The following is a 54,493-nucleotide window of genomic DNA, read 5'->3' on the forward strand; positions in this document are numbered from 1 at the left end:
CCGGAGGAGATCATGACGTTGTCGAAGATCGCGGTGAGGACCACGAGCACCCCGGCACTGATCGTGGATGCCAGCATCCGCTGACGCATCCCGGGGCGGGGCGCCGAAACGAGCGTGACCACGAGGGTGATGAGCGCGAAGGGAATGATGATGAGCGCGTAGGTCATCGGTCGCTCACCGCCTCGTCTTCACCCGCGCGCGCGGCACCGCGGGCTGACAGGTACCGAAGCGCTGCCGCATAGATGACGAGCCCCAGGTAGCTCAGGAAGGCGAGGAAGAACAGCTCCTCGAGCGGGAGCTCGGGTGCCAGGTCGATCCCGATGAACAGGTCGCTGTCGCCCTTCACGAAGGCCCGGGTCACGATGCCGACCGCGTCCCAGGCCAGAAAGAACACGACGCCGATCGCGACGGCCGCGAGCGTGCGTACGGGAGCGACGAATGCGGCCAGGCGCCACCGCGCGTCGATGATCAGGATCCCCGCGCCGGAAATGAGGATCGCCAGCAGGTAGAGACCCGGCATCTCAGACAGCCGCCGGCTCGGCGATCGGGCCAGGGGAGCGGTCGCCGCGGAGGCGCTTGATGACGAGCTCGGCGGAGATGAGGCACATCGGCAGCCCGATGCCGGGAAGCGCCGAGGCGCCCGCATAGGCGAGGGCGTCGACCTTCTTCGACGCGTTCCTCGGCCGGAAGAGCGCGCTCTGGCGCAGCGTGTGTGCCAGGCCCAGGGCGTTGCCACGCCACGCGTGGAAGTCATGCTCGAAGTCCCCGGGCGCGATCGTGCGGCGCACGGTGATGCGCTCGGCGAGGTCGGGGATGCCGCACCACTGCGCGATCTGGGCGATCACCCGGTCTGCTGCGGCCTCGATGCGGGGTGAACCGCCGCGGTCCACCCCGCCGTGCCCGAGGCTCGGGTCAGCGGGAATCGGAACGAGAACGAAGAGGTTCTCGCTGCCCTCGGGCGCGACCGTCGGGTCGGTTGCGGAGGGCTTGCATACGTAGATCGATGCCGGATCGGGGATGCGCGTGTGCGCACCGAAGATGTCGTCGAAGTTCGCGCGCCAGTCCTCCGTGAACAGCAGGGTGTGGTGTGCCAGTTGCGGGAGTTCGCCGTCGACACCCAGCAGGAGGAGCAGGGCGCCGGGGCTCGGAGTGCGCTTGTCCCACCATTTCTGCGGATACGTGCGCAGTGGCTCAGGAAGCAGCCGGGTCTCGGTGAAGTGCAGGTCTGCCGTCGAGACGACCAGGTCCGCGTCCGCCCGGCGCCCGTCGGCGAGCGTGACCCCTGTCGCCTGCGCACGGCCGCCTGCTGTCGGGGTCGTGACGATCGAGGTGACGTCGGCTCCGGTTTCGATGACCACTCCTTGCGCGCGAGCGACGCGCTCGACCGCGCGAATCACCTCGTAGAGACCGCCGCGCGGATACAGCACGCCGTCGGCGAGGTCGAGGTGGCTCATGAGGTGATAGAGGCTGGGCACTCCGTAGGGGGACCCGCCGAGGAAGACCGCCGGATACCCCAGCACCTGCTGGAGGCGCTTGTCGGTGAAGCGCCGCTCCACGTGCCGCGACAACGGGGTGGTCAGCAGGGGAGCAAGCTGTGGGACGCGGCGAAGCAGTGCCGGATCACGCAGTCCGGCCGTCGTCTCGTATGTGTCGTAGAGGAAGCGCGTGACGGCGAGGTCATACGCATCCTTGGCCGAGTCGAGGTAGTCCGCCAGCACGTCGCCCGCGCCGGGCTCGATGCTCTCGAACAGGGCGGTTGACAGCTCCCGCCCGGAACGGATGTCGATCGGTTCGGCGGCGCTGCCCGCTGCCGGCTCGCTGTAGACCCGGTACGCGGGGTCGAGCCGAACGAGATCGAGCTGTTCGGCGGTTGTCGTGCCCAGCAGCCGGAAGAAGTGGTCGAAGACCTCGGGCATGAGATACCAACTCGGCCCGGTGTCGAAGCGGAACCCGTCTGCCTCCCACACGCCGGCGCGACCGCCCACCTGGTCGCGCGCTTCGAAGAGCGTCACGGCCCAGCCTTCGCGTGCGAGCAGGGCTGCCGTGGCGAGGCCTGCGATGCCGCCTCCGATGACGACGGCGCGGCCGGCATCCGTCTGGGGGGCGCTGCGTGTGGCGCTGTCCGTCTCGCTCATGCGGAGATCCTCATTCCTCGGGCGGCTGGGTTCATCGGGGCGACGGGCGTCGGGGCTGCTCGCCCATCACTTGGCGGGTCGGCTCGCGGGCGCGAGTCCCACCAGGGCGCGGGCGATAAGTCCCGCTTTGACGATATCGGGCACGCGCACCCGTGCGGCCGGTGCCGGGTCTGCTCGCAGTCGCCGCGAGAGCTCGGCGAACAGGTCGTGCGCGGCAGTGACAGCGCGGCGGCAGTCCGCGGGAAGCTGAGGAATGACGGCGGCGGCGGCGGCAAGATCCCCGTCGATGCGATCGAGGATCGCTTCGCGATCGTGCTTTCCGGTGGCGATGCCGAGGTAGTCGCGCCCGAGCGCGGCTTCGTCGTGGTCGAGGTCGCGCAGGAAGTTCACGTCCTGGAAGGCGGCACCGAGCCGCCGCGCCCCGTCGACCAGCTCTGGTGTCGGGCCGGGCGGCGAGGGCTGTCCGGCATTGACGAAGACCTGCAGACACATGAGTCCGACGACCTCGGCGGATCCGTAGACATAGGAGTCATGCGAGGCGTCGTCGTGCGTCGTGACCGTGAGGTCGGTGCGCATCGACGCGAAGAACGGCTCGATGAGGTCCGCGCCTATCGCTGCCTCACGTGCCGTCCGCGCGAAGGCATGCACCACGAGGTTGCTGCTGAACCGGCGGTCTATCGCGGTCGTGGTCTCGGTCTGGAGTTCGTCCAGGAGTGACGCGGCGGATGCCGCATCCACCCCTGCCTCGGCGGCCGGGCCGTCGACGATTTCGTCGGCGACTCGGACGAGCGCGTAGATGTTTCGTACGTGCGTGCGCACCCGTGGCCCGAGGAGCCGCGTCGCCATGCCGAAGGAGGTCGAGTATGCCGAGATCACTGCCGCGGCCGCGTCATCGGCCGCGGCGTTGTACAGCGCGATGCCCGTCGGCTGGTTACTCACGGTATGCGCTCCTCGACAGCGGTGGCCAGAGTGTCGACCAGAGTCACAGCCCGGGGTGGGAGCGTCGAGCGCGAGGCGCGGCGGCGCACGTCTGCCAGGTTCTCATCGATGAGTCGGCGCAGCCGCTCGCGCGCGCCACTGGCCTCGAGCGCCGACTGGGCCTCTCTCACCGCGATGGGTCCGGTATGGGCAACCGCGAGCGTGCTCGTCACGAGGGGCCACTGTGCGCTGTCGCGCGCGAGGGCGATGAGCGGAGTCCGCTTGGATTCCCGCAGGTCGCTGCCCGCGTCCTTGCCGGCCTGCTCTGCGGTTCCGAACGCGCCGATGAGGTCATCCACGAGTTGGAAGGCGAGCCCGAGTGAGCCGCCGATCCTTTCCAGGTCGGTGATCCACGTCGAGGGCGCTCCGGCGAGGATGGCGCCTGCGCACAGCGGCGCGGTGAACGAGTACACCGCTGTCTTGTTGAAGGTCGCCGCGAGGATCTCGTCCTGTTCGGCCAGCTCGGGAGTCACGCTGTTCTCGACGTCGGCGAGCTCGCCGGCAGCCGAGACGAACACCGCCTCATCGAGCAGGTCCAGCAGCCTCGAGCGTTGCGCGTCGGGGGTATCTGCGAGCGCGACCATGCGGGTGGCCTCGTGCAGGAGAAGGTCGCCGGCGAGGATCGCTGCGGCGTCGCCGAGCAGTGCCGCACCGCGTGAGTCCGCTCCCTGTGCCCGCGCGCGCATGCGGAATCGCCCTGCGACGTTGGGCACGCCGCGCCTGGTGACGTCGTGATCGATGACGTCGTCGTGGATGACGAACGCGCTGTGCAGGAGTTCGAAAGCCGCGGCGACCGGGTACAGTCCCGGCGCGCGCTCGAGGTCGCCGCCGACGGCCAGGAAGGAGCCCACGACCAGCTGAGGTCGCAGCCGTTTGCCGCCGGCAGTGGCGGCGCTCACCGCTGCCGTGAGCGCCGTCATGGAATCGCCGTGACCCTTCGCTCGGTCGGCCAGCCGCGCGAGCGCGTCATCGATGGCGGTGTCGACGGCGATTCGAGCAGGCTCCGGGATCATGACGCTCGTCGCTGCAACTGTGGAGACTCGAACAGGCGGAGCTGCTGGGACTGCAGGACCAGCCACGGACTGAAGGCCCAGGGGGTGGTGACCAGGGACGAGCCGAGCTCCTCGGGATCCACCCAGCGGGCCTCGACCACCTCGAGCGGGTTCGGCGCCACTTCGTCGTCTGTGCGGGCGATGTAGACCGGGCAGATCTCGTTCTCGACGATTCCTCCGGCATCGACAGCGCGGTAGCGAAACAACGGGAGAGCCAGCTCGATCTCTGTCAGCCGAATGCCCAGTTCGAACTCGCCGCGGCGTTGCACGGCAGACAGGAGGGGTTCCGCCGGTCGGGGGTGACCACAGAAGGAGTTGGTCCACACGCCCGGCCATGTCTTCTTGTCGAGCGCGCGACGGGTGACGAGCACCTGGCCGTCGGCGTTGAGGACATGACAAGAGAACGCGAGATGGAGAGCGGTCTCGGTGCCGTGAACGCTGCTCTTGGGCGCCGTGCCGACGGGGTTTCCCTCGTCATCCAGAAGGACCACATGGTCACCATCCGTCATGTTTTCCTCCTCCTATATCGCTAGCTTAGCTAGCGATATCTCCCGTCCGATGATAACAAGGACCTGGAAGGAGTGTCCATCATGACCACGCCGTGGGTTCCGCAGACACCACACCAGCAAGCGGTGCTGGATGTTCTGCTGAGCATCCGTGCGCTCAATGATGCCATGGACCGCATGAACGGGGGCATGAAAGATGACATGGACATGAACGCGAGCGACCTCGCGGCGCTCCGGATGCTCATCGTGCGTGAGCAGCGGGGCGAGCAGGTGAGCCCGCACGAGGTCGCGAAGCACCTGCGGATATCGACGGCGTCGACCACGAAGCTGCTGGACCGGCTCGAAGCGGCCGGCTACGTCGAGCGGCGACCGCATCCTCGCGACCGCCGCGCGCGGATCGTCACGCTGACGGCGCACTCCCGCGCGACGTTCTTCCGTCATTTCGCCGAGCGACTCGAACAGATGCGGCAGGTGACCGAGCCGTACGACGAGGACGAGCTGAAGCTCATCGCGACCTATCTGGCTGACTTGAGTCACGCGATCGACCCTCAGTAGGGCGGTTGTCGCTGCGTGTTCCGCTGAGTGAGGTCTGCGTGGTGCATGGCAGAAGGCCCTGGATCCGATCGGATCCAGGGCCTTCTCTTGGTTGCGGGGGCAGGATTTGAACCTACGACCTCTGGGTTATGAGCCCAGCGAGCTACCGAACTGCTCCACCCCGCGGCACAAGGGTCGACTCTAGCACGGATCGCGACGATGCGCATCCCGGGCGGCGCCCCGAGTCGAGCGGTTGCCTCCGCCGGTGCCGGGCGGGGAGGATGGCGACATGACCAGCCCCCGACGCGAGACCACCTCGGACCCGGCGGTCGGCGTCGCGCCCGACGGTCGGTCCGAGACGGTGAGCGAGCGAGCCGACCGCAACTGGAACGATGTGCTGCAGGAACTGCGTGTCCTGCAGACGGGCACGCAGATCCTCACCGGGTTTCTCCTCGCCGTCGCCTTCCAACCCGCATTCGACGAACTCACCGGTGCGCAGCGGGTGTTCTACCTCGTGCTCCTCGTGCTCGCCGCTTTCAGCGCCATCATCGCGTTGGCGCCCGTCGCGATGCACCGGAGCCTGTTCCGGCGGCTGGCCAAGCCCGACGTCGTCGTGTTCGGACATCGAGCCCTCGTCGGTGCTCTCGCTACCGTCGGCGTGCTGCTCGTCGGTGTCGTGGCGTTGGTGTTCGATGTCGTCCTCGGGTTCGATCCCGCGTGGGTTGCCGCGGCAGGCCTGGGCGCCGCGGTCATCATCCTGTGGCTTGCCGTACCCGCCTATCTCAGAAGTCGTCACTCGCGAAAGGCGGACCAGCGATGACCCGGATGCCGGCTCCGGCCCTGGCGGTGGCGGTCGCTCAGTTCGCGCCCTCCGTCGATAGCGATGCCAACGCACGTCTGATCGATCGGATGGCGACGGCCGCCGCCGACCGCGGCGCGAAGCTCATCGTCTTCCCCGAGTACTCCAGCTACTTCGTGGATCCGTTCGACGAGACGCTCGCGACGCACGCGCAGGCCCTCGACGGCCCCTTTGTTGCGGCGCTGCAGCACAGCGCAGCGCGCACCGGGGCCGTCATCGTGGCGGGGCTGGTGGAAACGGCAGACGATTCGCGGAGGGTCCGCAATGCGGCCGTCGCGGTCGGGCCCGACGGCATCCTGGCGGTGTATCGGAAACTGCATCTGTACGACGCATTCGGACAGCGGGAATCTGACTGGGTCGAGGCGGGAGAGATCTCGCCGCCGCAGACATTCGAGCTCGGCGGCCTGCGGTGGGGGCTCATGACCTGCTACGACCTCAGGTTCCCCGAGGTCGCTCGAACGCTCGCGGACGCCGCTGTCGATGGCATCGTGGTTCCTGCTGCCTGGGTGCGGGGGCCGCTCAAGGAGTTCCAGTGGCAGACGCTGCTGGCGGCACGCGCGATCGAGAACACCGTGTTCGTCGCCGCCGCCGATCATCCGCCACCGCTGGGAGTCGGCGGCTCGGTCGTGCTCGATCCCCAGGGCGTGGCGATCGCCGGCATCGGGACGGGCACCGATCTGGCGGTCGGCTATGCCGATCCGGACGCGATCGATCGCGTCCGGCGGGTCAACCCGGCTCTACGCCTTCGCCGATTCGATGTCGTGCCCCGTGTCTGATCCCTCTCGTCGCCGCGGCGAACGAACACCGAACAAGGCCATGACGTCTGCATAGACGGCTCCCGACGTCGCCATAGGATTCACACAGCATCCGGCGGCAACGTGGGTGGTGCTTGGAAGGAGCATCCATTGAGCACCGAGAACCCCGCAGGCCCTGCCGACGAGCAGCGCGCCGAAGACCCGATGGCAGATGCCGTCATCCCGTCGAGCACGGAGTCGGCGCAGGCGACCGAGCCGACCGAGCCCTTGCCGCCGGCCCCTGCTGCGCCCAGCGCTGTCGCTTCGACCGCCACCCCCGCGACGAATGCCCCGCACGCCGGAGCGACTCCGTCCGCCGCCCCGTCTCCTGCGTGGGCTCCCCCGGCCGCAGGCACCCACCACCCGCAGTCTCCCTACGCGCAGGCTCCGTTCGCGACGTCGCCGACGCCCCCGCAGTACGCATTCGCCCCCGCGGGATCGTCTCCGCGCGCAAAGCTCGGCGCCGGCAAGGTCGCGGGGATCATTGTCGCTGCCGCCCTCGTGGGGGGAGCGGCAGGGCTCGGCGGCGCGTATGCGGGCGTCGCGCTCTTCGCTCCTGAGACCGTCACCACGGCGTCGGGCCCGGCCAGTGTCACCGTCAACGACACGTCGTCGGTGACACAGACGACCGGTATCGCGACCAAGGTGCTGCCGAGTGTCGTGACGATCGAGGCGACCTCCTCCAGCGGCGGCGGTACGGGATCCGGCGTCGTGCTGACCTCTGACGGATACGTCGTGACGAACACGCATGTCGTCACGCTGGACGGCGCGACAGCGGATGCACGAGTCCGCGTCAGCACGTCCGACGGGCGCGTCTACGACGCGGAGATCGTCGGAACCGACCCCACATACGATCTCGCAGTCATCAAGCTGATCGGTGCCGAGGACCTCACGCCGATCGAGTTCGCGGACTCGGCGGCACTCAATGTCGGAGACCAGACGGTCGCCGTCGGCGCCCCGCTGGGCCTTGCCAACACCGTGACCACGGGGATCGTGAGCGCGCTCAACCGTTCTATCGAGATCTCCTCCGCGGCCGCCCCGGATGCCGACGAGACCGCCCCGGAGTCGGAAGGCAACGGCGGCGAGGGCCCGTTCTACTTCGACTTCGGCCAGGGCCGCCAGGGCGGTGGCGCGACCGAGACGATCAAGATCGCGGTGATCCAGACGGACGCCGCCATCAACCCCGGAAACTCCGGCGGTGCGCTGGTGGACTCCGACGGGCGCCTCATCGGCATCAACGTCGCCATCGCCTCCGCGGGTGGCTCCTCCGGTCAGGCGGGATCGATCGGCGTTGGTTTCGCGATCCCCTCCAACGTCGTGGAGCGTGTGGCGCAGGAGATCATCGAGACCGGTGCCGCAACGCACGGCCTGCTCGGCGCGACGGTGCAGGATGCCGCGATGATCGACGGTTCGACGATCACGGGCGCCTACGTTGCCGAGGTCACCGGCGGCGGTGCTGCTCAGCTGGGTGGTCTGCAGGCGGGAGACATCGTGACAGCCTTCAACGGTGTTCCGATCTCCGACGCGACCGACCTCACCGCTCAGGTACGTGCCGCCGCCGCGGGAAGCGAAGCGACCGTGACGTTCGTGCGAGACGGCAAGACTCGCACCATCGAGGTCACGCTGGGAGCTCTCGCGCCCTGAGGTATTGCGCGGTTGCTCGAACAGACCCGACCGACGCCGCCCCGGACTATTCCGGGGCGGCGTCGGTCGCTTCGGGAGCGGATTCCTTGGTGGATCGGCGGGTGATGCTCCGCGCCGCTCCGCCGAGCGCGGTGGTTCCGCGCGAGACGCTGCCGCCGATCGCGGTGGCGCCTTTGGCGACGCCGGTCCCCACGACAGTGCCCGCCCGGCGCACCGCGGAGACCGCGGAATGCTCGAGCCTGCGTGCTCCGGGCAGCGGTTCGGTGTCGGCCGGCAGCGCCTGCGGGGGGATGCCGAACGCTCGCCGGGATCCGGCAAGCACCCGTCGACCGAGGATATGGTTGCCGGTCCCGCCGATCGCCGCGCCGATGCCGAAGGGGAGTGCTTTGCCGATCCAGGACGCTCCGCCTTTGGCGGCGAACTGCCGCACGAAGGTCGTCTTCAAGCGATCGACGATCGGTCCCATGGCAGCCCTCGGGATGGTCTTGGTGACCATCTCGCCCCAGTACTTGTCCCGGCTGGGACCGCGACCGGTCGCCTGGCTCGCGAACTGCGAGACGAGGTCGACGCCTTCCTGGCCAAGCATCAGCGTCAGGACCAGAGCGCGAGCGCGGTCGGGATCGGAGACAGGTATGCCGTGAACTTCCGCGACCGACTGAGCGAACAAGGTGGTCGCTTCGAGGAAGCCGATCGTCTCGACGCCGCTGAGCGCGAGAGTGACGCCTGTTCCGATTCCCGGGACGACGGCTGTCGCCCCGACGGCCGCGCCCCCGGTGGTGACCGCAGCCAGGTAGCGGCGCTCGAGGGTGCGGATGATCTGCGCAGAGGTCGCGTTCGGCTGGCGCAGACGGATGCTGCGTAGATGAGCCAGGACGACGGGTCGCTGTATCGAGAGAACCCGATCGAGCGCGCGAATGAACGCCGGGTGCTCGGCCGAGCCCTCGGGGGGCAGCCCGCCCGACCAGGGAGCGTCCTGCGGGAGCGAGTGGATCTGATGGACCTTGTCGGCCATGGGGCCGATCCTATGCATGTCGGCTGAGCATCCGCCTGGCATGGAGTGTCATCCGCCGTCTGCGTGCACGGCGGATTGATAGTTTGGAGCCGTGACTGACGCGACGGATCTTCCCGACGAGTCCTCCGGCGAGTCCGGCGAGACGCCAGGGGAGGGACCGGCGAAGAAGCCCGCGGCACCGCGCACGCCGCGAACGCCGCGCACGACGTCGAACTCGCGAACAACCGCGCCCCGCGCCGCGGGGTCGGGAGCACGTACGCCTCGCCGTCCGGCCGCCAAGCGCCCCACCACTGCGCGCACGCGCCCACCCGCCGCCGCACCGCCCGCGGACCCGGAAGAGCTGTCCTCCCCGGAGCCCGGCGAGGCACCCGCCGATGCGGTGACGGTCGATCCGGCGCTGGAGTCCGCACTCGAGTCGGTGAAGGCCACCGAGGTTCGGGAGGACTCCGACGCGCCTGCCCCCGCAGAGGCCGGAGCCGGCGCGGCAACCGACTCGGAGCCCCCGTCACAGGCCGGCACCGAGACGCCCGTCGAGGGGGACGCGTCCTCGGATACCGCGGAGCAGGATGTCGCCGAGCAGGAGACTCCGAATGCCGCGGAGCCGGATGTCGCCGAGCCGGAGACGCCGGACGTCGCCGAGGAGGCGATCGCGACGATCACCGGTTCGACCGACATCGTGCCGGTCGACACAGACGAGACGACGGCGGTCCCCGCCCTCGTCTTGCGGGATGTGCGCAAGTCGTTCGGGGAACTGCAGGCACTGGATGGCATCACCCTCGAGGTTCCTGCCGGCAGCTTCTACGGAATCGTCGGACCCAATGGCGCGGGAAAGACGACGACCCTGTCGATCATCGCGGGGCTGCTCCGCGCCGATTCCGGCGAGATCTCGATCGCGGGCGTCGACGCTGCCGCGAAGCCTCTTGTCGCCAAGCGGCTCATGGGCGTTCTGCCCGACCGCTTCCGCACCTTCGACAGGCTGACCGGACGTCAGCTGCTCTACTACTACGGCACCTTGCGCGGGCTTCCGCCTGCCGAAGTCGACCGACGGACGACAGACCTTGCCCGCGCCTTCGACCTCACCGAGTCGCTCGGTCGCGTCGTGTCGGACTACTCGGTCGGCATGTCCAAGAAGATCATGCTCGCCGGCGCGCTCATCCACTCACCTCGTGTGCTCGTTCTCGACGAGCCGTTCGAAGCCGTCGATCCTGTCTCCAGCGCGGGAATCCTCGACATCCTTCAGGCGTACGTCGCGCACGGCGGCACCGTCATCCTCTCCAGCCACGGCATGGAACTGGTCGAGCGGGTGTGCTCGCGCGTCGCCGTGATCGTCGCCGGGTCGCTCGTCGCGGAAGGCACTGTGGACGAGGTCCGCGGCGAGGGGAGCCTTGAGGAGCGATTCGTCGAACTCGTCGGCGGTGCGGGCGAGTTGGAGGGGCTCGAGTGGTTGCACACGTTCTCCGACTGAGACTTGCGCTCCTGGTCGGCACCTTCCGCGGGGATCCGCAGACGGTGTCCCGCGGTCTTGTGGGAACCGTCCTGCTGGTGGGGGCCACCGCGGCGGCGTGCTGGGGCATCCTGAGCGTGCAGGAGTCGTCGACCGCCGCCGTCGGGGCGATCACCGTCTTCTGCGGTGCGGCGCTGACGCTCGCCTTCGTGGTGGCGCCCCTCGTGTCTGCGGTCACCGATCCGCTGGATCCGCGGCGGTTCCGCGTCTTCGCACTGCCCCCGGACGCGCTCGCGGGCGCACTCGCGGTGGCCGGACTGTTGAGCGTGCCCGTGCTCGCGCTCAGTGCACTCGCCGTGTGCGCTGCCGTCGCCTGGGTAGCCGCCGGCGCAAGCGTCGTTGCGGCGATTCTCGCGGTTCTGGTGGGCGTCGCCACCTGCGTACTGTTCGCGCGCGTCGCGCTCGGTGTCGCCGGAATCGTGTTCGCTGAACGCCGCTCGCGGGAGCTCTCCGGTCTGCTTCTGGTCGCAGTCCTGGTGATCGTGGTCCCCGTGGGGGTGTTCCTCGGGTCGCTCGACTGGCGTGGAACCGTGCCCGGCCCGCTGCAGCAGGTCGTCGACGTCCTGAGTTTCACGCCGGTCGGGGCGGCGTGGGCCTTCCCGCTGCTGCTCGCGCGGGGCGATGCGTCCGGTGTCCTGGCGCTGCTGGTTGCCCTTGCCACGCTCTTCCTGCTCGGCTTCGCGTGGCGCGCCCTCGTGCGTCACGCGCTGTCGACGATCGAGAAGCCCCTGACCACACGCGAGCGGGGCGGGCTCGGCTGGTTCAGCGTCGTGCCCGGAACGCCCGGCGGCGCTGTGGCCGCGCGCAGCCTCGTGTATTGGCTGCGCGACCGGCGATACCTCGTCAACACTCTCGTGATCCCGGTCGCAGCGGTGGCAACCGTCGTGCCTCTGCTGATCGCTGGAGTTCCCGGGAACGTCGCCGCCCTCGTGCCGATCCTGTTCGTCGCACTCTTCTTCGGGTGGCTCCCGCACAACGATCTCGCCTACGACTCGACAGCTATCTGGATGCATGTCGCGAGCGGGCTGCGTGGGCTTCCCGACCGTGTGGGGCGGCTGGTGCCGATCCTGGTCATCGCCATTCCGGTCCTGGCGATCGGCATCCCCGTGTCGGTCGCGCTGCACGGGCGGTGGGCGCTCGCGCCGGCAATCGTGGGTGTCTGCGCGTCGCTGTTCTTCTCCGGGCTCGGACTCTCGAGCATCGCCTCGGCGGCCGCGCCCTACCCGGTCACCCCGCCCGGGGAGAGCCCCTTCCAGCAACCGCAGCGCACCGGGTCCAGCGGTGCGGTGCCGCAGGCCCTCGTCATGCTCGGGGCTCTCGCGGTCACGGCGCCGAGCCTGTGGTGGACGTGGGTGGCGCTCACAAGCTCGATCGAGGCCGCATCCCTCGCACTCTGGGTGGGCGTTGCGACGGGGCTGGTTGTCCTCGTGCTCGGCGTCGCGACCGGTGCGGCAGTCTTCGATCGTCGCACCGGTCGGATCATGGAGTTCGCCGAGGCATCGTGACGGTATCCGTGACGCCCCCGCATGCGCCGTGATCATCTGAGCCGGCGCCTGATGCCGCGACTACACTGACTCTCCATGAGCACTCCGCTGGATAGCCCCGACCAGGGGGGACTTGCGACCCTCGACCGCGAGCTCGAGGAACTGCTTCGCGAGGAGCACGTCGAGCCCGGCGACCACGAGCGGTTCTCGCACTATGTCAAGAAGGACAAGATCCTCGAGTCGGCGTTGACCGGCAAGCCCGTGAAGGCACTGTGCGGCAAGAAGTGGACCCCCGGGCGTGATCCCGAGAAATTCCCGGTGTGCCCGACGTGCAAGGAAATCTACGAACGGATGAAGAGCTGACCACGCCACCGGAACATGCTCACATCGCGCGATAGGTGGTCTCGATCGCCGGGTCAGACCGGCTCAGGGCGAGCGCGGTCAGGGGCAGCTCCGATCGCGCCTGCGAATGGTGAGCGCGAGCGCTGAGAACGCCGGAGGGTCCGAGCGCCGCTGCGTCGATGTCCCCGTGGACGACGAGAGGGACCTGAAGGTCCCGGGCGTTCGGGACCGCATTCGGTCTCTGGTGGGGCTCGTAGCCGTCGGAGACGAGGATCATCTCCTCCCGGGCGACGCCGTCATCGAGAACACGGAAGGCCGACTTGCGTCCTCCCCGCGAGCCCTTGTCGGTTGAGGTCTTCGCCACCGGAATCCACGCACCGTCCGCTGCCTGACGCGCAACGAGCTTGTAGACCAGACCCGCGGTGGGCGAGCCCGAACCCGTCGCCAGCGCGGTGCCGACACCGTACGCGTCGACCGGCGATGCCGCAAGTGCCGCGATCGCGAACTCGTCGAGGTCGCTCGTCACCGTGATCCGTGTGTCGCGTGCGCCGAGGTCATCGAGTTGTCGCCGCACCTGCGCGGCAACAGCGGGGAGGTCGCCGGAGTCGATACGCACGCCGCCCAGACGCGTCCCGGCAACCGCGATCGCGGTCGCGACGCCGGTCGGGATGTCGTAGGTGTCGATGAGAAGAGTGGTCTGCTCGCCCAGGGCCTGCACCTGGGCCCGGAACGCGTCCGCTTCGGTGTCGTGCAGGAGCGTCCAGCTGTGGGCAGCTGTTCCCATCGTCGGGATGCCCCAGCGACGCCCGGCCTCGAGGTTGCTGGTCGCACCGAAACCCGCGATGAACGCCGCGCGGGCCGCGGCCACGGCGGATTCCTCTCCGGTGCGGCGCGAACCCATCTCCGCAAGCGGTCGGTCGCCCGCGGCAATGCTCATCCGGGCTGCCGCGGCTGCAACGGCGGAGTCGCTATTGAGCACGCTCAGCGCGAGTGTCTCGAGAATGACCGCCTCGGCGAACGTTCCCTCCACCGTCAGCAGCGGCGAGCCCGGGAAGTACAGGTCGCCCTCGCGGTACCCGTGGATCGAGCCCGTGAAGCGGTAGCCCTCGAGGAAGCGGAGGGTGTCGGCATCCACGACCCGAGCGTCGCGAAGGAATCGGAGTTCCTCGTCGCCGAAGCGGAAATCGCGCAGCAGCCCCAGCAGGCGGCCCGTTCCTGCGACGACGCCGAAGCGCCGCCCCGCGGGCAGCCGCCGTGCGAACACCTCGAAGACGCAACGCCGGGAGGCCGTGCCGTCGTGGAGCGCGGCATCGAGCATCGTCAGTTCGTACCGGTCGGTGAACAGCGCCGTGCTGACGGATGCGGTCATGGGCGCCAGCCTAGTGATGCCGCCGCTGCCGCAGCGATACCCGCCAGGGCGATGCCGCGTGGGGAGCTCACGGGCGCTGGCGTAGGCTGGTGCACCGTGAACAACGCGCCGATCGGGATCTTCGACTCCGGTGTCGGCGGGCTGACGGTCGCACGCGCCATTTCGGATCAGCTGCCGCGCGAGTCCCTCCTCTACATCGGTGACACCGCGCATTCGCCGTACGGCCCCAAGCCCATCGCCGACGTGCGTCGATACTCGCTCGAGGTCCTCGACACTCTCGTCGGACAAGGCGTCAAGATGCTGGTGATCGCCTGCAACACCGCATCGGCCGCCGTGCTGCGCGACGCGCGGGAACGGTACGACGTGCCGGTCGTCGAGGTGATCGGACCGGCAGTGCGCACCGCGATGTCGACCACGCGCTCGGGGCGCATCGGCGTCATCGGCACGAGCGGGACGATCGGCTCGCGCGCGTACCAGGACATGCTCGAGGTCAACGATCGGCTGACCGTGTTCGCGCAGGCATGCCCCCGCTTCGTCGAGTTCGTCGAAGCCGGCGAGACGGACACGCCGGAGGTGCTCTCCGTCGCCGAGGCATACCTGTCGCCGCTGCGCCATGCCGGGGTCGACACTCTCGTGCTGGGCTGCACGCACTACCCCTTCCTCAAGGGGGCGATCAGCTACGTCATGGGACCCGACGTCTCGCTGGTCTCCAGCGACACCGAGACGGCAAACGACGTCTACCGTCAGCTGGTGAGCAGGGATCTGCTGGCGGGGACGGATGCGACTCCCACCCACACGTATGAAGCGACCGGCGGTTCGGCTGATGAGTTCGTCAGCCTCGCCCACCGACTCATGGGCCGCGAGGTGCGGGACGTGCGTCTTGTACAGACCGGAGCCATCGACCTGCGGCGATGACGCGCCGCAGAGAATCCTGCTCCGCCGCGCGGAGCATCCGAACCGAGAAGAGAACAGCATGAACGAGACCACCCGCGCCGACGGACGCAGCGTCGACCAGCTGCGGCCCGTGACGATCGAACGGGGCTGGAGCAGGCAGGCCGAAGGGTCGGCGCTGATCAGCTTCGGCGACACCCGGGTGTTGTGCACGGCATCCTTCACCAACGGTGTTCCCCGCTGGCTTACCGGCAAGGGCAAGGGGTGGGTGACCGCCGAGTACGCGATGCTGCCGCGCGCGACCAATGACCGCAACGATCGCGAGAGCGTCAAGGGCAAGATCGGCGGGCGTACACATGAGATCTCCCGGCTCATCGGCCGTGCGCTGCGAGCGGTCGTGGACACCAAGGCTCTGGGTGAGAACACGATCGTGATCGACTGCGACGTGCTGCAGGCCGACGGTGGCACGCGAACGGCGGCGATCACGGGCGCCTACGTCGCGCTGGCCGATGCGATCGCGTGGGGCCGGGAGAAGAAGTTCATCGGTCAGAAGTCGCGGGTGCTGCTGGATTCCGTCGCTGCGGTATCGGTGGGCATCATCGACGGCGAACCCATGCTGGACCTCGCCTACGTCGAGGACGTCCGCGCCGAGACCGACATGAACGTCGTGGTCACGGGTCGCGGCCTGTTCGTCGAGGTGCAGGGCACGGCCGAGGGGGCCCCGTTCGACAAGCGTGAGCTCGACGCACTCCTCGAGCTGGGACTTGCCGGATGCGCGCAGCTGCGCGACATCCAGGCTGACACGCTCGGGCCGGGGGAGTGACGCCGATGCCGCAGCAGATCGTCCTGGCCACCCACAATCCCCACAAGGTGGCGGAGTTCGCACGCATCGTCGCGGCGACCCGACCCGACCTTCGGGTCATCGGGTACGACGGTCCCGAGCCTGTCGAAGACGGTGTCAACTTCGCGGAGAACGCGCTTATCAAGGCACGCGCGGCAGCCCGACACACCGGGCTCGCGGCCCTGGCGGACGATTCCGGCATCGCCGTCAACGTGCTCGGGGGCGCACCGGGCATCTTCTCGGCGTATTGGGCGGGGCACCAGAAGGATGCTGCGGCCAACATGCACCTGCTGCTGGATCAGCTCTCCGATATCGCCGATCCGCACCGTAAGGCATCCTTCGTGTCGACGATCGCGTTGGTGGTCCCCGAGCGCGGGTCCAACGCCTTCGCGCTGGAACACGTCGTCGAGGGCCGCTGGCACGGACGGTTGGCGACAGAGCCCCGCGGTGAGGGGGGATTCGGGTATGACCCGATCTTCATCCCCGACGGCCAGGAGCCTGGCGCGGAGCGCACCGTCGGGCAGTGGAGTCCCGAGGAGAAAGCCGCGGCATCGCATCGCGCCCAGGCGTTCGTCGCCCTCGCCCCTCTGCTGTCGGCCCTCTGAGACGCCCTACGCGCGAGCGAGAATCAGACTCGTTCCCGTTTGGATCGCCGACCCGACTCCCACGGTCTCGGAGCCCTACGCTGGGGACGTGCACGATCACGCTCCCGGTATTCGTGGCGCCAGCCACCGCCGATTGCTGACCGCGTCACTGGCCATCACGTCGGTCGTGCTCGTCATCCAGGTGATCGGCGCGTTCTGGAGCGGGTCGCTCGCTCTGCTCGCTGACGCCGTGCACATGCTGACGGATGCCGCCGCCCTCGTGATCGCGCTGATCGCGAGTATCGTGGCCGCGCGGCCCGCGACCGACCGCCAAACCTACGGGTATCAGCGCGCTGAGGTATTCGGAGCGCTCATCAACGCTGTGCTGCTGATCGGCCTGTCGGTCTGGGTCGTCATCGAAGCCATCCAGCGCCTGCTCGCTCCGGGCGACGCGGAGGTGCGCGGCGGCATCATGCTCATCGTGGCGATCGTCGGCCTGCTCGCCAACGCGGCCGCGATGTGGCTGCTTTCTGCCGCACAGCGCACGAGCATCAACGTCCGCGGTGCGTATCTGGAGGTGCTCGGCGACCTGCTGGGGTCGGCGCTGGTCATCGTGGCGGCAGTCGTGGTGCTCGTCACCGGCTGGCAGGCAGCGGATGCCGTCGCCTCACTCCTGATCGCGGCTCTCATCGTGCCCCGTGCGGTCGGGCTGCTCCGGGAGGTCTTCCACGTGCTCTCGGAGGCCGCGCCGAAAGGCACCCACGTCGCGGAGATCCGCGACCACATCCTGTCGGCCGATGATGTCGTGGCCGTGCACGACGTCCACGTGTGGCAGCTCACTCGCGGCGCTCCCGTGTTCACGGCGCACGTCGTCGTCGACCCGGCGGCGATCGCCGCGGGGCGTTCGGGCGAGATTCTCTCGCGCCTGCAGAGCTGCCTGGCGGCGCACTTCGACGTCGAGCACTCGACCTTCCAGCTGGAGCCGGCCGGCCATGTCGATACGGGCGACGCGACCCACGCCTAGAACGGGGCGTCCGCGTCTTCGCGTACCACGGCATCGGGGGCATGATCAGGACGAAGGCCTCGCCAGCGGGCATGGCGCAGAATTCCGCCCGGCGTGAACTCTGCGAACTCGACCTCGCCGACCAGCTCGGGTCGGACCCAGATCGCATCGCGCGCGTCCGCCGCGGGCACGCCGACGAAGGGGTTCTCGTGCGTCCCAAGCGGGGCGAGCAGGCGCCCCAGGGTGGCCAGGGACGTCTCGGTGAACCCCGTTCCCACCCGACCCGCATAGTGCAGGCCGTCCGAACCGGGGATGCCGACCAAGAGCGATCCGATGGCACCGGATCTCCCTCCCTGACCGGGACGGATGCCGCCGATGACGACATCCTGGGTGCGGGTGAGCTTGATCTTGAGCCAGTCCGCCGATCGCTCACCCGACCGGTAGCGTGAGTCGGGGTTCTTCACGACGAGTCCCTCGAGGGCGGCCTCGCGGGCGGCTGCCAGCGTCGCGTCCAGATCGTCGAACACCGGCGGGACGGTGATGCGGTCGCCGGCGCCGTCAGCAAGCCTCTCCAGGAGCGCGCGTCGATCAGCCAGCGGCAGCGCTGTCGCGTCCTGCCCGTCGATCTGCAGCAGATCGAACAGGTAGTAGCGCACCGGCGTGCGCGCCGCCTCGCGAGTGATCTCCACGGGATTGGCGAGATTCATCCGCTTCTGCAGCAGCGGAAAGCTCGGCCTGCCGCCCGCGTCGAGGGCGACGATCTCCCCGTCCACGATGCACGGCGCGTCGCCGAGCCTGGCATCCTGCAGGTCCGGATAGGCGGCGGTGAGGTCGTTTCCGCTGCGCGCGCGGAGGGTCAACTCTCGTCCGTCCCAGGTCCCCACCGCACGGATACCGTCCCACTTCATCTCCACCCAGGGCTCACCACCCCATCGGGCGATGGCCGCCGCCGCGAGCCCCGGCGTGGCAACCGTGGCGAGCATCGGAGCGGGGCTGTCGTGACGCTCCTGTGGCCCACGGCGCGGGCGAACCACCCGCTGGGCGGGCGCCGTGCTCGCCTGGGCGTCCTTCATGCGATGCAGGAGCCACTGCGACTTCTCGCCCTCACCGCTCGTCCGGATGAGCGCGAAGCGCACGCCATCCATCGCGCCGCCGCGCCTGCCGTGCGCGCGGAAGATGACCTCGTCGGGGCGCCATTTCTCCGTCTCGAACGTGCCTGTGTCCCACACCGTCATCGTGCCGGCGCCGTACTCGCCCTTCGGGATGGTGCCGTGGAACGTGAGGTACTCGATCGGATGGTCCTCGGTCATCACGGCGAGGTTGTTGCGATCGGGTGAGGTCGGGATGCCGCGGGGAACCGCCCAACTGACGAGCACACCGTCACGCTCCAGGCGCAGATCGAAGTGCAGCCGCGACGCATGGTGTTCCTGCACGACGAAACGCGGGGGCTCGCCGTCCGCCCGGACCCCGGGAAGGGTGCTGGCATCCGGCACCGGCTCGGGCGTGCGTGCCGCATCGCGCTTCTGGCGATATCGATCGAGCGGCGCTGGCGCCGGAGCAGCGAAGAACGGCGCGATCCCCGTGGCGGCGCGCTCGAGCACCTCTGTGAACAGCAGCTGACGCAGGTCCGGTTCGGACAGCTCGTCCCACGTCCGCGGGGCGGCGACGGTGGGACGTTCCCGCCCGCGGAGCGAGTAGGGGCTGATGGTGGTCTTCTTGCCGTTGTTCTGGCTCCAGTCCAGGAAGACCTTGCCCGGACGGGCCGCCTTGGACATCGAGCTCACGACCAGATCCGGGTGATCGGTCTCGAGAGCCCGCGCGAGTTCTCGCGCCAGGTTCGACGCACCATCGCTGGTGAGACTGCCCGGCAGCGGGGCGTACAGGTGGATGCCCTTGCTTCCGCTGGTGACCGGCACGGACTCCAGCGACATCCCGCGCAGGATCTCTCGCACGAGCCGGGCGACCTCGGCGCACTCGGCGAGGCCGGTGCCCGGCCCCGGATCGAGATCGAGGACGAGGCGGTCGGGGTGAGCCGGTGAGCCATCCGGCGCGAATCGCCACTGCGGCACGTGCAGTTCGAGGCTGGCGACCTGGCCAAGCCACACGAGCGCTGCCTGGGAGTCGATGAGCGGGTAGGTCTTGATTCCCGTGGAGTGCTGGATCGGCATCCGGGGGATCCACTCGGGTGCACCCCGCTCGAGATCCTTGGTGAAGAAGGACATCCCGGGATGCTCCGCGTCGCCCACGCCGTCGGGCCATCGCTTACGAGTGACGGGGCGTCCCGCCAGCAGCGGGAGGATGGTCGGGGCGATCCGACTGTAGTAGTCGATGACCTCACCCTTAGTCGTGCCGGTGGCCGGGTAGAGGACCTTGTCGAGGTTGGTGAGGCGCAGGCGGTGGCCCTGCACCTGTACCGTCTGCTCCGGGCCAGCCATGCGCCAAGGCTAGTCCCCGGGGTCGGAGTGTGCCCGGATGCTGGCCCTCGGGCCCGACAGCGTGTGTACTGGTCAGATGAGGTCGATCTGGAAAGGCGCGTTGACGTTCGGGCTGGTCAACGTTCCGGTGAAGGTCTACGCCGCGACCGAGGACCACGACGTGTCGCTGCATCAGGTGCACGCGGCCGACGGAGGCCGCATCCGCTATCAGCGTGTATGTGAACTCGACGGCGAGGTCGTGCCCTACAGCGAGATCGACCGCGCCTACGACGACGGCGAGAAGACCGTGATCCTCACGAAGGAGGATTTCGCGGCGCTGCCGTCCGAGCGCAGCCGCGAGATCGAGGTCGTGGAGTTCGTCCCGAGCGACCAAGTCGATGTGCTCACCCTCGATAAGGCGTACTACCTGGAGCCCGACTCGAAGTCCCCGAAGGCCTACGTGCTCCTGCGTCAGACGCTCGAGCAGACCGATCGCACCGCGATCGTGCGGTTCTCGCTGCGGCAGAAGACGCGCCTCGCGGCTCTGCGGGTGCGCGGTGACGTGCTCGTGCTGCAGACGCTGCTGTGGGCCGACGAGGTGCGGGAGGCGAGGTTCCCGTCGCTGGACGAGCCGGTGAAGATCTCGGACAAGGAGCTCGAGCTGTCGGCGTCCCTCGTCGAGAGTTTCTCGGGCGACTTTGATCCTGCCGATTTCGTCGATGAGTACCAGCAGGAGCTGCGGACGCTCATCGAGGCGAAGCTCGAGAAGGGTGACGCGATCGACACCGCCGAGACCTTCGGTGAGCAGCAGGAGGAACAGGGCGGCGAGGTCATCGACCTGATGGAGGCGCTGCGCGCGAGCGTCGAGCGCTCGCGCGCGTCTCGCGAGAGCGGCTCCCGGCAGGAGAAGAAGTCCGGCTGACAGCCGTCGGGCTGACGTTAGTCGGCGTCGGGGCGCCGCTCAAAGACCTGGGGGTCCAGAGCCAGTTCGCGTGCCTCCGTGGCGTCAGTGTCCAGGTTCTCGCCCGCTGCAGCTTCCTTACGCGCCTTCCACTTCTCGCTGAAGTAGTGATAAGCGACCACCAGCGCAGTGCCGCCCACCGCGACGAGCAGGATGATGTCGATGTACTCGGTGACGAGGTCGCGCACCCACGGGATGTAGGCGATGAGGTACCCGACCATCGTCAGGCCGAAGCCCCAGATGAGCGCGCCGATGAGGTTGTAGAGGGTGTATTTGCGCCACGGCATGTGTCCGACGCCCGCCGCGACGGGCGCGAAGGTGCGCACGATCGGGACGAACCGGGCGAGGATCACCGTGATGCCGCCGAAACGTTCGAAGAACGCATTGGTGCGCTCGACGTTGCGCTTGCTGAAGATGCCGGATTCCTTGCGTTCGAACACCGCGGGTCCGCCCTTGTGCCCGATGTAGTAGCCGACCTCACCGCCGATGAACGCCGCCAGCGCGATCAGCGAGCACACGACCCAGATGTTGACGCCGAACACGTCGTTGGTGTGGGTGAGTAGCCCCGAGATGATCAGGAGCGTGTCACCGGGGAAGAGGAACCCGACCAGCAGGCCCGTCTCGGCGAAGATGATCAGGCACACCACCAGCAAGGCCCAGGGGCCGGCCGCGTCGATGATCGTCTCAGGGTCGAGCCAGGGGATGAGAGCCAGTGAGTGCACGTGTGTTCCGTCGGTGTCGGCGGTCGAAGGCGCGGCAGGATGCCTCGCGTGCGGAAGGTGGGACTTGAACCCACACGCCCGAAGGCACAGGAACCTAAATCCTGCGTGTCTGCCAATTTCACCACTCCCGCGGGTGCGATCAGTCTACTGAGGCCGCATTGGAGAGCTCGACCCGCACGCACGCGCACCTCGTGCCGACGCCGCACACGTGCCATCCGTGCGATCCCGATCGGTTGCGGGGACGGCTCTGACGCGACATTCTGTGCAGTAATACTGAACCACCGTGGATGGTGTGAACAGAAGGAGTGATCGTGGCGACGGAGCAGATTCAGGCTTGGCTGGACCGATACGGTCGTGCGTGGGAGGAGCGCGATGCGGATGCTGCCGCGGCGTTGTTCACGGCGGATGCGGTGTACCGCGAGCAGCCCTATGACGAGCCCTATCGAGGGCGTGAGGGCGTGCACGCCTACTGGTCTCGAGTGACGGCGACGCAGTCGGACATCCGGTTTCGGGCGGGCCGCGCGGTCGGCAGCGGTGCGCACGCGGCGGCGGAGTGGTGGGTGACCCTGCGCAATGAGGGCGCGGATGTGACGCTCGCCGGCGAGTTCTTCCTCGTGTTCGACGAGTCGGGATTGGTGCGCGAACTGCGCGAGTACTGGCACTTCCACCCGGGAATCGTCGAACCACCCGCGGGCTGGGGGGAGTGATTCGCGCGAGCCGACAACGGATTGGTCACGGTCGCCGTCCTTGCGGCGCCAACCCTTGCGTTAAGTGATACAACACGGCAATGTGTACGCCAGCACTGAACATTGTCCAGGCCGGCTTTCCCGGCGTGGCCACGATGGTGGTTCGTCAGCGCACCCGATTTCAAAGGAGAAGTCATGCCACTCAGCACAGCATCCCCACGGCGGAGGGGGGTTCTCGCAGGAGCGGGGATCGCCGTCGCCGCTCTCGCACTGGCCGCGTGTTCGTCGGGGGACACGGGCACGTCTGGTGCCGGTGAGACGTCGGCGCCCAGCGAGGAGCCCCTGCAGATCGCCTACATCTCGTTCGCCGTCGCAAACACGTACGACGAGCCGATGCTTGCAGCAGCGGAGGAAGTCGCCGCCGCGAACAACGCCGAGATCACGGTCTTCGATGGAAACCTCGATCCTGCGACACAGGCCACCCTCATCGAGGACGTCATCGCCTCGGGCGACTATGACGGCATGATCGTTCAGCCCATCTACGGGCCCGCGATCATGGACGTCGTCGCCGAGGCGATGGATGCCGGTCTCACGGTGGTGAACATCGACCAGATCCTCGGTGAGGACTTCACCTCCGGTGCGACGCAGCTGCCGGGCCTGGCGTCGAACATCGTCTTCGTCCCGACGATCCTCGGGCAAAAGCTCGGCGAGCAGACCGTCGAGGCCTGCGCGTCCAAGAACCTCGATCCGTGCAACGTCGCCTACCTGCACGACCTGAAGACCTCGAGCGTGAGCATCGCGCTGTGGGATGCCTTCAGCGAGGCAATCGCGGGCACCCCGGTGACGGTCGTCGCCGAAGGGGAGACCTTCTGGAACCCCGCGGCCGCGCAGACCGCCGTGGCCGACATCCTCACCGCCAACCCCGACATCGACGCGATCGTCACCTCGGACCAGGGCCTGCAGGGCGCCGTCCTCGCGATCGGCGACTCCGGAGCGGCGGTCGGCGACTACCTGCTCGTCGGATACGGAGGCTCGCAGTGGGCACTGGATGCCATCGGCGAGGGCATCGTCTACTCCGACGTGATCATGGCTCCGGCCACGACCGGACGGCTCGGCATGGAGGCGATGATCGCGGCGCTGCGCGACGGGAAGGACATGGGCGACGTCGACCCGTTTGCGGACTTCCCCAACAACGGGATCATGACTCCCGACACGGTCTCCGAGTTCACCGGCGAGTGGCCCGGTTGATCCATGCCGCACGAACCGGCTGACGCCGGCGTCCCGCAGCTCACCGTCGAGCTGCGGGACGTCGGCAAGTCCTTCGGCGGGCTCCCCGTCCTCCGCCATATCGACCTGACGATCCGGCCGGGCACCGTCCATGCCCTCGTCGGAGAGAACGGCGCCGGCAAGTCCACGCTCGCCAAGATCATCGCGGGCCTGTACAGCGCCGATGACGGGCAGGTGCTCGTCGGCGGCGAGAGCGTGCACTTCGGCTCGCCGCGCGAGGCGCTGGACCGGGGCATCGCGACGATCGCCCAGGAACTCGCACTCGTGCCTGCGCTGTCGGTCGCCGAGAACGTCTTCCTCGGTCGCGAGCCGCGCCGTGCGGGCTTCATCGGACGCCGGCGCCTGGCCGCCGAGTATCGGTCGCTGAGCGAACGCACGGGGTTCGCGCTCCCGGCCGATGTGCCGGTGGGCGCTCTCCGGACCGCCGATCAGCAGAAGGTCGAGATCCTGCGGGCCCTGGCGCGCGGCGCGTCGGTGATCATCATGGACGAGCCGACCGCGGCGCTGTCGGGGGCGGATGCCGATCTGCTGCACGCGGTCGTGCGCCAGCTGGCGGCATCCGGGCACACTGTCGTGCTCATCTCGCACTTCCTCCGTGAGGTGCTCGACCTGGCCGATGAGATCACGGTGCTGCGTGACGGTCGCCTCATCCGCACCGCACCGGCCGCCGACGAGACCGAAGAGAGCCTGATCGAGGCGATGCTCGGCCGGACCCTGGGCGCGGTCTTCCCGGAGCAGCCGCCGGTGCCTGCCGATGTCGAGCCCGTCCTGACGGTCACCGACCTCGAAGCGCCCGGAGTCAAAGGGGTGTCGTTCTCGGTGAGGCCCGGCGAGATCGTCGGGCTCGCGGGCCTGGTGGGGGCCGGCCGCAGTGAGATCGTGCACGCGATCTTCGGCGCCGCCGGGCGGCACGGCGGCGCTGTGGAGCTGCTCGAGTCCGGGGCGGACGGGTCGGGGCAGCGCGTGGCGGTGGGCGCCTCGGTGCCGGCGGCGTTGCAGGCGGGCCTGTTCCTCATCCCGGAGTCCCGCAAGGAGCAGGGGCTCGTGCTGGGCAGGCCGATCCGCGACAACGTGACCCTGTCGAACCTCGCCGCCTTCGCCCGTGCGGGTTGGGTGCGCACGCGTGCGGAGCGCCAGGATGCCCGGGCGATGCTCGATCGGGTGACCGTCGCCGGCGACGATCGCCGCGACGTCTCGAGCCTGTCGGGTGGGAACCAGCAGAAGGTGCTGTTCGCTCGCGCTCTCCAGCGCCCCCGCAGGGTCCTCATCGCCGACGAGCCCACGCGCGGGGTGGATGTCGGATCCCGTCGCGCCATCTACGACCTCATCGTCGCCGAAGCCGCCAGTGGAGTCGGGGTGATCGTCGTGTCGTCGGATGTCGAAGAAGTGCTCGGGCTCGCGCACCGCATCCTCGTCATCCGCAGTGGCCGGATCGTCGCCGAGCTCACCGGCGAGGACCGCACCGAAGCACACGTCCTGACCGCGGCATTCGCGGACCCGATCACGAGTGGGAAACCATGACCCTGACTACCGGCACCGTGCCCACCCAGGCACAGCAGAGCACCCTGTCGCGCATCCCGTGGCGGTCCGTGGCGATCGTCGTACCGTTCCTGGCGGTCTTCATCGCGCTGTCGATCGGGAGCCCCGCGTTCCTGTCGTTTCAGAACATCGGCAACGTGCTGGACCGTCAGTCGGGCATCCTCATCATCGCCGCAGCGAGCACTCTGGTGCTCATCGCCGGGGGGATCGACCTGTCGGTCGGGGCCACCTATATGTTCACCGCGGTGGTCTGCGGCACCGTGATCATCAAGGTCGGCGGGGCCGAGGGGGCTGTGCTCGGCATCCTCGCGGGGGTCCTTTCGGGCCTTGCCGTCGGCATCATCAACGGCGTCATCAGCACGTACCTGCGGATCAACCCGCTGATCGCGACGTTGGCGATGAGCTTCATCATCCTGGGAGCGACCAAGCTCGTCTCGCAGGCCGGCAAAGAGGGGATCGGGCAGATCCGCGTGGACGTGCCCGAGTTCACCTGGATCGCGAAGACCGAACCGCTCGGGATGTCGCTGCCGATCTGGATCGCGCTGGTCGTCGTGGTGGCACTCGGCATCGTGCTGTGGCGCACGACGTTCGGCCGCTACGTCTACGCGGCGGGCGGCAACGCCGAGGCGGCGCGTCTTGCCGGCATCCGGGTCAATGTCGTGCGGATCGCAACCTTTGCTCTGACGGGCCTCGGTGCGGGCCTTGCCGGCGTGATCGACCTGGCCCGCACCCCGTCGGTACCCGAGAACGATGCGATCGCGACGACGCTGACGTTCACGGTGCTGGCAGGCATCGTCGTCGGCGGCACCTCGATCCTCGGCGGGGAGGGGGCCGTGTGGCGGACGGTGCTCGGGATCCTCTTCATCGCGATGCTCTACAACGGCTTCACGCTGCTGAAGATCGACCCGCTGTTCCAGGGGATCGCGCTGGGCGTCATCATCCTGCTCGCCGTCGGTTTCGACGCCTGGTCGCGCCTGCGACGGCGGTGACGCTGACGCGCGGCCTCAGCGCTTGGGAGCGAAGAAGAAGTAGATGAGCGGCCCGATCCCGCCGAGCAGGATCACGAAGGCCCACAGCGGTTTCTTGCCGTTGATCTTGTTCTCGGGGCGCAGGTAGAGATCCCAGAACGCGAGCCCCGCCCAGGCGGCGCGGAGCATCCCGCCGACCAGTCCGCCGACGATCCCCGTGCCGGTCTTGCGTGCCACGTGGCTTGGTGTCTTGACGGTCATGATTCCCCACCCCTCGGTGCTGCGTCCTACGTACTGGTGCCATTGTGCATCCCCGGCGGCGGCGCGGCCAGGGGCCGTTCGGCGCAGCCAGGGTGTTACGCCGCACCGCTGTGGATAACTCCTGCGGCCGGGGAGGCAGGCTTGTCAGGATGCACGGGTGACCATCACCTCGCCCGTCGACCCGGCCGTCTCGGTCGTGGCGCGGGTGCGCGAGTCGCTGCGCGCGGCCCAGATCGACCCACAGCGGGAGCCGGATCGGGCCAGTCAGATCGCCCGGTCGGAGGTCCGCAGGCACAATGACTTCGCGCTGGCGCGAGGCGAGCGAACCCTGGATGACGAGGCACACCACGTGCGCGACATCCTCGCCCAGCTGTCGGGGTTCGGTCCGTTGCAGGTCTACCTCGACGATCCTGAGGTCGAGGAGCTGTGGATCAACGCCCCCGACCGCATCTTCATCGCCCGCCAAGGGATCGCATCCCGCGTCCCCCTGGCCTTGACCGACACCGCGGTGCGAGACCTCGTCGAACGGATGCTGCACTCGACCGGTCGCCGCGTCGACCTCAGCCAGCCGTTCGTGGATGCCTCGCTTCCCGACGGGAGCCGCCTACACGTCGTGATCCCCGACATCACCCGGCGGCACTGGGTTGTGAACATCCGCAAGTTCCTGCCGCGGTACCGGTCGCTCGACGACCTTGTCGCGGTGGGGAGTCTCGCAGCAGCGGATGCCGATCTGCTGGCGGTTGCGATGCGCGAGGGGCGCAGCATCCTCGTCTCGGGCGCCACGCATGCGGGCAAGACGACGCTGCTCGGAGCGATCATCGCCGCGTGCGGTCCCTCGCAGCGCATCGTCACTGTGGAGGAGACGTTCGAACTCGCCGTCGATGCGCCGGATCTCGTCGCGCTGCAGGGTCGGCAGCCGAGCCTCGAAGGGGGAGGGGAGGTGACGCTTCGCCGCCTCGTGAAGGAGGCGCTGCGGATGCGGCCGGATCGCCTCGTGATCGGCGAGGTGCGCGACGCCGAGGCTCTCGATCTCGTCCTCGCCCTCAATACCGGGGTTCCGGGTGCAGCCACGATCCACGCGAACTCGGCGGCCGATGCGCTGCGCAAACTTTGCTCCCTGCCGTTGCTGGCCGGCCGCAACATCGACAGCGGGTTCGTGATGCCGGCCGTTGCGGCATCCGTCGACCTCGTCGTCCACTGCCAGCGCGATGCGACCGGACGGCGGCGCGTGACCGAGATCGTCGAGCCCACGGGGATCGAGGACGGCATCATCCAGACGCGTCCCGCCGCCCGCCACGCGTCGCCACCCCTGATGAGGAGTCGTGACCGATGACACTTCTGATCGGAGCGATGCTCGGGGCAGGGATGCTGCTGGTTCTCTCGCCGTGGCTGTGGCCGGCTCGACCCGGGACCCCATCGCCCACGGCATCCTCGTCGCTCACCCGCTTGATCGGTGAGGCGGGCTTTGCCGAGCGAGCAAGCGCCCGCGCCATCATCGCCTCCTCCGCGCTCGGCGGTGCCGTTGCCGCCGCGTTGGTATGGCTCGTGTTCCCGACGCTGCCGCTGTGGATCCTCGCGGGAATCGTCGGTGCGTATTCCCCGATCGCGTGGCTGCAGTCCCGAGCGCGGAGGCGCGCGAAAGAGCGCCGCGGCTTATGGCCCGACGTATGCGACCTGCTTGTCTCGTCGGTTCGGGCCGGGATGTCGCTCGCCGACGCCGTCGCGAGCCTCGCAGTCTCGGGTCCTGAACGTCTTCGGCCGGACTTCGTGCGGTTCGCGCGCGATGTCGCGGCATCCGGACACCTGGATGCCGCGCTCGCCGGGCTCAAGACGCGCCTGGCCGACCCGATTGCCGACCGCATCGTCGAAACGCTGCGGATGGCGCGCGAGGTCGGCGGAACGGAACTGGTGCCGACGCTGCGCGCGCTCGGCGCGTCGGTTCGGGCCGATGCCGCGCTGCGGGCCGAGGTCGAGGCCCGCCAGTCCTGGATTCGCGCGGCGGCTGTTCTCGGCGCTGTCGCCCCGTGGGTGATTCTCGGCCTGCTGGCACTTCGCCCGGAAGCCGCTGCCGCGTACGGCTCGCCGCAGGGGATCGCACTGATCCTCGGTGGCGCCGTCGTCACAGTGGTCGCGTTTCGTCTCATGCTGCGCGTGGGAAGGCTGCCGGAGCCGCGGAGGTGGTTTGCGTGAACCCCACCGACATCGCGCTCGCCGTTTTGCTGGGCGGTGGGCTTGCCGGAGGACTGCTCCTCGTCCTCTCGGCATCGCCACGCTGGCGCGCCCGGGGACTGACCGCCCGGCTCGCGCCGTACTTGCGGGACGTGACCGAGGGTGACCCCGGGAGGGCGTTCAGCGCGATCACTGTGCCGGTTCTTGGGGCTGCAGTCCCAACGTGGGAGGCCGCAGCTGATCGGCTGTCGCACATTCGAGCGTCGTGGCAGCGTTCGCGCGCCGTCCTTTGGGCATTGCTCGGCGCGGGCGCGGGCGCCGCGCTGGCTACGGTCGTTGCGCTGGCGCAGGGACCGCACGCGGGCCTGCTCGCGTTGCCGCTGGTCGGTGCCACGGGCGCGGCAGTGGGGGAGCAGTCGCTTCGACGTGCCGGCGATCGGGCGCGCGGGCGGCGGCTGCATGAAGAGCTGCCGGTCGTGCTGGAGTTCCTTGCGCTCTGCTTGTCTGCCGGGGAGGGTCTGCTGGATGCGCTGCGGCGTGTCGGCAGCCGCGGAACCGGCGAGCTTGCTGCCGGCATCCGTGAAGTCGTCGTTGAGGTCGGGACTGGATCGGCGCTGACGGACGCGCTGCTCGCGTTCGCGCGTCGGGAAGACAGCCCCGCACTGTCGCGGGCGATCGATCAGCTCGTAGCGGCGGTCGACCGGGGGACACCGCTCGCGGATGTGCTGCACGCACACGCCGCGGATGCGCGGGCCGGGGAACAGCGCGAGCTCATCGAGCAGGCCGGGCGCAAAGAAATCGCCATGCTCGTGCCGCTCGTCTTCTTGATTTTGCCCGTGAGCGTGCTTTTTGCGATCTTCCCGGGCGTCGTGATGCTCGATCTCGGATGACCGCACGCCATCTAGACCACCGAAACCGAAGGAGATGATGACGATGAGACGGATGCTGGAACGCTTGCGTGAAGCGACCGCGCCGCGCGAGGGAACCGACCGGGAGGATGCCGGCGTGGCCGCAGCTCTACGGGAAGACCGCGGCGATGTCCCTGGCTGGGTGTTGATCACACTGATGACCGCGGGGCTCGTGGTGCTGATCTGGGCGCTCGCGGGGCCGGCGCTGTCGGGTCTGTTCGAACAGGCGATCTCCCGCGTATCGGGGTTCTGAGGCGGCTGACTGTGAACGACCGTGGCTTCTGGGGCGACGACCGGGGCTCGGCTCCGGTCGAGTTCGTCATGGTCGCCGCGCTGCTCACGGCCCTCACACTCGGCGTCATTCAGCTCGGCGTCGCCACCTACGTCCGAAACGTCGTGCACGACGCCGCGGTCGAGGGGGCGTACTACGGCGCACTCGCCGACACCTCGACCGGCTCAGCGGTCGATCGCACTCGCGAGGTCATCACCCGCGCGATCGGACCCGAGTACGGCACGGATGTCGGCACCCGCCAGGTCGTGATCGACGGGCAGCCTGTGGTCGAGGTCACGGTGCGGGCGAGCATCCCACTCGTGGGCCTGTGGCCGAGCGGCCTGCAGACGGAGGTGACCGCCCATGCTCCGCTGGAGTCGTTCGATCGCTGACCGGTGGCGTACGCGACTGACTCGGATGCTGCGCGAGGAGCGCGGGTCGGCGTCGCTCGAGTTCCTCACCGTCGGACTCCTCATGCTCGTGCCGCTCATCTACGTCGTCGTCGCGCTCGGACAGATTCAGCACCAGGCGCTCGGCGCCGAAGCCGCAGCCCGCCATGTCGCGCGGGCGATCTCGCTGTCGTCGGATGCGGCATCCGCCAGTTCGAGCGCCTCCGAGGTGCTTTCCGCAGTGATGGCGGAGTACGACCTCGATGCCTCCGCCACGTCCCTATCTATCTCGTGTGCTCCGGCGTCGGCATCCTGCCCGACAGCGGGGGCGACAGTTCGGGTTTCCGTCGCGACGCGCGTCTCGTTGCCGCTCGCGCCGCCGGTCCTCGGTCTCGATGAGATCGCGAGTGTGCCGGTCGAGGCAAGTGCGGTGCAGCGGATGTCGCGGTTCTGGAGCGGAGGATGAGGTCGCTACTGAGGCGGCTTCGCGATTCGGCGTGGGTGGCGGATGACGAGGAGGGCAGCATCCTGCCGCTCGTACTCGGGTATGCGATGCTCGCGATCGTGCTGATCCTCGTGACGGTTGATGCGACGAGTCTGTATCTCGCGCAGAAGCGGCTCGACAGCGTCGCCGATGCGGCAGCGCTCGCCGGCGCTGACGGGTTCACGCTCACCATTGCCGGTGGTGCGCCGCGGGCCGAGCTCTCGTCGGGCGACGTGTATGCGCAGGCGAGTGCGCTGCTGGCGCAGTCGGATGCCGACGCGAGCCTGGTGTCGGCATCCACCCCCGACGGTGTGTCGGCTCGCGTGACGGTCGCGGGGCAGTGGCATCCGCCGGTGTTCAGTCTCTTCGTGCCCGACGGCGTCGCGCTCCAGGCCACCGCCACCAGCCGCAATGCTCTGCGGTGACAGATGGTGAGGAGGGCATGAGAAGCAGTTCACTCCGAGTCGTTCACCTCGATGATGATCCGGCCGTCGGCTCCGATGATTCCGGGCCCCTTGTCGGGAGTTGGCGCGGGAGCGGGGATGATCTGCTCCTGCTCCCACGCCAACCGTGCATTGTGAGCTGACGGGTAGAAGAGCTCGTCCATCCCGAAGGTTCCTCCCGAGCTAGACGACGACTGCAGTGCTCGGCCCTGCCGCCACGCGATTGCGCCGCCGATCACGAAGCTCACGGGCACGAGTGCGATCGCAGCTATTGCGAGCCAGCCGAACGCATCCGACATGAGCCGAGAGTACGTCCGTCGCGCGGCGAACGGATCCCCCTCAAGACGGATGCCGCGCGGTAGCGTTCGATCGTGGATGTGTCCCGCCGCTCACTGATGCTCGGCAGCCTCGCTCTCGGCGTCTCTGCGGCGCTCGCCGCATGTACTCTGCGAGGCAGCGACCCGGGCATCCGTTCGCGAGTTCCGGATCGGCCTGCGTCGTTCCTGCGGACGTCCTGGTCAGCGGATCCGTTCGCCCTCGGTTCCTACTCGTACCTGGCCCCGAGTGACCTCGGCTCGAGCGCGCGGGAGCTTCTCGCCGCCCCCGCAGGCCGCCTCTTCTTCGCCGGTGAAGCGACCTCGACGAGCGCGCCCGCGACGACGACCGGCGCGTGGCACTCCGGCGAGCGGGCTGCCGCACAGGTGGCGGAAACGACGGGGTCGGTCATCGTCATCGGTGCGGGTCTCGCAGGACTCGCCGCAGCTCGCGCTCTCGCCGACGCCGGACGAGAGGTCACGGTGGTCGAGGGTCGCGACCGGATCGGCGGGCGCGCCCACACGGTTCCGTTCGCAGGCGGGGTCGCCGACCTCGGCGCCTCCTGGATCCATGGCTCCGCTGACAACCCGATGACCGAGCTGGCAGCGGATGCCGGGTCCGACCTGATCCCGTTCGACTACGAGAACCAGATCGGTGGTGACGAAGCGGCGCTTCAGTGGCTGGAAGCGGTGGCGGACGAGGCATCCGATGCTCCCGACCCCGAGGCGCACCCGTTGTCCGATCTGCTTCCCACCACTCTCACCGCGGGGCAGACGTGGGCGGTTGCCGTCGAAATCGCAGGGGAGTACGGAGCAGACCCCGATCGCCTCGCCATCGCAGCCCTCGACGAGGGCGAGGAGCAGCGCGGCGGTGACGCCTTGCTGAGCGACGGCTATGGCGCTCTGGTCTCCGCGGCGGCGGCCGGTCTCGACATCCGCACCGACTGGCCGGTGACCAGCGTCACGCAGGATGCCGCCGGAGTCACCGCCACCGGGGCCGACGGCCAGACCCTCACCGGCGCTGTCGCCATCGTGACGGTGCCCCTCGGCGTCCTCCAGGCCGGCGCCATCGCCTTCGACCCACCGCTTCCGGCCGAGAAGACCGCCGCGATCTCGGCCCTCGGAATGGGACTGCTCGACAAACTGTGGCTCGCGTTCGACGAGGTCTTCTGGGACCCCGACGTCGACGTCATCAACATCGTCGACCCCGAGAACCCGGGCGCATGGCCGTTCTGGGTCAACGGCTACAAGGCGTTCGGGCTGCCCGTCCTGTTGGGCTTCGCCGGTGGCGCCTCCGCGGAGCGAAACGCACAGCTCACGGATGACGAACTCGTCGCCAGCGCCATGGCCGTCCTCCGCGCCGGCAGTTCGACCTAGCCGCGCTCAGGCCGAGATCTGCACAACGACGGATGCTTCGGGCCGACGTGTCCGTCGTTGTGCGGATGCCCGTGGTTATGCGGGTCGAGGCCTCCCGGCGAGACCGCGGCGGATGAGCTTGTCGACCTCGACGACGATCGGGGGGATGAGCGCGAGCCCGATCGCGAGCCACCACTGCGCGGCATCCAGCGGTGTCGTCATGAGAAGCGCGTTCATGAAGTCGAGTTCGACCGAGAGCACCGTGAGCACGACCGGGATCCACATCCACTTCAGGGCGTTGGCGATCGGCGCAGCAAGACCCGAACCGGGGTCGCGGCGCATCGCGAATCCGGCGAGGACCGACCCGAGGCTCAGCACGACGAAGGTCATCGTGACCGGCACCGACGGCTCGGTCTGGCTCGGCTGGCCGGGGGAGAGGAGCATCGCGGCGAGAGCCACCCCGAAGATCGCGACGCCATAGAGCAGCCACTGCGCGATCGAGCGGCGGTTCGCGAGCGGAACCTTGGTGTCGCGCGGCGGCTGACTCATGAGCCCGGCGGGACTCGGGTCGAGGGTGATCACGATCACGGGGAAGAACGTGATGAAAAAGCTCAGGAACAGCACCATGAGGGGCGTGATCGGTGTGCCGTTGTTGATGTCGAGGATGCTGGACACGAGAAACAGCAGCACGAGCGAGAACAGGGTCGCCATCTGGTAGCGGACGTAGCTGACGATCTTGTCGTAGATCGTCCGGCCGAGCCGGATCGCCTCGACGAGCGTGCCGAAGTTGTCGTCGGTGAGGATCATCTTGCCGGCCTGCTTGGTCACCTCGCTGCCCGATCCCATCGCAACCCCGATATCGGCCTGCTTGAGGGCTGCGGCGTCGTTGACGGCATCCCCGGTCATCGCGACGACGTCGCCGCGCTCCTGCATGAGCCGGGCGATCCGCAGTTTGTCTTCGGGGGTGACGCGGCCGAACACGTGGAGTTCGGGCAGACGCGCCGTGAGCTCTTCGTCGCTGAGCGCTCGCAGCTCGGGCCCGCTGATCGCTCCCGGGCCGAGGCCGAGTTCGCGTCCGATCGCGGCGGCGGTCACGGCATGGTCGCCGGTGATCATGCGCACCTCGATGCCCGCCTCACCGGCGATCCGTACCGCCTCGATCGCCTCGGGTCGCAGCGGATCGATGATGCCGACGAGCGCGACGAAGGTGAAGTCCTCGGCGAGGGACATCGGGTCGGCCTTCGCTGTCGCCTCTTGCCCAGGCAGATCACGCACAGCAATCGCCAGGACCCGCAGGCCGTTGCGGCTGAGCTCGGCGTTTGCCTCCAGGATGATGTCCTTCGCGTCCGCGATGGGAACCACGCCGTCGGCGGTGACGACGTGCGAGCAGCGGTCGATGACGACATCCGGCCCGCCCTTCATCGTCGCCAGGAACGTCTCAGCGCCCTGCAGCGGCGCGTGGTGGAAGGTCACCATGAACTTGTAGGCCGAGTCGAAGGGCACCTCGGCCTCGCGCGGGTAGGCGCGGCGGCTCTCTTCGGCGTCCACGCCGAGCTTCGCGGCCAGCACGACGAGGGCGGCCTCGGTGGGGTCGCCGACCACGACGCCCGAGTCGGAGACTGTCGCGTCGGAGTTCAGGCACAGGCCGTAGGCGAGCGGCGTGAAGTCGGGAACCTCCTTGCCTGCGGCGTGCCGCAGGGCCCCGGTCTTGCGATACCCCTCGCCCTCGACGGTGAACCACTGCCCGAGCGCATAGAGCTTTGTGGCGGTCATCTGGTTGAGGGTCAGCGTGCCGGTCTTGTCGGAGTTGATGGCGGATGTCGCGCCCAGCGTCTCGACGTCGCTGAGGTTCTTCACGACAGCGCGGTGTTCGGCCAGCTGCCGGGCGCCGTATGCGAGCATCCCCTGCACGAAGGTCGGGAGGGCGGACGGGATTGCCGAGACAGCCATCGCAATTCCCACCAGCAGTACCGTCGCGATCGTCTCGCCGCGCAGGAGACCCAGGATGATCATGATCGCCACGGCACCCCACGCGACGAAGCCGAGCACCTTCGTGAGGCCGTCGAGCTCACGCTGCAGCGGCGACTTGGAGGGCGCGACAGCGGTGAGCATCGCCGCGATCTGTCCCATCTGGGTCGACATCCCGGTTCCGGTCACGACCATCGCGGCAGTGCCGCGCGTCACGGTGGTGTTCTGCCACAGCATGTTGGCGCGGTCGCCCAGGGCAACATCGTGTCCGTCGATCGTTGCGACATCCTTGTCGACGGGTGCGCTTTCTCCCGTGAGCGCCGCCTCCTGGGTCTGGAGGTTGGCCGAGCGCAGGATGCGGCCGTCGGCCGGCACGAGATCTCCCGCTTCGAGTTGCACGAGATCGCCGGGGACCACCTCCGGCGCGGGGACTTCGCGGAGGGACCCGTCGCGCACGACCTTGGCATGCGGGATCTGCAGGTTCGCAAGACCGTCCACGCTCGCCCGGGCGGCGAGTTCCTGGCGAGTCCCGAGAACCACGTTCAGCACGATGAGGGCAGCAACGATGAAGGCGACGGCGAACTGGGCGATGATCAGGCTCACCACGACGACCGCGACGAGCATGAGATTCATCGGATCCGCGAGCATCCGCAACGCGATCGTCCACGCGCTCGGCGCAGGGGGAGCGGGGATCGTGTTCGGCCCATAGCTCGCGAGGCGTCGGGCGGCTTCGGCACTGGTCAGGCCGCGCACGGCATCCGTGCCCAGATCAGACGCGACGGCGGCGGCATCCGTCGCCCACCACGTCGTCGGATCGGATGCCGGTGTTGGTCCGCTGCCTACGGATGGTGTCGCGGCATGTTCGCTCATGCGGATCCCTTCGCCGGGGCGATCCTATCGAGAGCCCTCACGCGGCGGACAGGGGTCGGCGGCACCCGCCGGCCGATACGTCTTCGGCGGATGCGGGAAGGACATGCAGGAATCTCACGGCTGCCCTCCGAGCCGGCTCATAGCTGGCGGGCGTACCGTCGATATGTGCGTCTGGCGGTACACGAATTCGGAAGCGGTGAGCGCACCGCAGCGATCGTCCACGGCATCAGTGGGTCGGGTCTGCTCTGGCAGGATTTCGCCGAGCGGCTCTCGCGCCGGCACCGGATGCGTGTGCTCGCGGTCGACCTGCGCGGACACGGTTCCAGCCCTCGCGCCGACCACTATCGCCTCCGCGATTTCTCCGACGACCTCGTCGAGACCCTGCCTTCGGAACTAGACCTGGCGATCGGGCACTCGCTGGGCGGCCGCGTCCTTGCCGACGCCGCGGCGCGACTGCAGCCCGGCCACGCCGTCTACCTCGACCCTGCGCTCGACGTGGATGCCGGCGTGGCGGGGCGACGGCTGCTCACGTACCGCATGGCGGGCCCGGTGGTGGCACGGATGCTCTCGGTCGTCGATCCGGCCGTGCCCGCGCCCCTGCGCCGTCGCCTTCGGGCGAGCACGCGTCGCTGGGATCGCCTCATGGCTGTGTCGGTGGTGCGGGAACTGGATGCTCACCGCGTTGAGCCCGCTCCGCCGCCGGTCCCGTCAACGGTTGTGAAGGCCACCAAGTCCCGGTTGCTGCGCGGTCGATACCTCGAACGCCTCACCGCTCACGGGTGGGACGTGCGCGAGTTCTTGAGCCGCCACGAGATGCAGCTGCTCAAGCCCGAGGCCCTCCTGGACGCACTCGATGACGTGCTGCGAGCGCCCTCACGAGCACTCAGCACCGTCTGATCGATACTCAGCGCCATCTGGCAAACAGGCGGGGGCCCGCCCTCAGGTCGCCGGGTCCTCGCTCTGGGTGGCCTTCTGCGCGGCTACCTGTCGCCGCACGTCATCCATGTCGAGTCCTTCGACGGCGGTGATCACCTGTTCGAGCTGCGGGGCGGCGAGCGCGCCGGGCTGTGAGAAGACGAGGATGCCGTCGCGGAAGGCCATCAGCGTCGGGATCGAGGTGATGCGGAAGCCGGCGGCGAGCTGTTGCTGAGCTTCGGTGTCGACCTTTCCGAACACGATGTCGGGGTGCGCATCCGATGCGCTCTCGAACACGGGCGCAAACATCCGGCAGGGTCCGCACCATGCGGCCCAGAAGTCCAGGAGCACGATGCCGGGCTCGGTAATGGTCTCTTCGATCGTCTCGAGGGTGATCTCGCGGGTTGCCATGATTCGTATTATACCCTAGGGGGTATACCTCATCTCGTGTGATCGGAAGGACCCCCCATGAGACGCATCCGACTGCTTCTGGCCGCGCTCGCCGCCGCCGCCCTCGCCACGAGTCTGGCGGCGTGTTCATCGTCACCCAGCCTCGAGGTTTCCTCGGATGCCGTGATCGTCGATGTGCGCACACCGGGGGAGTACGCGCAGGGCCACCTGGACGGCGCCGTGAACATCGATCTGCAGTCGGGTGCGTTCGAGCAGGAGATCTCACAGCTGCCCGCCGACGGGGAGTACATCGTCTACTGCCGCACGGGGAACCGGTCCGCGCAGGCGGTCGCGATCATGGAGGGCCTCGGCTTCGAGAACGTCACGGATGCCGGCGGCGTCGACGCGGCGTCGTCCTCGACCGGTATCCCGATCGTGACCGACTGAGCGTCAGCCGAGGCGGCCGGGACGCGGCACGAATCGGGGAACCCAGCGCACAAAGGCTGCCGCCCCGAGCAGTCCGAGCACGCCGATGGTCCCGGTCGCCAGCGGCAGGGTCGACAGTGCAGCGATCCCCGACACCAGCAGCGGCGCGATGGCCCCACCGGCATCGGTGAGCATCCGCCACGAGCCGAGGAAGGGGGCCGGGTCCGTGCGCGGCGCGACGTCGGCGCCGAGGGTGAGCAGGATGCCGCTGGAGAGGCCGTTGCCGACACCGAGCACCGCAGCGAACATCGCGAACCACATGGCCGACGAATCGAGGTCATGCGTGAACGCGAGCGCGAGGAAGCCGAGGCCCATGAGCAGCATCGCCGGGAGGGCTGCCCAAAGACGCCCGAACCGATCCATGACCTGTCCGCTCGCGTAGAACAGCGCGAAGTCGATCGCGCCCGAGATGCCGACGACCAACGCGATCGTCTGGGCATCCAGTCCTATCGAGACGCCCCACAGCGGCAAGACGACCTGTCGTGCCGAGCGGACAGCCGCCAAGGATGCTGCCGCGACGCCGAGGCGGGACAGGACGGCGCGGTACCGCCAGGCGACGACGAAGACGCTCTCGCGTCGCCCCGGTATCCGGATGCTCCCGGTGATCGCTTCCCCGGTGTCCTCGCCGTCGAGTTCGCGGTCATCTCGCTCACCGGTGGCATTCGCTGACACGGTCGCCTCGGTCGGCGCGAACTGCTGCTCGGGGTCGGGGCCGAAGACCACCAGGACCACGGTGGCGGCCAGGCACACCCCGAAGAACCAGATCGCCGCGTGCTCGTCACCGAACAGCGCAAGCAGCGCGGCGGCCACGAACGGCCCGACGAACATGCCGAGGCGGAAGGTGCCGCCCAGCAGCGACATCGCCCGCGACCGGAAGGACAGCGGAACCCGTGTCGTCATGAACGAGTGCCGGGCAAGCCCGAAAGCCGCCGCGCAGAGCCCGATGAGCAGCACGGATGCCGCGAACACCCCGAGCATCGGCGCCAGGACCATGCCCGCGACGCCGACGAGCGCGATCGCCCCGGCAACGCCCATGGTGACGCGCTCGCCGAACCGCGCCACCGCCCATCCCGCCGGCAGGTTGCCGGCGAGCTGCCCGACCACGAGCGCGGACGCGACCAGAGCCGCTCCCGCGACATCGGCGCCGAGTTGGGCCGCGATGACGGGAATGAGCGGGATCACCGCCCCCTCACCGAGCGCGAACAGCACGGTGGGCAGGTACACCATAGGCCCGAACCGCCACAGAACGTCGCGCGCGCGGATCGGTGCGGGGGGATCGACCATCAGTTCCACGTTAGTCTGGACTGTCATGCTCGAACTCGATCTGTCCGCCGACATCCAGGCCCTGCGCTCCACGTTCACCGACATCCAGTCCGTTGTCGACGTCGACGCGCTCGCCGCCGAGATCGCCCGGCTGAGCGACGAAGCGGGCGCGCCCGACCTGTGGGACGACCCCGAGAAGGCGCAGAAGGTGACGAGCGCTCTCAGTCACCGGCAGGCGGAGATGTCCCGCATCACCGCCGTCGCGCAACGCCTGGACGACCTCGAGGTGCTCGTCGAGCTCGCCAACGAGATGGAGGACGAGGAGTCGGCGGGTGAGGCGCGACGCGAGCTTGCCGAACTCGAACGAGTCATCGGCGACCTCGAGGTGCAGACCCTCCTCGACGGCGAATACGACGATAGGGCGGCCGTCGTCACGATCCGCTCGGGCGCGGGCGGCGACGATGCGACAGACTTCGCCGAGATGCTCATGCGCATGTACTTGCGCTGGGCCGAGCGACACAAGTACCCCGTGAAGGTCATGGACACCTCCTACGCCGAGGGTGCCGGCATCAAGTCGGCCACGTTCGAGATCGACGCCCCGTATGCCTACGGCACCCTTTCGGTGGAGGCCGGCACCCACCGTCTCGCCCGGATCAGCCCCTTCGGTGCGGCCGACAAACGTCAGACCTCATTCGCTGCGGTCGAGGTCATCCCGGTGATGGAAGAGGCTGTCGAGGTCGACATCCCGGAGAGCGACATCCGCGTCGATGTCTTCCGCTCGTCCGGTCCCGGCGGCCAGTCCGTCAACACGACCGACTCCGCGGTGCGCATCACGCACCTTCCCACGGGAATCGTCGTGTCGATGCAGAACGAGAAGAGTCAGATCCAGAACCGTGCCGCCGCGATGCGTGTTCTGCAGACTCGGCTCCTCCTCCTCAAGCGTGAGGAGGAAGCGGCCAAGAAGAAGGAACTCGCCGGAACCATCACCGCGAGCTGGGGCGATCAGATGCGCTCCTACTTCCTCTACGGACAGCAGCTGGTCAAGGACCTACGCACCGGATACGAGGTTGGCAACCCCGCCGTCGTGTTCGACGGCGACCTCGACGGATTCATCGCGGCCGGCATCCGGTGGCGAAAGCGCAAAGACAACGACGACTGAGTCGCGCGATACGCGAGACTGAGCGCCCTCGGGTGTCGCACCCGCCCCTGCACGGTGGCGCGCTTAGGCTCAGATCGCCATGATCCGGTTCGAGAACGTCACCAAGCGATACCGGGGCACCGCGAAACCCGCCCTCGACCAGGTGAGCTTCGAAGTGCTCCGCGGCGAGTTCGTGTTCCTCGTCGGCGCATCGGGGTCGGGTAAGTCATCGTGTCTACGCCTCATCCTGCGGGAGGATGTCGCCACCTCCGGGAACGTGCTCGTGCTCGGACGCGACCTGCGTACGCTCGCGAACCGCAAGGTTCCCTACTTCCGGCGCCACGTCGGCGCGGTCTTCCAGGACTTCCGGCTCCTTCCGAACAAGACGGTCTTCCAGAACGTCGCCTTCACGCTGCAGGTCATCGGCTCCTCGCGCGGGTTCATCAAGCAGGCAGTACCCGAGGCGCTTGCCCTGGTCGGACTCGCCGATAAGCAGAAGAGGATGCCGCATGAACTGTCGGGCGGTGAGCAGCAACGCGTCGCCATCGCGCGCGCGTTGGTCAACCGTCCCCAGGTGCTACTGGCCGACGAGCCCACGGGAAACCTCGACCCGGCGACCTCGATCGACATCATGCAATTGCTGGCGCGGATCAACGCCGGCGGCACGACGATCGTCATGGCCACGCACGAGGCCGGGTTCGTCGACCAGATGAAGCGCCGCGTCATCGAGTTGCGCGGCGGCCAGATGATGCGTGACGAGCGCCACGGCGGGTACGGCGACACCTCGGGACTGCCGCGGCTCCAGCCCGAGCAGGTGCGCGGGGCCGCGGCTGCCGCTGCCCTCACGGCGGTGCTCGAACTGCAGCGCGAGGTCGGTATCGAACCGACCGTTACGGATGCCGAGATCGCCGTGGCTGCCGCTCTCGACGTCGCCGACGATCCGTCGACAGCGCCGGTCGCGTCACCGCTCGCGGAGGTCCGCCCCGCTCCTGTGGATCCGGACGTGCCCGCTCCAGCCGTCGGCGAGGTTCCATCGGCCGCCGACGATCGCGGATCATCCACCGATGCCCCCTCGACGGAGGCGAAGCCTGCGCCTCGACCGGCCACGCAACCGGTGCCGGTCATCGACATTCCGGAGGTCGAGGTCGAAGAGCTCGGGCTCGCCGAACGCCTGGGATTGAATGCGCAGCAGCGCGACGACGAAGTCGGACCCACCTCATGAGGGTCGGGCTCGTCCTCGGGGAGGCCTTCAGCGGTCTGCGACGCAATGCGTCGATGGTGATCTCGGTTGTCCTCGTGACCTTCGTGTCGCTGACCTTCGTCGGTGCCGCGATGCTCATGCAGCTGCAGATCGGCACGATGCGTGCGTTCTGGGCCGATCGTGCGCAGGTGCAGATCTACATGTGCAGCTCGCTGTCGCAGGTGGCCAGCTGCGCGGGCGGGGTCGCGACCCAGGAGCAGATCGACGCGGTTCGGGCTGAACTCGATTCGGACTCTCTCTCGCCGCTGATCAGCGACCTGCAGTACGACAGCGCCGAGCAGGTCTACGAGGACGCGCTGAGTCTTCTCGGTGATGAGTACGACGGCATCCTCACCGAGGACCAGTTCGGCGCGAGGTTCCGCATCACTCTCGCAGATCCGAGCAAGTCGGCCGTTATCTCGGAGGCCTTCGCGGGTGCCGACGGTATCGAAGAAGTCAACGATCAGCTGCAATACCTTGAGCCGCTGTTCTCGGCGCTGACGGTCGCAACCTACGTGGCGGTGGGGGTCGCAGGCCTCATGTTGATCGCTGCGGTTCTGCTGATCTCGACCACCATCCGTCTGTCGGCCTACGCGCGTCGACGGGAACTGGGGATCATGCGGCTGGTCGGAGCATCTAACCGGTTCATCCAGACCCCGTTCATCCTCGAGGGTGTCTTCGCCGCGCTCATCGGCTCGGTGCTGGCAAGTCTCGCGGTCGTCGCGGGTGTGCAGTTCGGGGTGCAGGAATATCTGCGCTCCCGCATCACGTTCGTGGCGACCTGGGTCGACACCGCTGATGTGATCCTCGTGATCCCGGTCCTCATCGGCATCGGGATCGTGCTTGCTGCACTGTCCGCGGGCTTCGCCATCCGTCGCTGGCTCCGGGCCTGAGCCCCGAGCCGGAAGTCGCGAGCGAGGGAGCAGGCGAGATGGCGCAGGGGCGGAGGGCGGCGCGGCCGGTTCGATCGGCGCCGGTGTGGGGTGCGGCGGGCGTCATTCTCGGACTCGGCCCCCTCGTCCTCTTCGCAATCGCGGCACTGGCCCAGCTCGGCGGCCCGCTCATCTCGGTGGCCGTGTTCGGACTCCCCGTTGTCGCCAGCACCGTGCTGGCCGTCCTCGTCATCCGTCGCCTCCTGCGCGCTGGGCACATCGGGTGGGGGTACTCGGTGGCCGCCGTCACGATCTTCGCGGGCGTGATCGGGTACGTGCTCTGGATCTTCCTCGCCCTCCTTGCCGTTCAGTTCGGCAATGCGCCGACCTGAACGCCCGCGCGGCGGTTGATAGACTGGTGGGCTGCTACCGGGAAGGAGGAGTCATGCCACGTGAACGCGGAGAGAAGGTCATCGCGACCAACCGTCGCGCGCGCCACGACTACTCCATCGAGAAGACGTACGAGGCAGGCCTCGTGCTCACCGGCACCGAGGTGAAGTCGCTGCGCCAGGGGCGCGCGAATCTCACGGACGGCTACGCATACATCGACGCGGGCGAAGCGTTTCTCGACGCCGTCCACATCCCCGAGTATTCGCAGGGGCACTGGACCAACCACGCCGCCAAGCGGGTGCGCAAGCTGCTGCTGCACAAGGACGAGATCATCAAGCTCAGCCACGCCGTCTCGGCGGGCGGCTACACGCTCATCCCGATGAAGCTCTACTTCTCGGACGGGCGCGCCAAGGTCGAGATCGCCGTGGCCAAGGGTAAGGCGGAGTACGACAAGCGTCAGACACTGCGGGAACGGCAGGACAAGCGGGAGGCTGAGCGCGCGATGCGCACCCGCAACCGCCTGGGCGAGTGAGCCGCGGCCCGTCAGCGGGCGCTGAACCGTGCCTCGACAGCGGCGCTGACCACGATGTCGGCCGGCTGCAGCTCGAGTGAGCTCGCCGAGTCCATCGGGCTCGCAGCCATCATCATCCGGGGCGAGGGTCCGGATGCAGGGGTGGCGGCGCCACCGCCGAGGAGGCCCACGTCAGCGACCTCGACAGCCGTAACCTCCGCGAGCCCGAGCGCGGCGGCGTAGGCGGTCGCGCGGGTCATCGCGACACGGACCGCTTGGGCTGCGACATCCGCCTCGACGGCTGTGCGGGTCGCGTCGGTCAGCATCCACTGCACGCCGTCGACGTGGATCGCGTCGAGTTCGGCGACCTCGCCGAGCCATCCCGAGAGCGCATCGAGGTCGGCGAAGGTCGCTGAGACATCCAGCGCGGCGTGGTGCGCGAGCGGCAGCTGCTTGCCCTCGGCGTTCCACGGGCGCTCGGAGCGGACGGTCAGGCGGCCGGTGGACCACTCGCGAATATCTCCCGCGTCCTGGCGGGCGGTAAGAGCAGCACGCAGGATGCCTGCGGCATCCGTCGCTCTTCCCATGACGTCGGCGCGCTCCTCACCCTCGGTCCGGATCGTGAGCCTCGCCACGGCCTCTTCGGGAGCGACCCGGGTCTGGTGTTCGCCACGGACGGTGATGATGACATCGCGCATGAGTGCGACTCTACGTCGTGCAACTGAGCACCGGGAATGCGCAGGATGCGGCATCCGTTGTATCCTGTAACGCTCGGGTGCTCTTGCATCCTGAACCTTCGTAACTCCACAGTGTGACAGCGGCCCCTCACGTGAGGGAACAGCCTCAGCAGAGGCACATGGGGATGATCGGTTTCGACATCGTCTGCGAATTCGCGAGAAGCGGGCCGAGGATGCGGGGTTATCTCGTAAACGCCCCCTGCAAACAAATAACTGCCAATAAGAAGCAGTCTGACTTCGCCCTCGCTGCCTGAGCAGCGAGCCCGAGTCCGTTAGCCCGTAGGCGATCCCGCTACGGTTCCTAGCGTCATCTAAGGGATCTTGCTGCGTGACGGCGCCTGGACGTCACGCGGGACTCCTCCCAGGCTGGGCTTGTCGACTTAGGTGTCTGTGACAAAGGTCGGAGCCGAGCAGAACGCTTTCACAGAATGCGCCCGGAGAAGGCGCGATGACCCAGCGATGGACGGGGGTTCGATTCCCCCCATCTCCACCACGGCACACAGAAGATGGATGCCGACGCCGCTGTCACACTGTCGGAGTGAGCCTCCTCGATCCGCGTGTTTGCGCTTGTCGAGGAGGCTCTTCGTTTTCGCGCGCGTGCGAGGATGCTGCTATGCCCGGCTCCCCGCTCATCTCGGCCCACGAACTCCACGATCTGCTCGAGGCCGGAAGCAGCATCCGTCTTCTCGACGTGCGATACCGCCTCGACAAGCCCGACGGCCGTGACGACTACCGGGCGGGGCACCTCCCGGGTGCGGTGTACGTCGACATGGACACCGAGCTTGCGACGCATGGTGCGCCGTCCCAGGGGCGGCACCCGCTCCCGTCGCGCGAGACGCTGCAGGATGCCGCCCGCCGCTGGGGGTTGCACGCGGGAGAGACGGTGGTCGTCTACGACGACTACCGTTCTATCTCGGCGGCGCGGGCCTGGTGGCTGCTGCGCGGCGCCGGGATGAGCGACATCCGTGTTCTCGACGGCGGCCTGTCGGCGTGGCGGGCGGCAGGACTTCCGCTCGAGACGGGCGACGTCTCACCTGAACCGGGATCGATCGAGCTCGATGACCTGGATGAGGGCATCTCGATCGACGAGGCTTCCGCATGGCCGCAGCACGGAGTGCTGCTCGACGCGCGTGCGCCGGAGCGCTATCGCGGAGAGTCCGAGCCGTTCGATCCCGTCGCTGGGCACATCCCGGGCGCGGTGAACCTGCCCGCCGATGCCGTGCTCGACGGAGAGAGTTTCGCGTCGCCGGCGGCGATTCGCGCAGCGTTCGAGAGTGCCGGAGTGAGCGACCTCACACCGGTCGCTGCGTATTGCGGCTCGGGTCTGACGGCGGCGCACACGGCGCTTGCGGGGGTTGCGGCGGGCCTGGACGTGGCTGTCTATCCCGGATCGTGGAGCCAGTGGTCCAACACACCGGATCGCCCGGTCGCAACGGGCGCCGAGCCGGGGGTCCCCGAGTCCTGACGCTCCGTTACGCGCGGAACCACGCGGCGCGGAAGCGCTGCTCGAAGTTTTTCCATACTGCTGCATCCAAATCGCCTCCTCCCCAGGAATCACTAGTCAGTGGGACAACAACGACCCACCTGACCCTGGAGGAACGATGCGCAAGACACTTCTCGCCGGCGCAACGGCCGGCGCTCTACTCGCTTTCGGTGCCGTCACCCCGGCCTTCGCGATCTCGGACACCAGTGCCGACCTGTCGGTGTTGCACGGCATCCCCGACACGCCTGTCGACGTCTACGTGAACGGGGAGCTCACGATCGACGACTTCCAGCCCGGTGACCTCGCCGGTCCCCTTGACCTTCCTGCGGGCGACTACGAGGTAGCGCTGACGGCGCCGGATGCTGCTGATGCGTCGAGCCCCGTGCTCGGCCCGATCACGCTGACGCTGGACGCGAACACCAGCTACACCGCCGTCGCGCACCTGACCGAGACCGGTGACCCCACCGCGACGCTGTTCACCAACGACATCAGCGAGACCGCCGCCGGCGAAGGCCGACTGACGGTGCGTCACGTCGCGGCCGCTCCGGCCGTCGACATCCTCGCCGGCGACACCGCCGTGGTTGAAGGACTTGCCAACCCCGACGAGGCGACGCTCGACCTGGCAGCAGGCACGGTGTCAGCATCCGTCGTGGCGGCAGGAACGACCAGCCCGGCGCTGCTCGGACCCGCCGACGTCACGATCGCTGACGGTCAGCTGACGATCGTGTACGCCTGGGGAAGCCTCGATGACGACAACCTCGCCCTCGCCGTGCAGACCATCGACGGCCTGCACTCCGCACCCGGCGGCGTGAACTCTGGAACCGGCGGACAGCTGGCCCAGCAGGACGCCATGATGCAGGGCGGTCTGCTCATCGGCGGGCTCGTCGCCGCTGCGGTTCTCGCGGGCGGTGGCGTGCTGATCGCTCGTTCGGTCGCCCGCCGCTGATGCTCACCTCAGCGCGAGTGCGCACCGCCGCGGCTAGCACCGCTGCCGTCGTCGCCTTGTCGCTGCTCTCTGGCTGCGCCCTCATCCCCTCCGGGGTGGGGGCGCAGCCTCCGGCTCCGCCGAGTCCGAGCGCGACAGCCCCGGCTCCTCCGCGGCCGGCGGTCGATGTGCCGGTCGTCTCGGCGGCGCCGCAGGCGGTTGCGCTGACACCGCAGCCGCAGTCGTTGACGGTTCCGGATGTCTCGGTATCCGTTCCTGTCGTTCCGGTCGGCGTCCTGGCAGACGGGTTCATGGAGATCCCCGAGGACCCTGCGGTCGCCGGGTGGTACCGGTTTGGCCCGGCACCGGCATCCGAGGAAGGAAACACCGTGATCGCAGCTCACGTCGATTCTGCGACCTACGGCATCGGTCCGTTCAGCAGGCTCCGCGACCTCGGTGTCGGAGCAGCCGTCACTGTCGCAGACGAGTCGGGCCGGGAATGGGCGTACCGCGTCGAGTCGGTTACCGAGTACGTCAAGAGTGAGCTCCCTGACCACCTTTTCGCACGGGATGGAGAGCGTACGCTGGTGCTCATCACCTGCGGCGGACCGTTCGATTCCACGCTCGGCCACTACCGAGACAACATTGTCGTCGTCGCTCGTCCGGCAGATGCCGCGGCGCGGTGATTGCCATGAGGCAGGAGGTCTCTCCGGTGCAGGACGAGGAACACCTCGAACTGAGCGACCGTTTCCGGGCCGGTGACGAGCGGGCGCTCGCGCACATGTACGAGCGCTGGTCTGCGGTCGTTTACACGATCGCGCTGCGCTCCCTGGGTGATCGCCTCGACGCCGAGGACGTCACCCAGAAGACGTTCGTGTCGGCGTGGCGGTCCCGGGACACGTTCGACCCGTCCCGGTCGATGCTCTCGACCTGGCTTGTATCGATTGCCCGTCGTCGCATCGCCGATGCCCACGAAGCCCGTTCACGCGCCGCTCGTCTGCAGCAGGAGTTGGAGAGAGTGGCTGGACCGGATGTCGCCAGCGCGGATGTCGACCTCGGCGATTCACTACTGTTGGCCGAAGAAATCGACCTTCTCGAACCCGATGCGAAGGCCGTCGTGAAGCTCGCCTTCTACGATGACCTCACGCATCAGCAGATCTCCGAGCGGCTCGGGATGCCGCTGGGAACAGTCAAGAGCCATATCCGGCGGAGTCTGTCGAGACTTCGCGACCGACTGGAGGTGAGCTATGTCGCATCTTGACCCCGACATCCTCCCTCTCGTCGCCTTGGGGGAGCAGGAACTCACCGCGGCGGACCGCGCGCATCTCGACGAGTGCCCGCAGTGCTCCGCGGAGGTCGATGCGCTGCGCCGCACCGCGGCGATCGGCCGCTCGACGATCGTCATCGACGCCCTCGAATCGCCGCCCCCGCGGGTGTGGGACTCCATCGTCGACGAACTCGGCCTGAGCATCGAGGGGGAACCCGTGGCGAACACGGCAGCCGGCACGTCGACGGGCTCATCGGGTTCCGACACGGCGGTCGCGGCCTCGGATGCAGCATCCGAAGCGGATGCTCTCACGATCGAGGCGGCGCCGGCGCACCCCCGGCGCGAGCGCGCGGTCCAAATGCACGGTCGTGGCGCGCAGCGCCGGCCCGGCGGATGGACCCGTGGCCTGTGGGCGCTGGCGGCCACAGTGGCGCTGGTGCTTGTCGTCGGAGGAGTGTGGTCACTGGCTTCACTGCCGCAAACCACACCGATCGCGTCGGCGGAGCTGCTGGCTTTCCCCGACCATCCCGGAGCGCACGGCGAAGCGATTGTTGAGGAGACCGGTCCCGAGCGCAGCGTCGTCGTCACCCTCGATGCAGCGCCGATCCCCGGAACCTTCCGCGAAGTGTGGCTGATCTCGGCCGATGCCACCCAGATTCTCAGTCTCGGCGTCCTCGACAGCCAGACTGCGACGTTCCCGATACCCGACGACGTCGACCTCGACGAGTTCGTCCTGGTCGATATCTCGGCAGAACCCGAAGGCGGTCCACCGGAACACTCCGGCGATTCCATCGTGCGGGGCGAGCTGCAGCGCATCTAGCGGCACGGCCGTCCCGCGCCGCGTCAGCTCCAGAGGGTCTTGATCGGGATGTCGTGACCCACGATCCGCTCGGCGGCGCGGTGGCCCGAGAGCATCGCCGCAGGAACCGTCGCGGGATCGTCGGTCCACGTCGCCTCGCCCGCCAGGTGCAGCACGCCGCCGATCGGTGTCGCGAGGTCGTCGTGGTCGGCCGTCGTCGAACCGAGCGTCATGTAGGCGTACGACCCGCGCGCGAACGGATCATCGTGCCACGACGTGATCGCGACGGTCGTGGGTTCGACGACGCGATCACCATAGAGCCGGCGCAGCTGGGTGAGGATGTCGGCCACGACGCGCTCGGCATCCCACTCCGCAGTCTCACGTGCCGTCGGTCCGGCGGCGAAGGTCAGCAGGGTCGGCGTGCCGTGCAGCGCGGTCAGGTCGTACCACGAGTGCCAGGCCCGGCTCTCGGGGCCCTGCTGACGGATGGCGTACACGCCCTCGTCCCAGAACTTCGTCGGGAAGCGCAGGAACACCTTCTCGAACGCGTTCATCGTCAGGCGCGACAGTGCGCCAGCGACGGGCTCGGGAAGCGGGGGGTGGATGACGAACTCATCCGAGCGCAAGACACCGACCGGCACCGTGACAACGGCGGTGGCGCCGCTGAACGTGCCCCGGTCGGTCGAGACGACGACCCCGTCATCCGACCACTCGACCCGCGTGACGATGTGCTCGAGGCGGATGTCGAGCCCTTCGGTAAGTCGCGCGGCGAGCACGTCGTAGCCGTCCGGAAAGACGACCTCATCACCGTCGATCGCGTCATCGTCGAGGCCGTGCGCGGCGAGGTCCTCGATCCAGGCGCCGTACTGCTCCTCAGCCCGGTGCTCGAGGTACTCGCGCACCCGCTGGGTCCGCTCAGCGTCCCATCCCTGGTCCGCCAACGCCTGTTCGGTGACATCGCGGTACGACGCGTCGGGCGCGGATGCCGCGATCACGGCCACCAGCGCCGCATCGACGGCGTGGACGTCGTCCGCGAAAGCGTGGGCCTCGGCATCCGAGAGCCGCAGGCCGTCCGGGCCGTAGTAGGCGATCGCTCGGCTGTCGGGTTGGTAGCCACCGACCGTGAACTCCACCGTCCGCATCCCGAACGCTTCGGCTGCCGCCGCGACGGGGCTGTCGGTGACGCCGTGGATCCAGGATGCGCCGAGATCGGTCACCTCACCGTCGGTGCGATCGGTCTGCACCCGTCCACCGACGCGGTCCCGGGCCTCGAGGATGACGACGTCGCGGCCCGCCGCAGCGAGAAGTCGCGCGGCGGTCAGCCCCGCGATCCCGGCGCCGATGACGACGGTGTCAAAGCGTTCCATGCCCCGATTCTGCACTGTCCGGGTGCGCCCGGGCACCAGGATGTCAGGGGCGGCGCCCCAGCAGGGCATCCACCGCCGCGGTCACAAACGTCGCGGCAGCCCCGATCGCCAGCGCCACACCCGCCGCGACAGGGGAGAGCGAGCCGCCCTCGAACGGCGGAAGCACGAACATCACGAGGGACGCGACGGTCAGCATCCCGCCGAGAATCACGGTCGAGACTCGGCGGATGACGCCCGTGACGACCCGGCGATCCCGGTCGTCGGCGAACAGGCGGATCTTCACGGTGAGCTTGCCATCGGCCAGGTCGCCGACGATCGTCTCGAGTCGATCGGGAAGCCGCCGCAGGCGCGGGAATGCGCCCAGCGCGGAACGTCCGAGCGCCCCGGCAAGTGCCCGCGGCCGCAACTGCGACAGGATGAGCGCCTGCGCCGCGTCGCGGGACTCGCCGATGACATCCATCGTCGGTGCGGCGGTGCGGAGGGTCCCCTCGAGGATCGCGAAAGCACGGCCGGCGGCGACCAGATCGGCGGGCAGCGCGCTGCCGTAGCGGATGAACAGGTCGCTGGCGTTGTCGATCGTGCCGAGTGTGATGCGGGAACCGCTGCCGAGGTCGTGGGTGACGAACTCGGCGAGGGCACGTCGGAATCCGGGTTCGTCGGCGGGGTTTGCCAGGGGCATGATCGCCAGAGCGGCATCCGCGACCCGGCGGGTGTCGCCCTGCAGGAACGCGATCGCGAGATCCTGGACCGTCTGCCGCAGGTCGCGGTCGAGCCGGCCCACCGAGCCGAAGTCGATGAGCGCCGGCGCACCCTCGGGGTCGATGATGATGTTCCCGGGGTGCAGATCGGCGTGGAAGACGCCGTCGATCACCAGCTGACGCAGGAAGCTGCGCAGGACCGTGCGCAGGGCATCCTCGATCTCGTCGGTCTGCCCCTCGCGCCGCAGAGCGGTGATCGTCTCGCCGTCGATGAATTCCATCGTGAGGACGCGGTCGGTGGACAGATCGGGGAAGATCCGCGGGATGCGCACCTCGTCGCGCGCGGACCGTGCCGACTGAGCGAGGCTCTCGAGGTTGCTCGCCTCGCGCGCGAAATCGGCCTGGTTGCGCAGGTCCTGCGCGTACTGCTTCGCGATATCGAGCGCACCGAACTGGCGGGCCTGCGCGATCCGACGGGTTGCCCAGCCGGCAAGACGCAGCATGATGTCGATGTCGCAATCGAGCAGGGCACGGATGCCGGGGCGCTGCACTTTCACGGCGACGACGGTGCCGTCATCCAGGGTTGCCCGGTGCACCTGGGCGATGGATGCCGCCGCCAGCGGCTCCACGTCGAAGCTGGCGAACCTGCCGCGACGCTCGCCGAGCTCGCGTTCGAGGAGCTCTTCGATCTGCGTGGGGGGAGCGGGGTTCACTTCCTTCTGTAGACGCGAGAGCTCGCGAACCCACTCGGTCGGCAGGATGTCGTCGCGGGTGGAGAGGAGCTGCCCGGCCTTGATGAAGCCGCCGCCTGCCTCTTCGAGCGCTTCGCGCAGGCCGCGTGCTTGGCGTGCGCGAACGTCGGCGGTTGCGGGGTCGTAGCTGAAATCGAGCTTGCGGAGCGGGAGGAGTCCGTGACGCCTGGCCAGGCCCCAGATCTGCCGGAACCGGGCGCGACGCTGCCGCCAGGTCAGGGGCTTCTCGCCCGCCGCTGCGGCAGCGAGGTCAGAGAAACGGGGTGGCGCGAACAGCGACGAACTCACGTTCTGATTCTTCCGTGTCTTGCGGCGCCCCGGGTCATCCGGGTTACGGTGGGGCCATGACCGATACGCAGACGCAGGTCGGGGTGCGTCGGAATCGGGCCTGGAACTCGCCAACAACGATCCTCCTGCTCGGTGTCCTGCTCGTCCCGGGACTCTTGGGCATTGCCGCGAACTCGTGGAGCGAACCGCATGCCGCTGATTTCGTGCGGATGGCGTTCGCGACCGTGATCGGCGCGACCGTTGCGATCGGGACTGTCGTCGGGCTCTGGGTCTTCTTCCTGCGGCGCCGCAGCCCCTACTTGTTCTGGTACACGCTGGGCGCCGTTTTTGCGGTCGCGATGCAGGTCAGCTTCATCTTCGGTGCCGCCGAGACGCTTCTGTACAGATTGGCGCTGTCATGACGGATGCCGACACCCAGGCATCCGTTACCGGCTAGGTCAGGCCCGATCGCGGCGCGGTGTCGCGAACCAGGACGCGAGAACAACAACGCCGACGAGCCCGAAGACCAGCCACGTCAGGGCGGCGCCGACCCAGCCGGTGACGAAGAATCCGAACACGAGCGCTGCGAACCACAGCAGTGCGGCCAGTGCCAACGTCATGAGGGTGAGCAGGACGCCGCGCAGCGGTGCCTGTGCGAACAAGCCGAAGCCCCACGCGGTGCGCTGCGGAACTCCGAAGACGGCAGGCAGCATGATGGCCGCGACTGCGAGTGTCGGGATCACGAGCCACGCAGCGACCAGAGCGCTTGCTGATACGGCGACCGTGAGCAGCAGCACCGCGAGCCATTCGCCCCAGGTCGGCCATCGTCTGCTCCCTGCAAGCGCCGAGCGGAGCGCCGCAGCAATCAGCGCGACGCTGGCCACGACTCCGGCGAGCGAAGCGAGCACGAGCAGCACGAAGACGACCGATGCCGCGGGCGTCGCGAAGGGAACCACGAGCAGCGCCTGCAGCACGGTGTTCAGCAGGGCGATAGGCACCCACATCCGCCAGGTGCGACCGAGCAGACCCCACGCGCTCACAGCTCACCTCGCACAGCGTCATCCAGGATGTCCCAGTACTTCCCGTCATAGATCGTGTCGCTGCCCACGGTCACGGTCACCGTGTCGGTGGCATCGGCCGGGGAGGTAACGGTGATCACCTCGCCGTCTGCCGTCTCACCGGTGCACGACACCGCCTCGCCCGACTGCTCACACACCGGTGCGACGAGCACGTCGATGTTCTTCGCGAGCAGGATGTCGATCGCGGCGTACCGGATCTCTGTCATGTGATTTCCACCGACCGGTGCCAGGGCCTCGACCTGCGAGCATCCGGCCACTGCCATCATGCTCGCCGCGAGCACGGATGCCGTGATCAGTCGCCGCCTCACAGTCCACGCTCCGTCTCGTAGGCGAGGATCCTCGCAGCCTCGGTCATGTGCTGCTTCTCGAGCGCGGCATCCGTAATGCGAGACAGATCGAACGGGGCCTTCAGCAGGAGTTCCGTATTGCGATCCAGCGGCGAGCCGCGACGCATCATCGGACTTTCTGCCCAGTCGTTCGCGGCGAACTCGCGGGAACGTGACGCGAGGTCGGCGACGCTGCCGCTCGATCCGGGCACGGCCGGTGAGGCGTGATCGAGCACCGTCGTGAACAGCGAAAGGGTGCCGTCGCGGTTGTCGACGATCTCGACCACCTGCTGCTGCTGGGGGAAGTCGATGCACGACGCGGTCGTGATCTCCCAGAAGCCGCGCTCGCCGTCTGCGTGCGCGAGGATCTGATTCAGATGCGTGTGCCCGTTGAGCCACCCGATCACGACGGGGTACTTCAGCAGCATCGCCACGAATTCCTCGGCGCCATAGAGCTTCTGCGGATCATCGAACCGCTGCGCCTTGTTTTCGAGGGTGAGGCTGTTGTGGTGGCTGAAGATGAGCACGAGCTTGTTCTCGGCCTGGGCCTGCTGCAGTTGCGCTTCCAGCCACCGGAACTGCACCTCGGGAACGCCGCCGTCGGGCCCCGCGACCTGATTGCAGGTGTCGAGGCCGAAGCCTCGGACGTTGGGCGAAAGGTCGGCTGACCACCAGGTCTCTCCGGAGTCCAGATTGTGCTGGGTGAAGCCGTGGCCCACGGGGCCTGGCGTCGGCTGGGTGTTGAAGTGCTCGGCCATGAACTCGCGCTGCTCGAACAGGTAACGCTCGGCGCTCGCCGCGACCTCCTTGAAGCCCGGCCGACCCCACTCGAGCCCGAGGGCGTCGACCGCCTGTTGCAGGATGCCGGTGGCAGCCGCCCACCCGCCGAGCGCCGTTCCCGCCGTGCCCTCGAGCGTGTACGACTTCTGGGCGCCGATCGCCAGAGCGTGAAGCTGCGGGCTGAGATTGAAGGTGCCGAGCAGCAGTGTGTCGTGGTTGCCGTACACGGCGTACCAGGGGGCGGGCAGGCCCACAGAGTCGACGGGCTTCGCGATGGCCTGCGAGAGCAGCTCCGGAAGCTGCGGGAACCCGTAGTCGCCGAAGGCTCCGCCGCTCGGGTCACCAGGTCGGTACGCCCAGGTGGCTTCCGCCCACGCTTGCACACCCTGATACGTCGAACTCGCGTAGGCAGGGTCGACGCTCAGGCCATCCATCAGATCGATGTACCAGCGCAGCTCCATGTGGGAGTGCATGTCGGCCGAGTCGCCGGTGACGATCGCCGCGCTCATCGGCGCGCCGGTGAGCGGGCTGTACCGGGCATCCGAGAACGCCTGCACCATCGCCGCGGTCGCATGCGGACTCAAGGGGTCTTGCGGGTGGAACGCGGAACCCCACGCCGAGTGGTCCTGCACGATCATCGGTTCGATGCGCCCGGGCGACTGTGCGTCGATGACGTGCAGATCCGAGAGGTGTCCGAGATACAGCAGCGAGCGGCGGGCACCGGCGCGGGTGCTCGAGGGTGTCGCACGCAGGATGTCGAGTCGGGGGAGGTAGGGCTCGCCCGGTCCGGTGGTCAAACCGCGGTACGAGCCCTTCACGACCCCGCCCTGCAGGATCGTCTGCTGGAGCGTCGTCGGGATGCTCGCCGCCGTCTGTGCCGTCGACTGCGCGCGGGCGGCGAGGCTACGGCCGAGGAGGTCGACGTTCATGCCGGTGGCGGCCGCGAGCGCGGCGACGCCAGCGAGGAAGTGGCGGCGAGACAGTCCGGGCATCGATGCCGTCCGTTCGGGTCAGGCGACAATGACTCTGACTGTATCGGACCGGACGGGCGAGCAGGATGGGGGCAGCCGTTCAGGATCGGCGTCGCGACAGGAGCCCCAGGGCGCCGCCCCAGACGATGTGGGCAATGACGATCGCCCTCGCGCGGGGCGGGCGGTCGCGGTGAGCCGGGGGGAGGATGCCCGCGGCAGGGAGCCATCCTTCGTAGCTGATCAGCCAGACGATCACGCCCCAGACCGGCCCGAGGACTGCCCGTCTCCCGTGAGC

Annotated in this window: 59 protein-coding genes, 2 tRNA genes and 1 other RNA gene (2 of these 62 cut by a window edge); 38 read left to right on the forward strand and 24 right to left on the reverse strand. The window is 68.5% G+C overall.

Going from position 1 to position 54,493, the window contains the following annotated elements; translation table 11 throughout:
- From ACSGC5_RS08435 to idi, 6 genes are all read right to left on the reverse strand, one after another.
- On the reverse strand, positions 1-167 hold the 5' portion of the coding sequence (locus ACSGC5_RS08435; RefSeq protein WP_434970199.1) for a lycopene cyclase domain-containing protein. It extends 157 nt beyond the left edge of the window; 167 of the gene's 324 nt are visible here — the first part of the coding sequence; its start codon is at positions 165-167; its stop codon lies beyond the left edge, outside the window.
- Complete coding sequence (locus tag ACSGC5_RS08440; RefSeq protein WP_434970200.1) at positions 164-520, reverse strand: lycopene cyclase domain-containing protein; 357 nt, start codon at positions 518-520, stop codon at positions 164-166. Before ACSGC5_RS08440 ends, ACSGC5_RS08435 begins: the two co-directional genes overlap by 4 nt.
- A gap of 1 nt (position 521) precedes the next feature.
- Positions 522-2,135: a phytoene desaturase family protein gene (gene crtI, locus ACSGC5_RS08445; RefSeq protein WP_434970201.1), complete on the reverse strand. Its 1,614-nt coding sequence runs from the start codon at positions 2,133-2,135 to the stop codon at positions 522-524.
- Between the two features lie 66 nt (positions 2,136-2,201).
- The gene (locus ACSGC5_RS08450; protein ID WP_434970202.1) at positions 2,202-3,074 is read right to left on the reverse strand and encodes a phytoene/squalene synthase family protein; all 873 of its coding nucleotides are present in this window, start codon (positions 3,072-3,074) and stop codon (positions 2,202-2,204) included.
- Positions 3,071-4,126, reverse strand: coding sequence for a polyprenyl synthetase family protein (locus tag ACSGC5_RS08455; RefSeq protein WP_434970203.1), 1,056 nt, complete (start codon positions 4,124-4,126; stop codon positions 3,071-3,073). Before ACSGC5_RS08455 ends, ACSGC5_RS08450 begins: the two co-directional genes overlap by 4 nt.
- Positions 4,123-4,674, reverse strand: coding sequence for an isopentenyl-diphosphate Delta-isomerase (gene idi / locus ACSGC5_RS08460; protein ID WP_434970204.1), 552 nt, complete (start codon positions 4,672-4,674; stop codon positions 4,123-4,125). The genes ACSGC5_RS08455 and idi overlap by 4 nt, the downstream gene beginning before the upstream one ends.
- 81 nt (positions 4,675-4,755) lie before the next feature.
- Here idi and ACSGC5_RS08465 point away from each other — a divergent pair, with 81 nt between their 5' ends.
- Complete coding sequence (locus tag ACSGC5_RS08465; protein WP_434970205.1) at positions 4,756-5,226, forward strand: MarR family winged helix-turn-helix transcriptional regulator; 471 nt, start codon at positions 4,756-4,758, stop codon at positions 5,224-5,226.
- Positions 5,227-5,314: 88 nt separating this feature from the next.
- Here ACSGC5_RS08465 and ACSGC5_RS08470 read toward each other — a convergent pair.
- A tRNA-Met gene (locus ACSGC5_RS08470) sits at positions 5,315-5,391 on the reverse strand.
- A gap of 103 nt (positions 5,392-5,494) precedes the next feature.
- Here ACSGC5_RS08470 and ACSGC5_RS08475 point away from each other — a divergent pair.
- From ACSGC5_RS08475 to ACSGC5_RS08485, 3 genes are all read left to right on the forward strand, one after another.
- Positions 5,495-6,025, forward strand: a complete 531-nt coding sequence (locus ACSGC5_RS08475) for a DUF6328 family protein (RefSeq protein ID WP_434970206.1) — start codon at positions 5,495-5,497, stop codon at positions 6,023-6,025.
- Between the two features lie 5 nt (positions 6,026-6,030).
- Entirely contained in the window at positions 6,031-6,840 is an 810-nt protein-coding gene (locus tag ACSGC5_RS08480; RefSeq protein WP_434970311.1) for a carbon-nitrogen hydrolase family protein, read from the forward strand.
- A 183-nt stretch (positions 6,841-7,023) separates the two neighbouring features.
- Positions 7,024-8,502: a S1C family serine protease gene (locus ACSGC5_RS08485; RefSeq protein WP_434970313.1), complete on the forward strand. Its 1,479-nt coding sequence runs from the start codon at positions 7,024-7,026 to the stop codon at positions 8,500-8,502.
- A gap of 46 nt (positions 8,503-8,548) precedes the next feature.
- On the opposite strand, the gene ACSGC5_RS08490 is transcribed toward ACSGC5_RS08485, so the two are convergent.
- Positions 8,549-9,514, reverse strand: a complete 966-nt coding sequence (locus ACSGC5_RS08490) for a hypothetical protein (RefSeq protein ID WP_434970207.1) — start codon at positions 9,512-9,514, stop codon at positions 8,549-8,551.
- A gap of 91 nt (positions 9,515-9,605) precedes the next feature.
- Here ACSGC5_RS08490 and ACSGC5_RS08495 point away from each other — a divergent pair, with 91 nt between their 5' ends.
- From ACSGC5_RS08495 to ACSGC5_RS08505, 3 genes are all read left to right on the forward strand, one after another.
- Positions 9,606-10,979 carry an ATP-binding cassette domain-containing protein gene (locus ACSGC5_RS08495; RefSeq protein WP_434970208.1) on the forward strand — a complete coding sequence of 458 codons (1,374 nt, stop codon included), beginning with the start codon at positions 9,606-9,608 and terminating at the stop codon, positions 10,977-10,979.
- Complete coding sequence (locus ACSGC5_RS08500) at positions 10,955-12,523, forward strand: hypothetical protein (protein ID WP_434970209.1); 1,569 nt, start codon at positions 10,955-10,957, stop codon at positions 12,521-12,523. Before ACSGC5_RS08495 ends, ACSGC5_RS08500 begins: the two co-directional genes overlap by 25 nt.
- A gap of 75 nt (positions 12,524-12,598) precedes the next feature.
- Positions 12,599-12,865, forward strand: coding sequence for a DUF3039 domain-containing protein (locus tag ACSGC5_RS08505; protein WP_434970210.1), 267 nt, complete (start codon positions 12,599-12,601; stop codon positions 12,863-12,865).
- 19 nt (positions 12,866-12,884) lie between these two features.
- On the opposite strand, the gene ACSGC5_RS08510 is transcribed toward ACSGC5_RS08505, so the two are convergent.
- Positions 12,885-14,213 carry a nicotinate phosphoribosyltransferase gene (locus ACSGC5_RS08510; protein WP_434970211.1) on the reverse strand — a complete coding sequence of 443 codons (1,329 nt, stop codon included), beginning with the start codon at positions 14,211-14,213 and terminating at the stop codon, positions 12,885-12,887.
- A gap of 96 nt (positions 14,214-14,309) precedes the next feature.
- Between ACSGC5_RS08510 and murI the strand changes: the two genes are divergently transcribed.
- The 4 genes from murI (at position 14,310) to ACSGC5_RS08530 (ending at position 17,553) form a co-directional block, all read left to right on the forward strand.
- Positions 14,310-15,128, forward strand: coding sequence for a glutamate racemase (murI, locus tag ACSGC5_RS08515; RefSeq protein WP_434970212.1), 819 nt, complete (start codon positions 14,310-14,312; stop codon positions 15,126-15,128).
- Positions 15,129-15,186: 58 nt separating this feature from the next.
- Complete coding sequence (gene rph / locus ACSGC5_RS08520; RefSeq protein WP_434970213.1) at positions 15,187-15,927, forward strand: ribonuclease PH; 741 nt, start codon at positions 15,187-15,189, stop codon at positions 15,925-15,927.
- Positions 15,928-15,932: 5 nt separating this feature from the next.
- Entirely contained in the window at positions 15,933-16,550 is a 618-nt protein-coding gene (gene rdgB, locus ACSGC5_RS08525) for an RdgB/HAM1 family non-canonical purine NTP pyrophosphatase (protein ID WP_434970214.1), read from the forward strand.
- Between the two features lie 88 nt (positions 16,551-16,638).
- Positions 16,639-17,553, forward strand: coding sequence for a cation diffusion facilitator family transporter (locus ACSGC5_RS08530; protein ID WP_434970215.1), 915 nt, complete (start codon positions 16,639-16,641; stop codon positions 17,551-17,553).
- Here the strand turns inward: ACSGC5_RS08530 and ACSGC5_RS08535 are convergent.
- Positions 17,550-19,967: an ATP-dependent DNA ligase gene (locus ACSGC5_RS08535; RefSeq protein ID WP_434970216.1), complete on the reverse strand. Its 2,418-nt coding sequence runs from the start codon at positions 19,965-19,967 to the stop codon at positions 17,550-17,552. The two genes, ACSGC5_RS08530 and ACSGC5_RS08535, sit on opposite strands and share 4 nt — an antisense overlap.
- Positions 19,968-20,043: 76 nt before the next feature.
- Between ACSGC5_RS08535 and ACSGC5_RS08540 the strand changes: the two genes are divergently transcribed.
- Complete coding sequence (locus tag ACSGC5_RS08540; protein WP_434970217.1) at positions 20,044-20,868, forward strand: Ku protein; 825 nt, start codon at positions 20,044-20,046, stop codon at positions 20,866-20,868.
- Positions 20,869-20,885: 17 nt separating this feature from the next.
- Here the strand turns inward: ACSGC5_RS08540 and ACSGC5_RS08545 are convergent, their stop codons facing one another.
- Both ACSGC5_RS08545 and ACSGC5_RS08550 read right to left on the reverse strand, forming a co-directional pair.
- The gene (locus ACSGC5_RS08545) at positions 20,886-21,629 is read right to left on the reverse strand and encodes a DedA family protein (protein ID WP_434970218.1); all 744 of its coding nucleotides are present in this window, start codon (positions 21,627-21,629) and stop codon (positions 20,886-20,888) included.
- Between the two features lie 49 nt (positions 21,630-21,678).
- Positions 21,679-21,760, reverse strand: a tRNA-Leu gene (locus ACSGC5_RS08550).
- A gap of 180 nt (positions 21,761-21,940) precedes the next feature.
- Here ACSGC5_RS08550 and ACSGC5_RS08555 point away from each other — a divergent pair.
- The 4 genes from ACSGC5_RS08555 to ACSGC5_RS08570 all read left to right on the forward strand — a co-directional run bounded on the left by ACSGC5_RS08555 (position 21,941) and on the right by ACSGC5_RS08570 (position 26,130).
- Entirely contained in the window at positions 21,941-22,336 is a 396-nt protein-coding gene (locus tag ACSGC5_RS08555; protein ID WP_434970219.1) for a nuclear transport factor 2 family protein, read from the forward strand.
- A gap of 174 nt (positions 22,337-22,510) precedes the next feature.
- On the forward strand, positions 22,511-23,563 hold the full coding sequence (locus tag ACSGC5_RS08560; RefSeq protein WP_434970220.1) for a sugar ABC transporter substrate-binding protein: 1,053 nt from the start codon (positions 22,511-22,513) through the stop codon (positions 23,561-23,563).
- Between the two features lie 3 nt (positions 23,564-23,566).
- Positions 23,567-25,123, forward strand: coding sequence for a sugar ABC transporter ATP-binding protein (locus ACSGC5_RS08565; protein ID WP_434970221.1), 1,557 nt, complete (start codon positions 23,567-23,569; stop codon positions 25,121-25,123).
- Positions 25,120-26,130, forward strand: a complete 1,011-nt coding sequence (locus ACSGC5_RS08570; RefSeq protein WP_434970222.1) for an ABC transporter permease — start codon at positions 25,120-25,122, stop codon at positions 26,128-26,130. The genes ACSGC5_RS08565 and ACSGC5_RS08570 overlap by 4 nt, the downstream gene beginning before the upstream one ends.
- A gap of 15 nt (positions 26,131-26,145) precedes the next feature.
- Here ACSGC5_RS08570 and ACSGC5_RS08575 read toward each other — a convergent pair whose 3' ends face one another.
- On the reverse strand, positions 26,146-26,370 hold the full coding sequence (locus ACSGC5_RS08575; RefSeq protein ID WP_434970223.1) for a PLDc N-terminal domain-containing protein: 225 nt from the start codon (positions 26,368-26,370) through the stop codon (positions 26,146-26,148).
- Between the two features lie 157 nt (positions 26,371-26,527).
- Between ACSGC5_RS08575 and ACSGC5_RS08580 the strand changes: the two genes are divergently transcribed.
- The 7 genes from ACSGC5_RS08580 to ACSGC5_RS08610 are packed head-to-tail and all read left to right on the forward strand — an operon-like array spanning position 26,528 to position 31,016.
- Positions 26,528-27,703 carry a CpaF family protein gene (locus tag ACSGC5_RS08580; RefSeq protein WP_434970224.1) on the forward strand — a complete coding sequence of 392 codons (1,176 nt, stop codon included), beginning with the start codon at positions 26,528-26,530 and terminating at the stop codon, positions 27,701-27,703.
- Positions 27,700-28,560: a type II secretion system F family protein gene (locus ACSGC5_RS08585; RefSeq protein WP_434970225.1), complete on the forward strand. Its 861-nt coding sequence runs from the start codon at positions 27,700-27,702 to the stop codon at positions 28,558-28,560. Before ACSGC5_RS08580 ends, ACSGC5_RS08585 begins: the two co-directional genes overlap by 4 nt.
- On the forward strand, positions 28,557-29,429 hold the full coding sequence (locus tag ACSGC5_RS08590; RefSeq protein ID WP_434970226.1) for a type II secretion system F family protein: 873 nt from the start codon (positions 28,557-28,559) through the stop codon (positions 29,427-29,429). The genes ACSGC5_RS08585 and ACSGC5_RS08590 overlap by 4 nt, the downstream gene beginning before the upstream one ends.
- A 52-nt stretch (positions 29,430-29,481) precedes the next feature.
- Complete coding sequence (locus ACSGC5_RS08595; RefSeq protein ID WP_434970314.1) at positions 29,482-29,700, forward strand: hypothetical protein; 219 nt, start codon at positions 29,482-29,484, stop codon at positions 29,698-29,700.
- A gap of 11 nt (positions 29,701-29,711) precedes the next feature.
- Positions 29,712-30,110, forward strand: a complete 399-nt coding sequence (locus ACSGC5_RS08600) for a TadE/TadG family type IV pilus assembly protein (protein ID WP_434970227.1) — start codon at positions 29,712-29,714, stop codon at positions 30,108-30,110.
- On the forward strand, positions 30,082-30,573 hold the full coding sequence (locus tag ACSGC5_RS08605) for a TadE family protein (protein WP_434970228.1): 492 nt from the start codon (positions 30,082-30,084) through the stop codon (positions 30,571-30,573). The genes ACSGC5_RS08600 and ACSGC5_RS08605 overlap by 29 nt, the downstream gene beginning before the upstream one ends.
- Positions 30,570-31,016 carry a pilus assembly protein TadG-related protein gene (locus ACSGC5_RS08610; protein ID WP_434970229.1) on the forward strand — a complete coding sequence of 149 codons (447 nt, stop codon included), beginning with the start codon at positions 30,570-30,572 and terminating at the stop codon, positions 31,014-31,016. The genes ACSGC5_RS08605 and ACSGC5_RS08610 overlap by 4 nt, the downstream gene beginning before the upstream one ends.
- Positions 31,017-31,045: 29 nt before the next feature.
- On the opposite strand, the gene ACSGC5_RS08615 is transcribed toward ACSGC5_RS08610, so the two are convergent.
- Positions 31,046-31,333: a hypothetical protein gene (locus tag ACSGC5_RS08615; RefSeq protein ID WP_434970230.1), complete on the reverse strand. Its 288-nt coding sequence runs from the start codon at positions 31,331-31,333 to the stop codon at positions 31,046-31,048.
- Between the two features lie 72 nt (positions 31,334-31,405).
- Here ACSGC5_RS08615 and ACSGC5_RS08620 point away from each other — a divergent pair, with 72 nt between their 5' ends.
- Positions 31,406-32,725, forward strand: coding sequence for an FAD-dependent oxidoreductase (locus ACSGC5_RS08620; protein WP_434970231.1), 1,320 nt, complete (start codon positions 31,406-31,408; stop codon positions 32,723-32,725).
- Between the two features lie 75 nt (positions 32,726-32,800).
- On the opposite strand, the gene ACSGC5_RS08625 is transcribed toward ACSGC5_RS08620, so the two are convergent.
- A complete protein-coding gene (locus ACSGC5_RS08625; RefSeq protein WP_434970232.1) occupies positions 32,801-35,542 on the reverse strand; it encodes a cation-translocating P-type ATPase in 2,742 nt (913 codons plus the stop codon).
- A gap of 165 nt (positions 35,543-35,707) precedes the next feature.
- Here ACSGC5_RS08625 and ACSGC5_RS08630 point away from each other — a divergent pair, with 165 nt between their 5' ends.
- Positions 35,708-36,439, forward strand: a complete 732-nt coding sequence (locus tag ACSGC5_RS08630; protein WP_434970233.1) for an alpha/beta fold hydrolase — start codon at positions 35,708-35,710, stop codon at positions 36,437-36,439.
- Positions 36,440-36,481: 42 nt separating this feature from the next.
- On the opposite strand, the gene ACSGC5_RS08635 is transcribed toward ACSGC5_RS08630, so the two are convergent.
- Positions 36,482-36,868, reverse strand: coding sequence for a thioredoxin family protein (locus tag ACSGC5_RS08635; protein WP_434970234.1), 387 nt, complete (start codon positions 36,866-36,868; stop codon positions 36,482-36,484).
- 57 nt (positions 36,869-36,925) lie between these two features.
- Between ACSGC5_RS08635 and ACSGC5_RS08640 the strand changes: the two genes are divergently transcribed.
- Positions 36,926-37,294 (forward strand): rhodanese-like domain-containing protein, encoded by a 369-nt coding sequence (locus ACSGC5_RS08640; protein WP_434970235.1) that lies wholly within the window; start codon positions 36,926-36,928, stop codon positions 37,292-37,294.
- Between the two features lie 3 nt (positions 37,295-37,297).
- On the opposite strand, the gene ACSGC5_RS08645 is transcribed toward ACSGC5_RS08640, so the two are convergent.
- Positions 37,298-38,617 (reverse strand): MFS transporter, encoded by a 1,320-nt coding sequence (locus tag ACSGC5_RS08645; RefSeq protein WP_434970315.1) that lies wholly within the window; start codon positions 38,615-38,617, stop codon positions 37,298-37,300.
- Positions 38,618-38,642: 25 nt separating this feature from the next.
- On the opposite strand from ACSGC5_RS08645, the gene prfB reads away from it, so the two are divergent.
- The 5 genes from prfB (at position 38,643) to smpB (ending at position 42,768) form a co-directional block, all read left to right on the forward strand.
- A complete protein-coding gene (gene prfB / locus ACSGC5_RS08650) occupies positions 38,643-39,755 on the forward strand; it encodes a peptide chain release factor 2 (protein WP_434970236.1) in 1,113 nt (370 codons plus the stop codon).
- Between the two features lie 79 nt (positions 39,756-39,834).
- On the forward strand, positions 39,835-40,956 hold the full coding sequence (ftsE, locus tag ACSGC5_RS08655; protein WP_434970237.1) for a cell division ATP-binding protein FtsE: 1,122 nt from the start codon (positions 39,835-39,837) through the stop codon (positions 40,954-40,956).
- Positions 40,953-41,867: a permease-like cell division protein FtsX gene (gene ftsX / locus ACSGC5_RS08660; RefSeq protein ID WP_434970238.1), complete on the forward strand. Its 915-nt coding sequence runs from the start codon at positions 40,953-40,955 to the stop codon at positions 41,865-41,867. The genes ftsE and ftsX overlap by 4 nt, the downstream gene beginning before the upstream one ends.
- A gap of 38 nt (positions 41,868-41,905) precedes the next feature.
- Positions 41,906-42,238 carry a hypothetical protein gene (locus tag ACSGC5_RS08665; RefSeq protein WP_434970239.1) on the forward strand — a complete coding sequence of 111 codons (333 nt, stop codon included), beginning with the start codon at positions 41,906-41,908 and terminating at the stop codon, positions 42,236-42,238.
- A gap of 53 nt (positions 42,239-42,291) precedes the next feature.
- Positions 42,292-42,768, forward strand: a complete 477-nt coding sequence (gene smpB / locus ACSGC5_RS08670) for an SsrA-binding protein SmpB (RefSeq protein WP_434970240.1) — start codon at positions 42,292-42,294, stop codon at positions 42,766-42,768.
- An 11-nt stretch (positions 42,769-42,779) separates the two neighbouring features.
- On the opposite strand, the gene ACSGC5_RS08675 is transcribed toward smpB, so the two are convergent.
- Positions 42,780-43,445: an SIMPL domain-containing protein gene (locus tag ACSGC5_RS08675; RefSeq protein WP_434970241.1), complete on the reverse strand. Its 666-nt coding sequence runs from the start codon at positions 43,443-43,445 to the stop codon at positions 42,780-42,782.
- A 160-nt stretch (positions 43,446-43,605) separates the two neighbouring features.
- Between ACSGC5_RS08675 and ssrA the strand changes: the two genes are divergently transcribed.
- The 6 genes from ssrA to ACSGC5_RS08705 all read left to right on the forward strand — a co-directional run bounded on the left by ssrA (position 43,606) and on the right by ACSGC5_RS08705 (position 47,979).
- Positions 43,606-43,977, forward strand: a transfer-messenger RNA (tmRNA) gene (gene ssrA, locus ACSGC5_RS08680).
- Positions 43,978-44,097: 120 nt separating this feature from the next.
- Complete coding sequence (locus tag ACSGC5_RS08685; protein ID WP_434970242.1) at positions 44,098-44,949, forward strand: sulfurtransferase; 852 nt, start codon at positions 44,098-44,100, stop codon at positions 44,947-44,949.
- A gap of 136 nt (positions 44,950-45,085) precedes the next feature.
- Entirely contained in the window at positions 45,086-45,913 is an 828-nt protein-coding gene (locus ACSGC5_RS08690; protein ID WP_434970243.1) for a DUF4397 domain-containing protein, read from the forward strand.
- Positions 45,913-46,578 carry a class F sortase gene (locus tag ACSGC5_RS08695; RefSeq protein WP_434970244.1) on the forward strand — a complete coding sequence of 222 codons (666 nt, stop codon included), beginning with the start codon at positions 45,913-45,915 and terminating at the stop codon, positions 46,576-46,578. Before ACSGC5_RS08690 ends, ACSGC5_RS08695 begins: the two co-directional genes overlap by 1 nt.
- A gap of 5 nt (positions 46,579-46,583) precedes the next feature.
- Positions 46,584-47,153, forward strand: coding sequence for an RNA polymerase sigma factor (locus ACSGC5_RS08700; RefSeq protein ID WP_434970245.1), 570 nt, complete (start codon positions 46,584-46,586; stop codon positions 47,151-47,153).
- Entirely contained in the window at positions 47,140-47,979 is an 840-nt protein-coding gene (locus ACSGC5_RS08705; RefSeq protein ID WP_434970246.1) for an anti-sigma factor domain-containing protein, read from the forward strand. Before ACSGC5_RS08700 ends, ACSGC5_RS08705 begins: the two co-directional genes overlap by 14 nt.
- 23 nt (positions 47,980-48,002) lie before the next feature.
- Here the strand turns inward: ACSGC5_RS08705 and ACSGC5_RS08710 are convergent, their stop codons facing one another.
- A complete protein-coding gene (locus tag ACSGC5_RS08710) occupies positions 48,003-49,325 on the reverse strand; it encodes a flavin monoamine oxidase family protein (protein ID WP_434970247.1) in 1,323 nt (440 codons plus the stop codon).
- A gap of 43 nt (positions 49,326-49,368) precedes the next feature.
- Complete coding sequence (locus ACSGC5_RS08715) at positions 49,369-51,063, reverse strand: ABC1 kinase family protein (RefSeq protein ID WP_434970248.1); 1,695 nt, start codon at positions 51,061-51,063, stop codon at positions 49,369-49,371.
- Positions 51,064-51,119: 56 nt separating this feature from the next.
- Here ACSGC5_RS08715 and ACSGC5_RS08720 point away from each other — a divergent pair, with 56 nt between their 5' ends.
- Entirely contained in the window at positions 51,120-51,464 is a 345-nt protein-coding gene (locus ACSGC5_RS08720; protein ID WP_434970249.1) for a hypothetical protein, read from the forward strand.
- 36 nt (positions 51,465-51,500) lie between these two features.
- Here the strand turns inward: ACSGC5_RS08720 and ACSGC5_RS08725 are convergent, their stop codons facing one another.
- The 4 genes from ACSGC5_RS08725 to ACSGC5_RS08740 all read right to left on the reverse strand — a co-directional run.
- Entirely contained in the window at positions 51,501-52,082 is a 582-nt protein-coding gene (locus ACSGC5_RS08725; RefSeq protein ID WP_434970250.1) for a hypothetical protein, read from the reverse strand.
- A complete protein-coding gene (locus ACSGC5_RS08730) occupies positions 52,079-52,429 on the reverse strand; it encodes a hypothetical protein (RefSeq protein WP_434970251.1) in 351 nt (116 codons plus the stop codon). The genes ACSGC5_RS08725 and ACSGC5_RS08730 overlap by 4 nt, the downstream gene beginning before the upstream one ends.
- Positions 52,426-54,219, reverse strand: a complete 1,794-nt coding sequence (locus ACSGC5_RS08735) for a TIGR03767 family metallophosphoesterase (protein WP_434970252.1) — start codon at positions 54,217-54,219, stop codon at positions 52,426-52,428. Before ACSGC5_RS08735 ends, ACSGC5_RS08730 begins: the two co-directional genes overlap by 4 nt.
- Before the next feature lie 79 nt (positions 54,220-54,298).
- Positions 54,299-54,493, reverse strand: partial view of a hypothetical protein gene (locus tag ACSGC5_RS08740; protein ID WP_434970253.1) — the 3' end only. The gene runs 258 nt beyond the window's last position; 195 of the gene's 453 nt are visible here — the last part of the coding sequence; its start codon lies beyond the right edge, outside the window; it ends in the stop codon at positions 54,299-54,301.

The organism is Microbacterium sp. bgisy207 (genome assembly GCF_965345035.1).
Lineage (GTDB): Bacteria > Actinomycetota > Actinomycetes > Actinomycetales > Microbacteriaceae > Microbacterium.

Coding starts and splice junctions, on each gene's coding strand:
- ACSGC5_RS08440 (WP_434970200.1), bottom strand. CDS start 520: ATGCCGGGTCTCTACCTGCTGGCGATCCTCATTTCCGGCGCGGGGATC.
- crtI (WP_434970201.1), bottom strand. CDS start 2,135: ATGAGCGAGACGGACAGCGCCACACGCAGCGCCCCCCAGACGGATGCC.
- ACSGC5_RS08455 (WP_434970203.1), bottom strand. CDS start 4,126: ATGATCCCGGAGCCTGCTCGAATCGCCGTCGACACCGCCATCGATGAC.
- idi (WP_434970204.1), bottom strand. CDS start 4,674: ATGACGGATGGTGACCATGTGGTCCTTCTGGATGACGAGGGAAACCCC.
- ACSGC5_RS08465 (WP_434970205.1), top strand. CDS start 4,756: ATGACCACGCCGTGGGTTCCGCAGACACCACACCAGCAAGCGGTGCTG.
- ACSGC5_RS08475 (WP_434970206.1), top strand. CDS start 5,495: ATGACCAGCCCCCGACGCGAGACCACCTCGGACCCGGCGGTCGGCGTC.
- ACSGC5_RS08480 (WP_434970311.1), top strand. CDS start 6,031: ATGCCGGCTCCGGCCCTGGCGGTGGCGGTCGCTCAGTTCGCGCCCTCC.
- ACSGC5_RS08485 (WP_434970313.1), top strand. CDS start 7,024: ATGGCAGATGCCGTCATCCCGTCGAGCACGGAGTCGGCGCAGGCGACC.
- ACSGC5_RS08490 (WP_434970207.1), bottom strand. CDS start 9,514: ATGGCCGACAAGGTCCATCAGATCCACTCGCTCCCGCAGGACGCTCCC.
- ACSGC5_RS08505 (WP_434970210.1), top strand. CDS start 12,599: ATGAGCACTCCGCTGGATAGCCCCGACCAGGGGGGACTTGCGACCCTC.
- ACSGC5_RS08510 (WP_434970211.1), bottom strand. CDS start 14,213: ATGACCGCATCCGTCAGCACGGCGCTGTTCACCGACCGGTACGAACTG.
- rph (WP_434970213.1), top strand. CDS start 15,187: ATGAACGAGACCACCCGCGCCGACGGACGCAGCGTCGACCAGCTGCGG.
- rdgB (WP_434970214.1), top strand. CDS start 15,933: ATGCCGCAGCAGATCGTCCTGGCCACCCACAATCCCCACAAGGTGGCG.
- ACSGC5_RS08535 (WP_434970216.1), bottom strand. CDS start 19,967: ATGGCTGGCCCGGAGCAGACGGTACAGGTGCAGGGCCACCGCCTGCGC.
- ACSGC5_RS08540 (WP_434970217.1), top strand. CDS start 20,044: ATGAGGTCGATCTGGAAAGGCGCGTTGACGTTCGGGCTGGTCAACGTT.
- ACSGC5_RS08560 (WP_434970220.1), top strand. CDS start 22,511: ATGCCACTCAGCACAGCATCCCCACGGCGGAGGGGGGTTCTCGCAGGA.
- ACSGC5_RS08565 (WP_434970221.1), top strand. CDS start 23,567: ATGCCGCACGAACCGGCTGACGCCGGCGTCCCGCAGCTCACCGTCGAG.
- ACSGC5_RS08570 (WP_434970222.1), top strand. CDS start 25,120: ATGACCCTGACTACCGGCACCGTGCCCACCCAGGCACAGCAGAGCACC.
- ACSGC5_RS08575 (WP_434970223.1), bottom strand. CDS start 26,370: ATGACCGTCAAGACACCAAGCCACGTGGCACGCAAGACCGGCACGGGG.
- ACSGC5_RS08585 (WP_434970225.1), top strand. CDS start 27,700: ATGACACTTCTGATCGGAGCGATGCTCGGGGCAGGGATGCTGCTGGTT.
- ACSGC5_RS08595 (WP_434970314.1), top strand. CDS start 29,482: ATGCTGGAACGCTTGCGTGAAGCGACCGCGCCGCGCGAGGGAACCGAC.
- ACSGC5_RS08605 (WP_434970228.1), top strand. CDS start 30,082: ATGCTCCGCTGGAGTCGTTCGATCGCTGACCGGTGGCGTACGCGACTG.
- ACSGC5_RS08610 (WP_434970229.1), top strand. CDS start 30,570: ATGAGGTCGCTACTGAGGCGGCTTCGCGATTCGGCGTGGGTGGCGGAT.
- ACSGC5_RS08615 (WP_434970230.1), bottom strand. CDS start 31,333: ATGTCGGATGCGTTCGGCTGGCTCGCAATAGCTGCGATCGCACTCGTG.
- ACSGC5_RS08625 (WP_434970232.1), bottom strand. CDS start 35,542: ATGAGCGAACATGCCGCGACACCATCCGTAGGCAGCGGACCAACACCG.
- ACSGC5_RS08635 (WP_434970234.1), bottom strand. CDS start 36,868: ATGGCAACCCGCGAGATCACCCTCGAGACGATCGAAGAGACCATTACC.
- ACSGC5_RS08640 (WP_434970235.1), top strand. CDS start 36,926: ATGAGACGCATCCGACTGCTTCTGGCCGCGCTCGCCGCCGCCGCCCTC.
- ACSGC5_RS08645 (WP_434970315.1), bottom strand. CDS start 38,617: ATGGTCGATCCCCCCGCACCGATCCGCGCGCGCGACGTTCTGTGGCGG.
- prfB (WP_434970236.1), top strand. CDS start 38,643: ATGCTCGAACTCGATCTGTCCGCCGACATCCAGGCCCTGCGCTCCACG.
- ftsE (WP_434970237.1), top strand. CDS start 39,835: ATGATCCGGTTCGAGAACGTCACCAAGCGATACCGGGGCACCGCGAAA.
- ftsX (WP_434970238.1), top strand. CDS start 40,953: ATGAGGGTCGGGCTCGTCCTCGGGGAGGCCTTCAGCGGTCTGCGACGC.
- ACSGC5_RS08665 (WP_434970239.1), top strand. CDS start 41,906: ATGGCGCAGGGGCGGAGGGCGGCGCGGCCGGTTCGATCGGCGCCGGTG.
- smpB (WP_434970240.1), top strand. CDS start 42,292: ATGCCACGTGAACGCGGAGAGAAGGTCATCGCGACCAACCGTCGCGCG.
- ACSGC5_RS08675 (WP_434970241.1), bottom strand. CDS start 43,445: ATGCGCGATGTCATCATCACCGTCCGTGGCGAACACCAGACCCGGGTC.
- ACSGC5_RS08685 (WP_434970242.1), top strand. CDS start 44,098: ATGCCCGGCTCCCCGCTCATCTCGGCCCACGAACTCCACGATCTGCTC.
- ACSGC5_RS08690 (WP_434970243.1), top strand. CDS start 45,086: ATGCGCAAGACACTTCTCGCCGGCGCAACGGCCGGCGCTCTACTCGCT.
- ACSGC5_RS08695 (WP_434970244.1), top strand. CDS start 45,913: ATGCTCACCTCAGCGCGAGTGCGCACCGCCGCGGCTAGCACCGCTGCC.
- ACSGC5_RS08700 (WP_434970245.1), top strand. CDS start 46,584: ATGAGGCAGGAGGTCTCTCCGGTGCAGGACGAGGAACACCTCGAACTG.
- ACSGC5_RS08705 (WP_434970246.1), top strand. CDS start 47,140: ATGTCGCATCTTGACCCCGACATCCTCCCTCTCGTCGCCTTGGGGGAG.
- ACSGC5_RS08710 (WP_434970247.1), bottom strand. CDS start 49,325: ATGGAACGCTTTGACACCGTCGTCATCGGCGCCGGGATCGCGGGGCTG.
- ACSGC5_RS08720 (WP_434970249.1), top strand. CDS start 51,120: ATGACCGATACGCAGACGCAGGTCGGGGTGCGTCGGAATCGGGCCTGG.
- ACSGC5_RS08735 (WP_434970252.1), bottom strand. CDS start 54,219: ATGCCCGGACTGTCTCGCCGCCACTTCCTCGCTGGCGTCGCCGCGCTC.